Source organism: Streptomyces telluris, from assembly GCF_024519335.1.
Classification (GTDB): Bacteria; Actinomycetota; Actinomycetes; order Streptomycetales; family Streptomycetaceae; genus Streptomyces; species Streptomyces telluris.
The window spans coordinates 56,882-114,552 of sequence record NZ_JANIID010000008.1; the positions used below are offsets into that span (position 1 = coordinate 56,882).

At 71.2% G+C, this 57,671-nt stretch carries 52 protein-coding genes and 1 pseudogene (2 of these 53 running past the window's edge); 39 read left to right on the forward strand and 14 right to left on the reverse strand.

What is annotated here, in order from left to right; genetic code table 11:
- On the reverse strand, positions 1–25 hold the 5' portion of the coding sequence (locus NQU55_RS11565; protein WP_168091577.1) for an FHA domain-containing protein. It extends 2,396 nt beyond the left edge of the window; 25 of the gene's 2,421 nt are visible here — the first part of the coding sequence; its start codon is at positions 23–25; its stop codon lies beyond the left edge, outside the window.
- 81 nt (positions 26–106) lie between these two features.
- Here NQU55_RS11565 and NQU55_RS11570 point away from each other — a divergent pair, with 81 nt between their 5' ends.
- From NQU55_RS11570 to NQU55_RS11580, 3 genes are all read left to right on the forward strand, one after another.
- Positions 107–535 (forward strand): gamma-glutamylcyclotransferase family protein, encoded by a 429-nt coding sequence (locus tag NQU55_RS11570; protein WP_168091578.1) that lies wholly within the window; start codon positions 107–109, stop codon positions 533–535.
- Positions 536–837: 302 nt separating this feature from the next.
- Complete coding sequence (locus tag NQU55_RS11575) at positions 838–2,688, forward strand: M4 family metallopeptidase (protein WP_372504687.1); 1,851 nt, start codon at positions 838–840, stop codon at positions 2,686–2,688.
- A 201-nt stretch (positions 2,689–2,889) separates the two neighbouring features.
- Positions 2,890–3,810: an alpha/beta fold hydrolase gene (locus NQU55_RS11580; RefSeq protein WP_256790441.1), complete on the forward strand. Its 921-nt coding sequence runs from the start codon at positions 2,890–2,892 to the stop codon at positions 3,808–3,810.
- On the opposite strand, the gene NQU55_RS11585 is transcribed toward NQU55_RS11580, so the two are convergent.
- Positions 3,750–4,070, reverse strand: coding sequence for a WhiB family transcriptional regulator (locus NQU55_RS11585; protein ID WP_168091580.1), 321 nt, complete (start codon positions 4,068–4,070; stop codon positions 3,750–3,752). The genes NQU55_RS11580 and NQU55_RS11585 overlap by 61 nt on opposite strands.
- A 264-nt stretch (positions 4,071–4,334) precedes the next feature.
- Between NQU55_RS11585 and NQU55_RS11590 the strand changes: the two genes are divergently transcribed.
- Entirely contained in the window at positions 4,335–5,798 is a 1,464-nt protein-coding gene (locus NQU55_RS11590; protein WP_168091581.1) for an amino acid permease, read from the forward strand.
- Between the two features lie 72 nt (positions 5,799–5,870).
- Here the strand turns inward: NQU55_RS11590 and NQU55_RS11595 are convergent, their stop codons facing one another.
- Positions 5,871–6,800 (reverse strand): AraC family transcriptional regulator, encoded by a 930-nt coding sequence (locus NQU55_RS11595; RefSeq protein ID WP_168091582.1) that lies wholly within the window; start codon positions 6,798–6,800, stop codon positions 5,871–5,873.
- Between the two features lie 115 nt (positions 6,801–6,915).
- Here NQU55_RS11595 and NQU55_RS11600 point away from each other — a divergent pair, with 115 nt between their 5' ends.
- From NQU55_RS11600 to NQU55_RS11635, 8 genes are all read left to right on the forward strand, one after another.
- Positions 6,916–7,980: a zinc-dependent alcohol dehydrogenase family protein gene (locus NQU55_RS11600; protein WP_168091583.1), complete on the forward strand. Its 1,065-nt coding sequence runs from the start codon at positions 6,916–6,918 to the stop codon at positions 7,978–7,980.
- A 474-nt stretch (positions 7,981–8,454) separates the two neighbouring features.
- Complete coding sequence (locus NQU55_RS11605) at positions 8,455–8,925, forward strand: NUDIX hydrolase (RefSeq protein ID WP_168091584.1); 471 nt, start codon at positions 8,455–8,457, stop codon at positions 8,923–8,925.
- Entirely contained in the window at positions 8,922–10,949 is a 2,028-nt protein-coding gene (locus tag NQU55_RS11610; protein WP_168091585.1) for an ABC transporter ATP-binding protein, read from the forward strand. The genes NQU55_RS11605 and NQU55_RS11610 overlap by 4 nt, the downstream gene beginning before the upstream one ends.
- 198 nt (positions 10,950–11,147) lie before the next feature.
- Positions 11,148–12,119: a cyclase family protein gene (locus NQU55_RS11615; protein ID WP_372504688.1), complete on the forward strand. Its 972-nt coding sequence runs from the start codon at positions 11,148–11,150 to the stop codon at positions 12,117–12,119.
- Between the two features lie 200 nt (positions 12,120–12,319).
- The gene (locus NQU55_RS11620; RefSeq protein ID WP_168091586.1) at positions 12,320–15,214 is read left to right on the forward strand and encodes a SpoIIE family protein phosphatase; all 2,895 of its coding nucleotides are present in this window, start codon (positions 12,320–12,322) and stop codon (positions 15,212–15,214) included.
- Between the two features lie 101 nt (positions 15,215–15,315).
- On the forward strand, positions 15,316–16,875 hold the full coding sequence (locus NQU55_RS11625) for a sugar ABC transporter ATP-binding protein (RefSeq protein ID WP_168091587.1): 1,560 nt from the start codon (positions 15,316–15,318) through the stop codon (positions 16,873–16,875).
- Positions 16,872–17,957 carry an ABC transporter permease gene (locus NQU55_RS11630; protein ID WP_168091588.1) on the forward strand — a complete coding sequence of 362 codons (1,086 nt, stop codon included), beginning with the start codon at positions 16,872–16,874 and terminating at the stop codon, positions 17,955–17,957. Before NQU55_RS11625 ends, NQU55_RS11630 begins: the two co-directional genes overlap by 4 nt.
- Positions 17,954–19,111, forward strand: coding sequence for a substrate-binding domain-containing protein (locus tag NQU55_RS11635; protein WP_168091589.1), 1,158 nt, complete (start codon positions 17,954–17,956; stop codon positions 19,109–19,111). Before NQU55_RS11630 ends, NQU55_RS11635 begins: the two co-directional genes overlap by 4 nt.
- Positions 19,112–19,273: 162 nt before the next feature.
- Here NQU55_RS11635 and NQU55_RS11640 read toward each other — a convergent pair whose 3' ends face one another.
- Positions 19,274–19,396 carry a hypothetical protein gene (locus tag NQU55_RS11640; protein ID WP_256790442.1) on the reverse strand — a complete coding sequence of 41 codons (123 nt, stop codon included), beginning with the start codon at positions 19,394–19,396 and terminating at the stop codon, positions 19,274–19,276.
- 74 nt (positions 19,397–19,470) lie between these two features.
- Between NQU55_RS11640 and NQU55_RS11645 the strand changes: the two genes are divergently transcribed.
- Together NQU55_RS11645 and NQU55_RS11650 are read left to right on the forward strand one after the other, a co-directional pair.
- Positions 19,471–19,728, forward strand: a complete 258-nt coding sequence (locus tag NQU55_RS11645) for a hypothetical protein (protein ID WP_240976166.1) — start codon at positions 19,471–19,473, stop codon at positions 19,726–19,728.
- Positions 19,725–20,240, forward strand: a complete 516-nt coding sequence (locus tag NQU55_RS11650) for a P-loop nucleotide/nucleoside kinase family protein (protein WP_256790443.1) — start codon at positions 19,725–19,727, stop codon at positions 20,238–20,240. Before NQU55_RS11645 ends, NQU55_RS11650 begins: the two co-directional genes overlap by 4 nt.
- Before the next feature lie 232 nt (positions 20,241–20,472).
- On the opposite strand, the gene NQU55_RS37090 is transcribed toward NQU55_RS11650, so the two are convergent.
- Positions 20,473–20,793 (reverse strand): hypothetical protein, encoded by a 321-nt coding sequence (locus tag NQU55_RS37090; protein WP_168091591.1) that lies wholly within the window; start codon positions 20,791–20,793, stop codon positions 20,473–20,475.
- Between the two features lie 32 nt (positions 20,794–20,825).
- Here NQU55_RS37090 and NQU55_RS11660 point away from each other — a divergent pair, with 32 nt between their 5' ends.
- The 18 genes and pseudogenes from NQU55_RS11660 (at position 20,826) to NQU55_RS11750 (ending at position 36,268) form a co-directional block, all read left to right on the forward strand.
- Positions 20,826–21,398, forward strand: coding sequence for a class I SAM-dependent methyltransferase (locus NQU55_RS11660; protein ID WP_168091592.1), 573 nt, complete (start codon positions 20,826–20,828; stop codon positions 21,396–21,398).
- A gap of 36 nt (positions 21,399–21,434) precedes the next feature.
- Positions 21,435–21,953 (forward strand): GNAT family N-acetyltransferase, encoded by a 519-nt coding sequence (locus tag NQU55_RS11665; protein WP_256790444.1) that lies wholly within the window; start codon positions 21,435–21,437, stop codon positions 21,951–21,953.
- A gap of 3 nt (positions 21,954–21,956) precedes the next feature.
- Positions 21,957–22,742 carry an NUDIX domain-containing protein gene (locus tag NQU55_RS11670; RefSeq protein ID WP_256790445.1) on the forward strand — a complete coding sequence of 262 codons (786 nt, stop codon included), beginning with the start codon at positions 21,957–21,959 and terminating at the stop codon, positions 22,740–22,742.
- A gap of 193 nt (positions 22,743–22,935) precedes the next feature.
- Positions 22,936–23,442: a peptidase inhibitor family I36 protein gene (locus tag NQU55_RS11675; protein WP_168095942.1), complete on the forward strand. Its 507-nt coding sequence runs from the start codon at positions 22,936–22,938 to the stop codon at positions 23,440–23,442.
- A gap of 1,523 nt (positions 23,443–24,965) precedes the next feature.
- On the forward strand, positions 24,966–25,403 hold the full coding sequence (locus NQU55_RS11680; RefSeq protein ID WP_168095941.1) for a phage tail protein: 438 nt from the start codon (positions 24,966–24,968) through the stop codon (positions 25,401–25,403).
- A 443-nt stretch (positions 25,404–25,846) separates the two neighbouring features.
- On the forward strand, positions 25,847–26,176 hold the full coding sequence (locus tag NQU55_RS11685; RefSeq protein ID WP_168095940.1) for a hypothetical protein: 330 nt from the start codon (positions 25,847–25,849) through the stop codon (positions 26,174–26,176).
- A gap of 923 nt (positions 26,177–27,099) precedes the next feature.
- Positions 27,100–27,588 (forward strand): NUDIX domain-containing protein, encoded by a 489-nt coding sequence (locus NQU55_RS11690; protein ID WP_256790446.1) that lies wholly within the window; start codon positions 27,100–27,102, stop codon positions 27,586–27,588.
- The gene (locus NQU55_RS11695) at positions 27,581–27,907 is read left to right on the forward strand and encodes an HAD family hydrolase (protein WP_168097005.1); all 327 of its coding nucleotides are present in this window, start codon (positions 27,581–27,583) and stop codon (positions 27,905–27,907) included. Before NQU55_RS11690 ends, NQU55_RS11695 begins: the two co-directional genes overlap by 8 nt.
- A 1-nt stretch (position 27,908) precedes the next feature.
- Complete coding sequence (locus NQU55_RS11700) at positions 27,909–28,406, forward strand: NUDIX domain-containing protein (RefSeq protein WP_206330252.1); 498 nt, start codon at positions 27,909–27,911, stop codon at positions 28,404–28,406.
- 102 nt (positions 28,407–28,508) lie between these two features.
- Positions 28,509–29,099 carry a P-loop nucleotide/nucleoside kinase family protein gene (locus NQU55_RS11705; RefSeq protein WP_256790450.1) on the forward strand — a complete coding sequence of 197 codons (591 nt, stop codon included), beginning with the start codon at positions 28,509–28,511 and terminating at the stop codon, positions 29,097–29,099.
- A gap of 609 nt (positions 29,100–29,708) precedes the next feature.
- On the forward strand, positions 29,709–30,698 hold the full coding sequence (locus tag NQU55_RS11710; protein ID WP_168094572.1) for a hypothetical protein: 990 nt from the start codon (positions 29,709–29,711) through the stop codon (positions 30,696–30,698).
- A 2-nt stretch (positions 30,699–30,700) separates the two neighbouring features.
- On the forward strand, positions 30,701–31,063 hold the full coding sequence (locus NQU55_RS11715; protein ID WP_168094573.1) for a GntR family transcriptional regulator: 363 nt from the start codon (positions 30,701–30,703) through the stop codon (positions 31,061–31,063).
- 174 nt (positions 31,064–31,237) lie between these two features.
- Complete coding sequence (locus NQU55_RS11720) at positions 31,238–31,927, forward strand: sporulation delaying protein family toxin (RefSeq protein ID WP_168094574.1); 690 nt, start codon at positions 31,238–31,240, stop codon at positions 31,925–31,927.
- A 183-nt stretch (positions 31,928–32,110) separates the two neighbouring features.
- Complete coding sequence (locus tag NQU55_RS11725; protein ID WP_168094575.1) at positions 32,111–32,632, forward strand: SdpA family antimicrobial peptide system protein; 522 nt, start codon at positions 32,111–32,113, stop codon at positions 32,630–32,632.
- Positions 32,626–33,648 (forward strand): sporulation-delaying protein SdpB family protein, encoded by a 1,023-nt coding sequence (locus NQU55_RS11730; RefSeq protein ID WP_256790457.1) that lies wholly within the window; start codon positions 32,626–32,628, stop codon positions 33,646–33,648. The genes NQU55_RS11725 and NQU55_RS11730 overlap by 7 nt, the downstream gene beginning before the upstream one ends.
- Positions 33,649–34,151: 503 nt before the next feature.
- A pseudogene (locus NQU55_RS11735) lies at positions 34,152–34,328 on the forward strand (Na+/H+ antiporter NhaA); the annotation flags it as partial.
- 64 nt (positions 34,329–34,392) lie between these two features.
- Entirely contained in the window at positions 34,393–35,427 is a 1,035-nt protein-coding gene (locus NQU55_RS11745) for an alpha/beta hydrolase (RefSeq protein ID WP_372504690.1), read from the forward strand.
- Positions 35,428–35,665: 238 nt separating this feature from the next.
- The gene (locus tag NQU55_RS11750; protein ID WP_168092035.1) at positions 35,666–36,268 is read left to right on the forward strand and encodes a hypothetical protein; all 603 of its coding nucleotides are present in this window, start codon (positions 35,666–35,668) and stop codon (positions 36,266–36,268) included.
- A 14-nt stretch (positions 36,269–36,282) separates the two neighbouring features.
- On the opposite strand, the gene NQU55_RS11755 is transcribed toward NQU55_RS11750, so the two are convergent.
- Positions 36,283–36,948 carry an NADPH-dependent F420 reductase gene (locus tag NQU55_RS11755; RefSeq protein WP_168092034.1) on the reverse strand — a complete coding sequence of 222 codons (666 nt, stop codon included), beginning with the start codon at positions 36,946–36,948 and terminating at the stop codon, positions 36,283–36,285.
- Positions 36,949–37,051: 103 nt separating this feature from the next.
- Between NQU55_RS11755 and NQU55_RS11760 the strand changes: the two genes are divergently transcribed.
- The 3 genes from NQU55_RS11760 (at position 37,052) to NQU55_RS11770 (ending at position 39,419) form a co-directional block, all read left to right on the forward strand.
- The gene (locus NQU55_RS11760; protein WP_168092033.1) at positions 37,052–37,426 is read left to right on the forward strand and encodes a winged helix-turn-helix transcriptional regulator; all 375 of its coding nucleotides are present in this window, start codon (positions 37,052–37,054) and stop codon (positions 37,424–37,426) included.
- A 331-nt stretch (positions 37,427–37,757) separates the two neighbouring features.
- Complete coding sequence (locus NQU55_RS11765; RefSeq protein WP_168092032.1) at positions 37,758–38,564, forward strand: SAM-dependent methyltransferase; 807 nt, start codon at positions 37,758–37,760, stop codon at positions 38,562–38,564.
- A gap of 300 nt (positions 38,565–38,864) precedes the next feature.
- A complete protein-coding gene (locus NQU55_RS11770) occupies positions 38,865–39,419 on the forward strand; it encodes a GNAT family N-acetyltransferase (protein WP_256790458.1) in 555 nt (184 codons plus the stop codon).
- A 234-nt stretch (positions 39,420–39,653) separates the two neighbouring features.
- Here the strand turns inward: NQU55_RS11770 and NQU55_RS11775 are convergent, their stop codons facing one another.
- Positions 39,654–39,995, reverse strand: coding sequence for a hypothetical protein (locus NQU55_RS11775; protein WP_240976229.1), 342 nt, complete (start codon positions 39,993–39,995; stop codon positions 39,654–39,656).
- A 706-nt stretch (positions 39,996–40,701) separates the two neighbouring features.
- On the opposite strand from NQU55_RS11775, the gene NQU55_RS11780 reads away from it, so the two are divergent.
- The 3 genes from NQU55_RS11780 to NQU55_RS11790 all read left to right on the forward strand — a co-directional run bounded on the left by NQU55_RS11780 (position 40,702) and on the right by NQU55_RS11790 (position 49,789).
- Entirely contained in the window at positions 40,702–46,767 is a 6,066-nt protein-coding gene (locus tag NQU55_RS11780) for a type I polyketide synthase (protein WP_256790459.1), read from the forward strand.
- Between the two features lie 64 nt (positions 46,768–46,831).
- Positions 46,832–48,532 (forward strand): acyl-CoA dehydrogenase, encoded by a 1,701-nt coding sequence (locus NQU55_RS11785; protein ID WP_168094002.1) that lies wholly within the window; start codon positions 46,832–46,834, stop codon positions 48,530–48,532.
- Positions 48,533–48,928: 396 nt separating this feature from the next.
- On the forward strand, positions 48,929–49,789 hold the full coding sequence (locus tag NQU55_RS11790; protein WP_168094003.1) for an ion transporter: 861 nt from the start codon (positions 48,929–48,931) through the stop codon (positions 49,787–49,789).
- Positions 49,790–49,804: 15 nt separating this feature from the next.
- Here NQU55_RS11790 and NQU55_RS11795 read toward each other — a convergent pair whose 3' ends face one another.
- A complete protein-coding gene (locus NQU55_RS11795) occupies positions 49,805–50,074 on the reverse strand; it encodes a hypothetical protein (protein ID WP_168094004.1) in 270 nt (89 codons plus the stop codon).
- Positions 50,075–50,306: 232 nt separating this feature from the next.
- Between NQU55_RS11795 and NQU55_RS11800 the strand changes: the two genes are divergently transcribed.
- On the forward strand, positions 50,307–50,663 hold the full coding sequence (locus tag NQU55_RS11800) for a hypothetical protein (RefSeq protein WP_256790464.1): 357 nt from the start codon (positions 50,307–50,309) through the stop codon (positions 50,661–50,663).
- Between the two features lie 198 nt (positions 50,664–50,861).
- On the opposite strand, the gene NQU55_RS11805 is transcribed toward NQU55_RS11800, so the two are convergent.
- From NQU55_RS11805 to NQU55_RS11830, 6 genes are all read right to left on the reverse strand, one after another.
- A complete protein-coding gene (locus NQU55_RS11805) occupies positions 50,862–51,815 on the reverse strand; it encodes a class I SAM-dependent methyltransferase (protein WP_168094006.1) in 954 nt (317 codons plus the stop codon).
- 46 nt (positions 51,816–51,861) lie between these two features.
- The gene (locus NQU55_RS11810; RefSeq protein ID WP_168094007.1) at positions 51,862–54,123 is read right to left on the reverse strand and encodes an MMPL family transporter; all 2,262 of its coding nucleotides are present in this window, start codon (positions 54,121–54,123) and stop codon (positions 51,862–51,864) included.
- Between the two features lie 89 nt (positions 54,124–54,212).
- A complete protein-coding gene (locus NQU55_RS11815; protein ID WP_256790467.1) occupies positions 54,213–55,916 on the reverse strand; it encodes an AMP-binding protein in 1,704 nt (567 codons plus the stop codon).
- Positions 55,913–56,239 (reverse strand): acyl carrier protein, encoded by a 327-nt coding sequence (locus NQU55_RS11820; protein WP_168096974.1) that lies wholly within the window; start codon positions 56,237–56,239, stop codon positions 55,913–55,915. Before NQU55_RS11820 ends, NQU55_RS11815 begins: the two co-directional genes overlap by 4 nt.
- Before the next feature lie 8 nt (positions 56,240–56,247).
- Positions 56,248–57,312, reverse strand: a complete 1,065-nt coding sequence (locus NQU55_RS11825; RefSeq protein WP_256790469.1) for a 3-oxoacyl-ACP synthase III family protein — start codon at positions 57,310–57,312, stop codon at positions 56,248–56,250.
- A gap of 12 nt (positions 57,313–57,324) precedes the next feature.
- Positions 57,325–57,671: the final stretch of an aminotransferase class III-fold pyridoxal phosphate-dependent enzyme gene (locus tag NQU55_RS11830; protein ID WP_256790470.1), read on the reverse strand. Its footprint extends 2,269 nt past the window's final position; only the last 347 of its 2,616 coding nucleotides appear in the window; its start codon lies off the right edge, out of view; it ends in the stop codon at positions 57,325–57,327.

Sequence of the window (57,671 nt, forward strand, 5' to 3'; positions counted from 1 at the left end):
AGGGCGCGGCGGGCCGATCTCCCATACCGGTAATTTTACGGCGGGCCGCCCGCTCCCGCCTTTCGGCGCCGGGCGCGCCCGTGACGCCGGGTGGAGGGAGTGGGAGATGGCGGTCGAGCCGGAGCGGCTGCCCGTGTTCGTCTACGGGACGCTGCGTCCCGGGCAGGTCAACCACGGGCACTACCTGCGGGGCCGCACGGTGGCCGAGGAGCCGGCGCGACTGCGGGGCGCGGTGCTGTACGAGGGGCCCGGCTATCCGTACGCCGTGGCCGAGCCGGGCGGGGAGGTCCGCGGGGAGCTGGTCTCCGTCGCGCCCGCGGAGTACGCGGCGGTGCTCGCGTCCCTGGACGAGCTGGAGGGCTGCGGACCGGACGGGCGCGGGGAGATGTACGTACGGGTCGGGCGGCAGGTGCTGACCGAGCGCGGGGGTGCGGTGCGCGCCTGGGTGTACCTCGCGGCGGACCGGACGGCGCGGCGGCTGCGGGCGGTGGGGACGCGGGTGGCGGGCGGCAGCTGGCCGCAGGGTCCGGCGTAGGCATGACACCTCGTCATCTCACATAGCGAGACACCTGAAGAGGTCCGCAACCCCTTCCCCCAACCCACCCTCTTCACTTGCAGTTCGACGCCACGTCACGGACGGGCACCTTGCGTTGAGGCATTGTTAACAGTTGATCAACTGTCCGGACATCACGCCTATCTGCTCTTTTCATGCCCATGCCAGTACGGGCAGAGTCCTCCGCGGGACCACAGGTTCCCGCGGTGCGCGAGTGACGGCACCGCGTGCATGCAGGCGGCCGGGTGCATCCCGAACCGCCCTTGACGCAAAGGGCGCTGAACTTGCGTACAACCCCCACAACCCGCAAACGAATACTCATCGCCGCCGCGACGATCGTGGCCGCGGCCACCATGGCGGGCACGGCGTCAGCCGCCCCGTCTCAGCCCGTGGACACGGCGGACTCCCTCCGGGACCGGGCCCGCGCAGCGGCCGCGGACTCCTCGGTCCGCGCCGCCGCCCTCGCCGCCGACGCGGAGACCGTGAAGGCGGCCACCGCCGCCGCCCTCGCCCACGCGGACGCCACGGGCGTCGGCAAGAACGAGACGCTCCGCGTCAAGGACACCCTCATCGACCCCGAGGGCAAGCGCCACGTCCGTTTCGTCCGGGCCTACCAGGGCGTCCCCGTCGTCGGCGGCGACCTCGTCGTCCACCTCGACGCGAAGAAGAACTACCTCGGCGTCACCCGGGCGATCAAGCACCGCGTCTCCGTGCCGTCGGTCGCCCCGAAGCTCACCGCGCCGCAGGCCGCGGCCAAGGCGGCGAAGTCGGTGGACGGCAAGGCCGCCAAGACCGAGCTCGTGGTCGACGCGCGTAGCACCGAGCCGGTCCTCGCCTACCGCGTGACCGTCACGAGCAGCGGCAAGGCCGAGACCGGTGTCAGCCACAGCGTCGTCGTGGACGCCGGCAGCGGCAAGGTCATCAGCAGCACGCCGCTCAGCGACGGCATCATCTCCCCGCGCCTGAAGGCCAAGCTGCGCAGCGAGGGCAAGGAGGCCAAGCCGCGCACCGGCGCGAAGGCGACCCTGCCGGCCAAGGCCCAGTCCGGCACGCAGTTCCCGGCCCAGGCCAACGGCACCGGCGCCTCGCTGTTCGCGGGCAACATCCCGCTGACGACCACTCAGACGGCCAAGGACTCCTTCGTCCTGAAGGACCTCAGCCGCGGTGGCGGGGAGACCCGCGACGCCCAGTCCAAGGAGCTCGACTCCTTCGCGGCGGGCAAGGCGTTCACCGACGCCGACAACCGCTGGGGCAACGGCACCGCCACCGACAACGCCACCGCCGCCGTCGACGCCCAGTTCGGCATCACGAGCACGTACGACTACTACAAGGCGACGTTCGGCCGGAACGGCATCAAGAACGACGGCACCGGCCCGCGCGCCCTGGTGCACTTCGGCGACAAGGTCGGCAACGCCTTCTGGTCCCCCGAGTGCGGCTGCATGCTCTACGGCGACGGCGATGGAGAAACGTTCAAGCAGCCGCTGGTGGCCCTGGACGTCACCGGCCACGAGCTCAGCCACGGCGTGATCGAGGCGACGGCCGACTTCCAGCCCACGCGGGTGGACGCGCGCCAGAACCAGTTCGGCGAGGCGGGGGCGCTCAACGAGTCGCTCGCCGACATCTTCGGCGCGGGCGTGGAGTTCCGGACGAACAACGGCGGCAACCCGCCGAACTACCTCCTCGGCGAGAAGCTCGGCCTGGAGCAGAAGTTCCTGCGCCGCATGGACAAGCCGTCGCTGGACGTCCTCGAAGGCACCGTCGACTACTGGGACGCGGGCTCCTACGACCGTGAGGTGCACGCCGGCTCCGGCGTCTCCTCGCACGCCTTCTACCTGCTGGCCGAGGGCAGCGGCAAGAAGACCATCGGGGGCGTGGAGTACGACTCCCCCACGTACGACGGCAAGGCCGTCACCGGCATCGGCCGGGAGAAGGCGCAGCAGATCTTCTACCGCGCCCTGACCCGCTACATGGTCTCGACGACCGACTTCCACGAGGCCCGCACCGCCACGCTGCAGGCCGCCGCGGACATCCACGGCGAGAACAGCACCGAGTACAAGGCGGTCGACGCCTCCTGGGCCGCGGTGAACGTGACCGCGGCCAACACCCCCAAGGAGGGCCCGGCCGTCAAGCGCTGACGGTTCCGGTTCGCACCCGCCCGGGCCGTTCCCCCGCACCTCGCGCGGGGGAACGGCCCGGGTTCCGTGTGATCCACAACATCTGGCCCGGTGATGTGGATGTTGTTATGGTCGTCGCCACCAGTGGGTTGGGTGTTCAAACCCACCCCGGACGTCACTGGTCGACAGCCAAGCACAGGTCGACGACATAGGGGGAGCGCAGTGTCGGCAAACGCAGGGACGGTCACGGACGCGGAGGAGCTCAAGGCCCTCAACGCCGAGCTCGCGGCGTCTTTGGACGGCGAGTTCACCAGCGAGTACGCGGACGTCAACGGCGTCCGGCTGCACTACGTGACCGGCGGCCGGGGCGAGCCGCTGGTGCTGCTGCCCGGCTGGCCCGAGACGTGGTGGGAGTACCGGAAGGTGATGCCCGCGCTCGCGGCCCGCTTCCGTGTGATCACCGTCGACATCCGCGGCATGGGCGGGTCGAGCAAGCCGGAGTCGGGCTTCGACAAGAAGAACATGGCCCTGGACATCCGCGAGCTGGTGCGCCACCTCGGCCACGACAAGGTGAACATCGCCGGGCACGGCATCGGCGCGATGGTCGCCTTCGCCTACGCGGCGAACCACCCGGACGCCACGGAGAAGGTGGCGATCCTCAACACCACGCATGCGGACCGCAGCTACTACAAGTTCCCCATGCTGCCGAACCCCGGCGACAAGGGCCCGCACCGCTGGTGGCTCGCCTTCAACCAGGTGGCCGACTTCCCGGAGCAGATCCTCACCGGCCGCTACCGCCACATCATCGACTACATGTTCGGCCTGAGCCTGGTGAACCCGGACGCGATCACCGACCGCGACCGGGACGTCTACGCCAGGGCGTACTCGTCGACCGAGGCGATCCGCGCCGCCAAGGGCTGGTTCCAGTCGTACCAGAAGGACATCGCGGACTTCGAGTCGTACGACAAGATCTCCGTGCCGATGCTCGGCCTCGCCTACGGGACGTTCTTCGAGTACATGCGGGAGGTGTTCCCCCAGCAGGGCACCGACGTCCGCATGGCCGAGATCGAGGGGAGCCGCAACTACCTCGTCGAGGAGCAGCCGGAGGCCGTCACGCGCGCCCTCCTGGAGTTCCTGGGCTGAACCCGGCCCGCGGCGGACGCCGCACGCCGGGGCTTCGCGGCCCGGTGCAGCGCCCGCCGCTCGGCCTCGCTCGTCCCGCCCCACACGCCGCTCTCCTGCCCGGACTCCAGCGCCCAGCGCAGGCATTCCGCACGCACCGGGCAGGCGCGGCACACCGATTTGGCGTCCTCGGTCTGTACGAGTGCGGGACCCGTCGTACCGACGGGGAAGAACAGCTCGGGGTCCTCGTCGAGACAAGCGCCGTACTGTCGCCAGTCCATGTGGCGATCCATGGAACGATCCCTCCGGTCGGGTCGGTCGGTGGTGCGGGGTGAGTGGGCCCCTCTCCCCACTCCGCGTTACCCGGGATCCGTGAGGTATCCGTGTGAACGTCACGCCATGTGGACGTCGATGCCCATCTCCTTGTCCCGACCGTTCGCTCCCCCGACCTGACAGAGCGGGCGGCGCAGAAGGGTGCCGTTCCCGGCTGATCGGTAGGTAGTGGTTCCAACGCCACGCCTCCCTTGAGCCCCAGGACGGTCAGCATGCTCGCGCCACCTCCCGCCGGCACCGGTACCCGCAAGAGCCCGGCCGCGCCCGCCGCCGCCATGGAGACGGAGACGGGCGCCGGGCTGCCGCGCGGGCTCAAGCAGCGTCACCTGTCCATGATCGCGCTGGGCGGGGCCATCGGCGCGGGCCTGTTCGTGGGATCCGGGGTGGGGATCAGGGCCGCCGGGCCCGCGATCGTCGTCGCGTACGTCCTGGCGGGCGGTCTGGTGCTGCTGGTCATGCGGATGCTCGCGGAGATGTCCGCCGCCGACCCGGCCACCGGGTCCTTCTCCGTGCACGCGGCCAAGGCGCTCGGCCCCTGGGCCGGTCTGACGGCAGGGTGGCTGTACTGGTCGCTGCTGGTCGTCAGCGTCGCCGCGGAGGCGATCGGCGCGGCGGACATCATGACGGGCTGGCTCCCCGGTGTTCCCGGCTGGGTGTGGATGACGCTCTTCATGGCCGTGTTCACGGGCAGCAACCTCGCCGCCGTACGGCGCTTCGGCGACCTCGAGTTCTGGTTCGCCGGCCTGAAGGTCACCGCCATCTGCGTCTTCCTGCTGCTGGGGGCGCTCGCCGTCTGCGGCCTCCTGCCCGGCTCCGCCGCGCCGGGCGCCGCCCACCTCACCGGCCACGGCGGCTTCCTGCCGCACGGCTGGCACGGGCTCGCCCTCGGCCTCGTCGCGGCGGTCTTCGCCTACGGAGGGCTGGAGACCGTCACGATCGCGGCCGCCGAATCCGCCGACCCGGTCAGGGCGGTGGGCCGCGCCGCCAGGACCGTCGTCTGGCGCATCTGCCTCTTCTACATCGGGTCCATGGCCGTCATCGTCACCCTGCTGCCCTGGGACAGCGGCACCGCGCACACCAGCCCCTACAGCGGCACCCTCGAGCGCATGGGCGTCCCCGGCGCCGGGCACCTCATGAACGCCGTGGTGCTCGTCGCCCTGCTGTCGGCCATGAACGCCAACATCTACGGCTCCTCCCGCATGCTCTACTCCCTCGTGCACCGCGGCGACGCGCCCCGCGCCCTCGGCCGCGTCACACAGGGCGGCGTGCCTCGCAACGCCGTCCTCGCCTCCGCTGCCTTCGGCTTCGCGGCGGTCGTCCTCAGCGTCGTCTGGCCGGAGACCGTCTTCCGCTTCCTGCTCAACGCCGTCGGGGCCACCATCCTGATCGTCTGGTTCCTCATCGGCCTCTCGCAGCTGCGCCTGCGCCGCCGCCGTGCCGCGCACGGGGAGGCCGAACCGCCGGTGCGCATGTGGCTGTTCCCCCACCTGACCCGGCTGGCCCTGCTCGCGATCGGCGCGGTCCTGGTGGTCATGGTCGTCGAACCGGACTCCCGGACGCAGGTCCTGTGCACGGGGGTCTGGGCGGTGCTGCTGATCGTGTGCGGTCTGGTGAACGGGCGCCGGGGCAGGGCGCGGCGGGCCGCACACGCCGGGGCCCGGCACCGGGCAGGGTGACGGGCCCCGGCCTCCGGCGCGCGGCGCCTCCGCGACGCGCGTCGGCCACGTCGGTCACGCCGAGCGCACCGTTCACGCCGAGACGTCGGCCCCCTGCTTGCGGTACCGGCCCGGCGCCACCCCGTACTCGCGCTTGAATGCCTTGGCGAAGGCGAACTCCGACGTGTATCCCGCCCGTTCGGCGACGGTGCGCAGCGGGGCGTCGCCCTCGCGCAGCAGTCGGCCCGCCGTCGTCATGCGCCACCAGGTGAGATAGGCGAGCGGCGGCTGGCCGACGAGTGCGGTGAAGCGCCGGGCGAAGGCGGCGCGGGACAGCGCCGCCCGGGCGGCGAGCTCCTCGACCGTCCACGGATGCGCCGGGTCGTCGTGGATGGCGTGCAGGGCGGCCGTGACGGCCGGGTCGCTCAGGGCCGCCGCCCATCCGGACGGCTCCTCGGGCCGCTCGCTCAGCCACCAGGTGCGCAGCAGGTAGAGCAGCAGGGTGTCGAGGAGCGCGGGCACGACGGCGTCGGATCCGGGCTGGGGGTCGGCCAGTTCGGCGCCGAGCAGGTCGACGGCGGCGCGCAGCCGGTCGTTGGTGCCGATGCGGGCCGGAAGGTGGATGAAGGGCGGCAGGCCCGTGAAGAGGGGGTGGGCCCGCGCCTTGTTCAGCCGGTAGGCGCCGCAGAGCATGAGGGTGTCGTCGCCGTGGGCGGGCCCCCGGTCACGGAGCGACGGCCAGGAGCCGTCCGCCTTCAACCGGGCTTCCTCCAGCGGCGTGCCCGGGTCGTCGGCGAGGCCGTGCCCGTACCCGTGGGCGAGGAAGACGACGTCGCCGGGGCCGAGCCGGACGGGTTCGGCGCCGCCGGGCGGAAGCAGCCACGCAGAGCCCTGGAGGACCACGTGGAAGCCGGCGCCTTCGGAGGCAGGGAAGCGGACGCCCCAGGGCGCGCGCTTGACCGAGCGCGAGGAGTGGGGGCGCCCGGTGCGCATGGCGGCGATCGCGTCGCTCAGTACGTCCATGGCGGCACTGTACCGCCGCGGTCGCACCGTGCCGCCATGATCGAAAGACGCTGGGACATAACCAGGAGGTTTTCGGATATGGATCGTCTTCCGCCTCCTCCGTACGGTCGTTCCCATGACAACTTCTTCTGCACACACGGCAATCACCGGGGCAATCACCGGGGCAATCGCCGGGGCGGCAGTCACCGGGACGGCAGTCACCAGGGCGGTCCTCTTCCACGAGCTCGGCGGTCCCGAGGTCCTCAGGGTCGAGGACGTGCCGCTCGCACAGCCCGGGCCCGGTGAGGTTCTCTTCCGCGTCGAGGCGATCGGCCTCAACCGGGCCGAGGCCCTCTTCCGCGCGGGCGGTTACTACTACCGGCCGACGCTGCCCGGCTCCCGGCTCGGCTACGAGGCGGCGGGCGTGGTCGAGTCGGTCGGCGAGGGCGTGACCGCGTTCGCCCCCGGCGACGCGGTGATGGCTGCGGCCAACTTCGACTTCGGCGTCCACGGGGTGTACGGCGAGCACGCCGTCCTGCCCGAGGGCTCGCTGGTGCACCGGCCCGAGGGTGTGGACGCGGTCACGTCCGCGGCGGCGTGGCTGTCGTACTCGACGGCGTACGGCGGCATGGTGGAGACCGGCGGGCTGGCCCCGGGCGACCACGTGGTCATCACGGCCGCCTCCAGCGGTACGGGGACGGCCGCGATCCAGACGGCCCGGCGGATGGGCGCGGTCCCGATCGCCACCACGCGCGGCGAGTCCAAGCGGGAGCGGCTGCTGGAGCTCGGCGCGGCCCATGTGATCAGCACCGGCTCCCAGGACCTGGTCGAGGAGGTCAGGCGGATCACCGGGGGCCGGGGTGCGCGGATGGCTTTCGACGGGGTGGGCGGCCCGGGCTTCGCGACCCTCGGCGACGCGCTCGCGCCCGGCGGCACGATGGTGGCCTACGGCTTCCTGGACCCGCGCCCCATCCAGCTGTCGATGAACTGGCCGCTGACCGTCCACGCGTACGGCAACGGAGTCATGTGCCGCGACGAGGCCTACCGCCGCCGGGCAGCCGCCTTCATCGGTTCGGGCCTGGCGGGCGGCACGCTGGCGCCCGTGATCGCCGAGACCTTCGACGGCCTGGAGGCCATCACGGACGCGCACCGCCTGATGGACTCCAGCACCTTCACCGGCAAGATCGTGGTGAAGGTGTGACCGCTGGGACGGCGACGAGCCGGGCCCTCCCGTGAGACGAGCCGGGCCCTCCCGTGAACAGCCGCCGCGCGGTGCTGCAGGCCCCTCTGCAAAGAGGGGCCGGCGGCCGCCCCGCGGCCACGGGGACAGCAGCGGCAAGTGATCGTTTCCGGCCGCAACGCAACCCCCGGATCGGGTGACCGGCCACGGTGGAGTGAATCGCACAAACGGCGACCGGCCCCCGCCCCAGAGCCTGCGGGCCGGTTGACGCCTCCTCGAATTCCCGAGCGACGAAACGCCCTTGGAAGGCCGTGACGCCCCCGATCAGGGGTCGTTTTCCCGATCGCTCGTCCGATCCGTACGTCAACGAGGAGGCGTAGTGCATCACCATCACGAGGACCCCGCGCACACCGGCGGGGCGCATCCGCTGTTCGAACACCGTCGGCCGGCAAGGCCGGTGGGATCCGGCGCGGCCATCGCCGGGAGGTGGCCGTCATGAGGCAGCGGGCGCGCTACACGTGCGTGGTCGACGTGATGGTCCTGCTGCACCGCGACGACGGCCGCGTCCTGCTGCTGCGGCGGGCCGGGGACGTGTACGCCGCCGGTCTCCTGGCCCCGCCCGGCGGGCACCTGGAGGACGGCGAGACCCTGACCGACGGCGCGCTGCGCGAGGTCGCCGAGGAGGTCGGGGTCGCCGTCGACCCGGCCGACCTGGAGTTCTGTCACCTGATCCACCACCGCAACCCCGAGGGGCAGGCCCGGGTCGGGGTCGTCTTCACCGCGCAGCGGTGGTCGGGCGAGCCGCGCAACCTGGAGCCGGAGAAGTGCTCCACGCTCGTCTGGGCCGACCCGGCGCACCCGCCCGCGGACTGCGTGCCCTGCACGGCCGCCGTCCTCGGCAGGTTCGCCTCGGGGGCGTTGCTGTCCACCCACGGCTGGGACGGGAAGCCGGGAGGCGCGGCATGAAGCAGGAGAACACGAAGCCGAGCGAGCAGAGCGCGGGTGTCCCGGCGGAGGGTGCTGCGCCCGGAAGCCGGCCGGATTCGGAACAGCTGCTGTTCGGCGGCCCGCTGCTGTACGACAACGGGTGGACCCGGCACGATGCGGCGTACTTCGAGATGTCGCTGTGGGCGATGGCCCTGCGCCTGCCCCGCCTCGTCCGCTCCACGGTGCGCCTGGCCCGGCAGGCCGACCGCCGGTCCCTGGCCGTGGTCGGCGCCGCCGAGCTGCTCCGGGGCGCGGGGCAGGCCGTGGGGCTGGTCGCGGTCAACGGCGTCCTGACCGCGGTCCTGGCCTCCGGGACCATCGCGCAGCGTCTGCTGGCGGCCGTCCCGGCGATGGTGGTGGTGACGCTCGCCGGGACGGTGAGCGCGCTGGCGGCGTCGGCTTCGACGTCGGGCACGGGCCGGCTGGAGCCGAAGGTCGAGCGGGTGGCGACCGAGCAGTACCTGGAGCGCGTGGTCCGGGTCGAGCTGGCGGCGATCGAGGACGCGGACTTCCACCGGCTGCTGGATTCGGCCCAGTACGGGGCCGCCGCGGCGCGCCGCATGATCGGTTACTGCACCGGCGTCATCGGGTCCCTGGTGTCCTTCGCGGCCGCCGCCGGCGTGCTGACGGTGCTGCATCCGGTGCTGCTGCCGCTCCTGGTCCTGATGACCGTGCCCCGCTCCTGGGCGGCCCTGCGGAACTCGCGGACGCGGTACGCGAGTTACCTGCGGTGGGTGCAGCACTCGCGGGCGGGGAGGCTGCTGAGCCAGACCCTGATGCGGACGGGGCCCGCCCCGGAGATCCGCGTCCACGGCGTCGGGCCCTTCCTGATGGATCACTTCCGCAGCATGTCGCAGGACTCCGAGGCCGAGCAGTCGCGGCTGGCCGACAGCGCCGCCCGGGTCCGGCTGGTGGCGTCCGCGCTCACCGGCGCCGCCACGGCCCTGACGTACCTGGCGCTGATCGGGCTGCTGGCGGCGGGGGCGATGGACCTGTCGGTGGCCGGCACCGCCGTGCTGGCCACGCGGACCGGCGGGCAGAGCCTGTCCACCCTCGTCCTGCAGGTCAACAACCTCTACGAGGAGGCCTGTTACGTACAGGACCTGGAGCGCCTGTGCCGGGAGGCGGCGGAGCGGGCCATTCCCGACGGCGGGCTGCCCGTGCCCGAGCGGCCGGCGCTGATCCGCTTCGAGAACGTCACCTTCCGCTATCCCGCCGACGGCTCCGAGGACCCCGCCGGCTCCCGGAGCCCGGAGCGGCCGGCGCTCAGGAACGTGTCCCTGGACATCCCCGCCGGGAGGATCGTGGCGCTCGTCGGGGTGAACGGCTCGGGCAAGACCACCGTCGCCAAGCTCGTGGCCGGTCTGTACCGGCCGGACGCGGGGAGCGTCCTGTGGGACGGCGTGGATGCCGGCGCCCTGGACCGGGCGCAGTTGTTCTCGCGGATCGCGATGGTCGGCCAGGACTTTCACCGGTGGCCGTTCACGTGCCGCATGAACGTGGCCATCGGCCGCACCGACCGGCCGCTGGACCAGCGGGCGGTGGAGGAGGCCGCCGTCCACTCGGGTGCCGACAAGGTCGTGGCGGAGCTGCCGAAGGGCTGGGACACGCTGCTGTCCAAGGGCTACAAGGGAGGCCATCAGATCTCCGGCGGCCAGTGGCAGCGGCTGGGCATCGCCCGCGCCCGCTACCGCGACGCCCGCATCCTCATCGTCGACGAGCCCACCTCGGCCCTGGACGCCCGGGCCGAGCTGGAGGTGTTCGAGCAGATCCGCAGGCTCGCGGACGGCGGGCAGACCGTCGTCCTGATCACCCACCGGCTCGCGTCCGTGCGGCACGCCGACGTCATCCACGTGCTGGAGCAGGGCGAGCTCCGGGAGAGCGGCACGTTCGAGGAGCTGCTGAGCACGCCGGGAGGCGTCTTCCGCAGCCTGTACGAGCTGCAGCGCGGGCAGTTCCAGGACGTGCCCGTACCGGAGCGGCAGCGGCGGCGGACGGCGTAGGTGCGGATGATGCAGAGGTGACTACAGCTGCGTAGGTGCGGCCCCCGGGCGGTTTCCGTCCGGGGGCCGCACCAATGCCGTACCGGGGCGGCGGGGGACGTGGCGTTCGAGCCGTCAACGCGCGTAGAAGCAGTGTCACCGGAATGCGCGCCCGCGCATCGCCCGCATCCGGTGGCCGACGGCTCATGATTCAGCACCATGGACATGGGCTCGCCGGCCGATGCGCCGGCTCCCCCGCCGGACGGCGCCCGCAACGGGCCGGCCGTCTCCCGCGGGGAGTTCGACGCGCTCTTCGAGAGGGTCCGCACGTGGGGCCGCTGGGCGCCCGCCGACCGCGGGGCCTGGAACCGGGTGACCGCGGACCACGTCCGGCGGGCCGGTGCCCTGGTGCGGACGGGGACCGTGGTGCCGATGGGGCGGCCGTGGGACACCGTGCCCGGTCCGGACAACACCAGGCCCGCCCTGCACTACATGTCCGACCTCGGTGACGTCGAGGCGCCCGAGCCCGCCGCGCACAAGGACTTCATCGGCGCCGACTACCACGGCAAGGCCGTCAGCCATCTGGACGCGCTCTCCCACATGGCCTACCGCGGGCGGTTCTACGGCGGCGGCACGGCGCGCGACCTCGTCGGCGCCGGAGGGGCCCGCTTCGGCGAGGTCGCGGCGCTCGGCCCTCTGGTGACCAGGGGGGTGCTCCTCGACCTGCCCACCGTCCTGGGCAGTCCGTGGCTGGAGCCGGGGCAGGCCGTGCACGCCGCGGACCTCACCGCCGCGGAGGAGGCGCACGGCGTGACGATCGGCGAGGGCGACGCCGTGCTGCTGCGGACCGGCCGTTTCCGGCGCCGCCGGGAAGCGGGCGCCTGGGATCCCGGCGCCTCCTCCGCGGGCCTCCACGCGCACGCCGTGCCCCTGCTGGCCGAGCGCGGCATCGCCCTGCTCGGCGGCGACGGCGACAGCGACGTCCGGCCCTCCCCCGTCGAGGGCCTGCACTCCCCCGTCCACACGCTCGCCATCGCCGCGATGGGGGTGCCGCTGCTGGACAACCTCGACCTCGAAGAGCTCTCCGCCGCCTGCGCCGGCGCGGGCCGTTACGCGTTCCTGTTCGTCGTGGCGCCCCTGAACATCCCCGGCGGCACGGGCTCCCCGGTCAACCCCGTGGCCGTGCTCTGAGGCCGGGCGGCCGCACCCGCACCCGCGGCCGCACCCCGCCCGTCGTCGCCGCCACCGTCGCCGTCGTCACCGATGGTGACCGGTCGACCGCACAGGCGGGACCCGTTCCGTTATGTCGGCAAAGTTCTAAAATGGAACAACAGTGCAGCCGCCCCGGTACGGGTGGCCATCGGCGCACGTACCGATGAGGAGTGATCCGGATGGGGCTCGTGGCGGACGACATCGGTCCCGTACGCGCCCGTGAGCAGTTCCTTCGCGGCGGGGCGGTCGAGGACGCCGTGCGCAGCCCGATCCTGGACTCGTGGCGGCGCAGCCGGGCTCTGGGGCTCTCGCCGGACGGGTGCGAGCTCCCCTACACGCAGGACCTCGACCTCGACGGCCGCCTCATCCGCGCGGCCGCGCCCGTCATGAGCCGGCTGCAGGCCATGTTCGACGGCAGGAGCATGAACATCTCCCTCGCCGACGCGCGCGGGGCGGTGCTGCAACGCCGGTTCGGCCAGGCCGCCATGGTCCAGCACCTGGCCGCGATACAGAGCGTCCCGGGCTTCGTGTTCGCCGAGAAGTACGGCGGGACCAACGGCATCGGCCTGGCCCTGGCGGAGCGGCAACTGGTCAACATCTACGGCGCCGAGCACTTCGCCGAGCGCTCGCAGGCGAACGCGTGCGTGGCGATCCCCGTACGGGACCCGCTCAACGGGCGCATCGAGGGGGTCCTCTGCTTCGGCTACCCCTACACGGACGCGGACACGGCGCTGGACGTCGTGATCCGCAGGGCGGCCGGCGCCATCGAACGGCGGCTGCTGGAACAGAGCTCGGCGCGGGAGCGCGCCCTGCTGCAGGCCTACCTCGAAGCCAGGCGCCGCGCACCGGCCGACGGCACGTCCGTCAACGGGCAGCTGGGCGAGCTCGCCGCGAGCGGCCTCGACTGGCGCGACCAGATGATCCTCAAGGAGAAGGCGGGCGAGCTGCTCGCCTCGGCCCAGCGGGCGGCCGTCGAGGTGATCCTGCCCGGCGACCGGCGGGTCACCCTGCTGAGCCGGCCGGTGACGAGCCCCTCCGGCGTGGAGGGCCTCGCCGTCGAGGCGGTCATCCCCTCACGCCACCAGCGCCTCGCCATCTCCACCGAGGCCGGAGAGCCCCTCGGCACTCCTCCCGGCCTCCTGGCGCAGCAGCACCTCACCGAAGCCGTCCCGCCGCCCGTGGGCCTTCCGGGCCGCCCGCCGCCCGGCCCGGACGCCGTGACGGCCCGCAGGCCCGGCGCGGCCGGTACCCCCGGCGCGCGCGGTGCGCCCGGCGGTGCGGGCCTTCCCGACGACGGCGGTGCGACCAGCGGGCTGGTGCTGGTGGGCGAGCCGGGGGTGGGGAAGTACGCCGTCGCGGCCCGGCGCCGCCTGGAGCTGCTGTCCGAGGCGAGCACCCGCATCGGCACCACGCTGGACGTGAGCCGCACCGCCCTGGAACTCGCCGAGATGGCCGTCCCGCGCCTGGCCGACTACGTCACCATCGACCTTCCGGCGGCGGTGCTGCGCGGCGACGAGCCGGCCGACCCGCGCAAGGACCTCCACCGCACGGTGGTCCACGGCGTCCGCGACGACTGCCCCTTCTACCCCGCGGGCGAGCCGGTCGACCTCAAGGAGACCACGCCGCAGCTGCGCTGTCTGACCAGCGGGGAGACCGTCCTGGAGCCCGATCTGCGGACCGCGTCGGGCTGGATCTCCCAGAACCCCGCGCGCGCCCAGCGCCTCCTGGCCCACGGCGTCCACTCCCTCATCACCGTCCCGCTCCTCGCCCGCGGCATCGTCCTGGGCATAGCGAGCTTCTACCGCTCCCAGGACCCCTCGCCCTTCGGCGACGACGACCGCTCGCTGGCGCAGGAGCTCACCACGCGCGCGGCCATCTGCATCGACAACGCCCGCCGCTACACGCGCGAGCACAGCATGGTCCTCGCCCTGCAGCACAGCCTGCTGCCGCACGGCTTCCCCGAGCAGAACGCCGTCGAGGTCGCGCACCGCTACATGCCCGCCGAGTCCGGCGTCGGCGGGGACTGGTTCGACGTCATCCCCCTCTCCAGCACCCGCGTCGCCCTCGTCGTCGGGGACGTCGTCGGCCACGGGCTGCACGCCGCCGCCACCATGGGCAGGCTGCGCACCGCCGCGCGCACCTTCGCCGAGCTGGACCTGCCTCCCGACGAGGTCCTCACCCACCTCGACAACCTCGTCGGGCGCCTGGACCGGGAGGAGTGCGGCGAGGACCCGTCCAACGGCAACACCGGCATCATCGGCGCCACCTGCCTGTACGTCATCTACGACCCCACCACGCAGCAGTGCACGATGGCGCGCGCCGGGCACCCGCCGCCCGCGCTGGTCCGCCCCGACGGCACCGTGACCTTCCCCGAGCTGCCCGCGGGCCCGCCCCTGGGGCTGGGCGGCCTCCCCTTCGAGAGCGCCGAGTTCCTCCTCCCGGAGGGCAGCCAGCTCGTCCTCTACACCGACGGGCTCATCGAGGACCGCCACCGCGACTTCGACGTGGCCCTGGAGCAGCTGCGCCGGGCCCTGTCCCACCCGAACCGCCCGCCCGAGGAGACCTGCCGGGAGGTCGTCCGGGCCGTGGTCCCGGAGCACCCCACCGACGACATCGCCCTGCTCGTCGCCCGCACCCACACCCTGGACCCGCACCGGATCGCCGTCTGGGACCTGCCCGCCGACCCGGCCCTCGTCTCCTCCGTCCGCTCCGCCGTCACCGCCCGCCTGACCGAGTGGGGACTGGAGGAGATCGCGTTCACCACCGAGCTGCTGCTCAGCGAGCTGGTCACCAACGCGATCCGGTACGGCACCGGCCCCATCCAGGTGCGCCTGCTCTACGACCGCGCGCTGACCTGCGAGGTCGCCGACACGAGCAGCACCGCCCCGCACCTGCGCCACGCGGCCACCACCGACGAGGGCGGCCGCGGCCTGTTCCTCGTCGCCCAGCTCTCCCAGTGCTGGGGCACGCGTTACACCGCCGGCGGCAAGGTCATCTGGGCGGAGTGCGCCCTGGAGGTCGGCGGCAAGCCCTTCGGCGCCGAGGCGTTCCTCGACGACATTCCGGCGATCTGACGGCCCATCCGGCTTCGGGGCCCGCGATGGCCGTAGCATGACGAAAACGGCGCAGATGATGAGATTTCGGTAACTGGTCCTGACAGGTCCCGGAGAAGTCCGTGCACGACACTCCCGACACCCGCCCTCCCCCGGGCCCCGGCCCCGAGCCCCTCGTCCGCATACGCGGCCTGAGCAAACGGCTCGGCGGCACCCTCGCGCTGGACGCGGTAGACCTCGACATCCGCACCGGCAGCGTCCTGGCCCTGCTCGGTGCCAACGGCGCCGGGAAGTCCACCCTGATCAAGGTGCTGGCGGGCATCCACCACGCGGACGAGGGCGAGGTGAGCATCGCCGGGCACCCGCTGGGCACCGAGGCGGCCTCCCGGGCCATGTCCTTCATCCACCAGGACCTGGGACTGGTCGGGTGGATGACCGTCGCCGAGAACATCGCCCTGGGCACCGGATACGCGCGCCGCGCAGGACTGGTGTCCTGGCGGCGGACCCGCCGCCGGTGCGCCGAGGCCCTGGGCACCGTCGCCGCGCACCTCGACCCGGACGCCGTCGTCGCCGACCTCACGCGGGCCGAACGCTCCCTGGTCGCCATCGCCCGCGCCCTGAGCACGCGCGCCGAACTGATCGTCCTGGACGAGCCGACCGCCAGCCTCCCGGCGGCCGACTGCGCGCGGCTCTTCGGCGTCCTGCACACCCTGCGCGACCACGGCCGCGCCGTCGTCTTCGTCACCCACCGGCTCGACGAGGTCTACAAGGTCGCGGACGCGTTCGCCGTGCTGCGCGACGGCCGGCTCGTCAGCCACGGCCCGCTCGCCGGCCACGGCCCCGCACGGCTGGTGCACGACATCGTGGGCCACGACGCCGTGGGCCACGGGCCGGGCGCCCACGGCATCACCGACCCCGCCCCCGGCCCCGCCGTCCTGACCCTCGACGACGTGCGCACCGAGAACACCGGGCCGGTCAGCCTGCGCCTGCGCCCCGGCGAGATCCTCGGCATGGTGGGCCTCACCGGCGCCGGGCACATGGAGCTGGGCCGCGCCCTCGCCGGCTCCCGGCCGGTCCTCGGCGGGCGGATCCTGCTCGCCGGGCGCCCGTACCACCCGGGCACGGTCGCGGCCGCCGTCGGCGACGGCGTCGGCTTCGTGACCAGCAACCGTCAGGAGGAGGGCTGCGCGCCCGAGCTGACCGTACGGGAGAACTTCCTGGCCAACCCCCGGGCGGCCGGCCTGCAGGGCGCGCACTGGATCAGCCCCGGGCGCGAGCGCGCCGAGGCCGGCGCCCTGATCGACCGGTTCGCGGTGCACCCCCGCGACAGCGAGGCGCCGATCGCCACCCTCTCCGGAGGCAACCAGCAGAAGGTCATGATCGGACGCTGGCTGGGGACGAGCCGGAACCTGCTGATCCTGGAGGAGCCGACCGCCGGCGTCGACGTCGGCGCCAAGGCGGCGATCTACCGGCTGCTCCGGGACGCACTGGCCGGAGGACTGGCCGTCCTGCTCATCTCCACCGACTTCGAGGAGGTCGCCGACGTGTGCCACCGCGCCCTGGTGTTCGTCCGCGGAACCCTGACGGCGGAGCTGAGCGGCGAAGCGCTCACGGTCACCGCGCTCACCCACGCGGCGTCGGACATCGCCGCCCTCACCGGAACCGGAACGCCGGGACGATGACGCCGCCCTCCCCTTCCTCTCCGCCGTCTCCGCCCGCGCCGCCCTCTCCTTCGCCCCGGCACCCGCCGGGCCACCGGTTCGGACACCTCGTCGGCGCCTACGGCCTCCTCGCCCTCACGGCCCTGCTGTTCGTGGCCTTCTCCCTCGCCCTGCCCGGCACCTTCCCCACCCTCGACAACGTCTCCGCCGTCCTGTCCAGCCAGTCCATCCCGGCGATGCTCGCGCTCGGCGCCACGATCCCCATCGCCGCCGGCAAGTTCGACCTGTCCATCGGCTACGGCCTCGGCCTCGCGCACGTCATGACGATGCACCTCATCGTCGCCGCGGGGTGGCCCTGGCCGCTCGCCTGCCTCGTGGTGATCCTGGGCGGGGCGGCCGTCGGCGCCGTCAACGGCACCGTCGTCGTATTCGCCAGGATCGACTCCTTCATCGCCACCCTCGGCACCGGCAGCATCATGTACGCCTTCACCGGCTGGATCACCGGCGGAGCCCGGATCGTCCCCGGCCCGCACGGCCTGCCCGCCGGCTTCACCGCCCTCTACGACTCCCGGTTCCTCGGCCTGCCGGTCTCCGCCTTCTACGTCCTCGCCCTCACCGCCGCGCTGTGGCTGCTCCTGGAACGGCTGCCCCTCGGCCGGTACTTCTACGTCATCGGCTCCAACGCCCGCGCCGCCGACCTCGTGGGCATCCCCTCCCGGCGCTACGTGATCTACTCCTTCATCGGATCGGGCCTGGTCTTCGGCGTCGCAGGCGTCCTGCTCGCCGCGCAGCAGCAGATCGGCAACCCCAGCGCCGGCATGGACTACCTGCTGCCCGCCTTCGTCGGCGCGCTCCTCGGCTCCACCGCGATCAGACCCGGCCGCGCCAACGCCCTCGGCACCCTCGTCGCCGTCGCCGTCCTGGCCGTCGGCCTCGCCGGAATCGGCCAGCTCGGCGCCCGCTTCTGGGTCACCCCGCTGTTCAACGGCAGCACCCTGCTCCTCGCCGTCGGCCTGGCCGGCTACGCCGCGCGCCGGCAGCTGCGCCGACGACGGACGGAACCCTCCCGGACGCCCCGCCACCCGCCCGGAGCCACGCGGTGACCACGTCCCGCCCCTGCCTGGCGGGCACGGTCGCGCTGGCGGTGGCGGTGGCGGCGTGCATCGTCGCCACCGGCTGCGAACGCGGCGCGTCGACGGGCGCCGCCTCCCCGCCCCCGGAGCCGGCGACGCCCGGGTGCCCCGCCGTCCTGGCGAAGGCCCGGGCCGCCACCCGGCAGGCCCAGAAGACCGACGCGGCCTGGGACGGCCCCACCACCGGCCCCCGGGCCGTCCCCGGCAAGAAGATCGTCTACGTCGCGCAGACCATGACCAACCCGGGCGTGGCCGGCACCGTCCGCGGCGTGCAGGACGCCGCGAAGACCATCGGCTGGGACGCCCGGGTGATCGACGGCCAGGGCACCCCCGCCGGGATCCAGGCGGCGTTCGGCCAGGCCGTCGCCCTCCGGCCGGCGGGCATCGTCATCGGCGGCTTCGACCCCCTGCTGACGTCCCAGCAGGTCGCGCGGGCCCACGCGGACCACATCCCGCTCATCGGCTGGCACGCGGTCGGCTCGCCCGGCCCGAGCAAGGACCCCGAGCTGTTCACCAACGTCACCACCCGGGTCGAGGACGTCGCGAGGATCAGCGCGGACTGGGTCATCGCGCACTCCCACGGCACCGCCGGGGCCGTGGTGTTCACCGACGCCTCGATCCCGTTCGCCAGGAACAAATCCGAACTGATCAAGAAAGAGCTCGCCACCTGCTCCGGCGTGAAGCTCCTCGCGGAGGAGAACATCCCGATCTCGGACACCAGCAGCCGCACCCCCCAGGACGTCTCCTCCCTCCTCTCCCGCTTCCCGGACGCCTGGACCCACTCCGTCGCCATCAACGACGTCTACTTCGCCGACGCCGCCCCGGCCCTGCGCGCCGCCCGCAGAAAGGGCGGCGGCCCCCCGTACAACATCGGCGCGGGCGACGGAGACCCCTCCGCCTTCCAACGCATCAACAGCAAACAATTCCAGGCCGCCACCGTGCCCGAACCACTCTCCCAGCAGGGCTGGCAAATCATCGACGAGCTCAACCGAGCCTTCTCCGACAGGCCCCCCAGCGGCTACGTGGCACCCGTCCACATCGCCACGGCCGCCAACAGCACCGGCACCACGTCCTGGGACCCACCGGGCTACCGGGAGGCCTACCGAAGCATCTGGGGCAAGTGATCAAGGGCGCTGAAAAGGCCCTCACACCCCCTCAGGGGCTGGACGACGGCGCGCCCTGCCCTGGGCTCGCCTGGGTAGGGAAGGAAGCGGCCTTGATCGTTCTCGATCAGCAGCCAGAACCTCCCGCATCATCTCGCCCCGGAACGTCGCGTGCAGTGCCAGCTATTCCCAGGCCAGGGGGTGCTGCCTGTAGTGCACGTTGGACCGCTCCGGCTCTCCCGGGTAGCGGTCGACGGAGATCCGGATCAGATAGCGGGTCACCGGCTCGGTGCCGGTATTTCGCAACCTCCGGCGCATCGCCATCCGGTACAAACGGCCGTCGTAGTCAAGCCGGCGCCTGGGCCGAGAAAACCCCGGCCGTGAGGAACGAGGCCGGACGGCTGCTGGACCACACCGACCGGCACCGCGGGCGGATCGACATCGCCGACGCCCGCCTCCGCTTCCGCTTCCTCTTCCGCCGCGTCACCCTCGGCAAGCTGCCGACTGGATGGGCGGCCGAGGCCCGCACCATCGTCACCCATTGCCGCCCGCTTGCCGCGAACACCCGCCAGTGGGCGACCCCGGTCAGCGAGAATGGAGAACAGGAGGCCGACTCGAAAGAGGAGGGGCCGAGGTGACGGCACGCGAGCCGACGGCAGTGCTGCTGGTGGGCATCACCGGCTCCGGCAAGACCATGCTCACGCAGGCACCCGCCGACCGGGGCATGGTCCGCCTGTCCGTGGACGAGGAGGTCCACCGCCTCCACGGCCGCTACGGCATCGACTACCCGGAAAACACCTACTTCGAGCGCGAACGCCCCGTCGTCGAAGCGATCCGCCAACGGCTTGCCGAGTACCTGGCAGCCGGGGATGACGTGGTCCTCGACCATGGCCTGTGGCTCCGCGCCGACCGCGACGCCTGGAAGAAGCTCATCGAAGCCGCGGACGGCCGGTGGCGGCTGGCCTACCTCCCCGTCGACCGGGACGAGCTGATGCGACGCCTGGCCGAGCGCAACCAGCGGGAGGACGCCAACGCCCTCGCCATCACCCCCGAGGCACTGGACGATTTCCTCGCCCGCTTCGAGCCCCCGGCCGACGACGAGCACGCCTTCGTCTACACCGGCGACCCCGACGCCGTACTCGCTCCCTGATCAACTGCGGCCTCTGACGTCCAGCCGTCTGGGTGTCGGCGGCCGTGCCCTTACCCAGGGTACTGACCACCATGCATCCGGCGGCGATGTACGGGCCGTGCTCGCTTCCGCCCTGCACACGCGCCGCAGCCGTCCTGAAAACAGCAGGCCGCGCCCTGCGGCCCGGTTCCTTCGAAGGGAATGCAGCATGAACGACCAGACGTGGGAGGTGATTCAGCGCCTCACGAACCGCTTAGACGATCACAGCACGCTTCCGGTCGAACAGCGTCGGATCCTTCAGATCCTCAAGATCAGCGAGGAGGCCGGCGGAGCCGCTCAGGCAGTGATCGGCGCAATGGGACAGAACCCGCGGAAGGACTTCTCCCACACCTGGGAGGACGTGCAGGCCGAAGTGTGCGACGTGGCCGTCACTGCAATGGTCGCTCTCAACCGGCTCACCCCGGACGCCGCCGAGGTCTTCGCCCGACATCTGACGGGAATCGTCGAACGCGATCTCAGCATGAAGCGCGCCCGCGTCGGGGGCCTGCTCTGTCGCCGTCGCCGTTCGCCGCAACGGCTCCGTTCTACCGCCGCTACCGATCCGGAGTGCCGGCTCCGGCCGCCGCCCTGCTCACCCGCTCGGTCGCCGACATCGAGCAGCCGACGTTGCTGGACCTCGGTTCCGGCACCGGGCAGGTTCCGCTCGCGCTGCACGGGGTGTTCGCCCAGGTCGACATCGTCGAGCCGAATGCCGGCATGGTCGCTGAGGCCAAGCGCCTCCTGCCCTACCTGGAAGGGCCTGGCCAGACCGTTCGCCTGCACCACGCGCAGGCCGAGCACTTCACCCCGCCATCCGAGACCTGGCGCGCGGACCTGGTGACGATCTGCAGGGCCTTCCACTGGGTCAGCCAGGGCACCGTCCTTCGCCAGCTGGATACCTGGACCGCTCCGCAGGCCACGGTCGCGGTCATGGGCGACCGAAGCCTGTGGACCCTCGACAACCGATGGGCCAAGGCCCTGCGCATGCTGATCCAGGAGTTCCTCGGTGACGACCGGCGTGCCGGCCCCAGCGACATCTTCAACCCGCACAACCGCCCCTACGCCGACGTCCTCGCCGAATCGGCCTTCAGCGACGTGCAGGAGTACCGGTTCAACGTCCTTCTCGCCTACCGCCCGTGACCAAACCCGCGTGCGAAGAGGGAGGTCAAGGAGCTGATGGCGAGCACAGGATCAGCACAAGCCAACGAGCTGGAGCGCGGGACGGCGCATGTCCGCCGTGCCATCCCCACCGACGCCGCCGGGCTCGCACGGTTGCGTCGCCTCCTCTACGACTACGACGCTTCGGCCCTGACGACTGTCTGGGATGGGGAAGCAGAAGCGGCCTTCACCTACCACCTGGCCTGCGATGCAGACTTCGTCGCGTTCGTCGTGGACCTCGGTCAGGGACAGCTTGCTTCGTCCGCTGTCGGTACCCTCGCCCGGCGCCTCCCTGGTCCGAACCCGGGCGGCCAGTACTACGGGTACATCGGGTCCGTGGCCACTGATCCGATGTGGAGACAGCGCGGCTATGGCCGAGCGGTCGTGACGGCGGTCATGGGATGGCTGTCCGACCAGGGCCGCGCGAGCGTCCGCCTGGACGCCTCCCCGAGCGGGTCGAAGCTGTACGAGCAGCTCGGCTTCGAGCAGATCAGCGCACCAGTACTTCAGTGGCAACCTCAAGCTTCGGAGGGATAGACCGTGCAGGAACCGGAAGGCACAGCTGCACTGATCGTCAACTCGGCCGGCGAGTACTTGCTGCACCTGCGGGACAACATCGAAGGGATCTGTGACCCGGGGACGTGGTCGCTGCTCGGAGGGAACCGGGACAGTGACGACGAGACGCCCGAGGCTGCTATCGCCCGGGAGCTGAAGGAGGAGGTAGGCCTCATCCTGCCGGAGTTGGAGAAGTACACGGTGCTCGACGCCCACGGGCCTCTGGGCGGTCAGATCACCGTCTTCCTCGGGCACTGGGACGGCGACGCGCGGGCTCTGCCCCTCACCGAGGGGATCATGCTGGGCTGGTTCCCGGCCGTGCTGGTTCCCCGGCTCGTGATGAGCCCCTGGGCAAAGTCGGTGATCGAACGGCACGAGGCCGAGCGGGCTCATGCTCCCGTCTCCGCCGCCCCCACCGCCATCGGAGCGGCTGGGGACGGACCACGGCCGGGGAGCGACTTCTACTGCGACGAGGCGCTGAGCGGCCGTACGCCCATCACGGTGGTGGCGGAAACCGATGCGGTGCTGGCCTTCGAACACACACGGCCCTCCTACCCCGTGCACATCGTGGTCGTGCCGAAGCAGCACACGCCGTCTCTCGCCGCACGGCGCCCACGGGGGCGAGACCCCGTGGGCGCCGTGAACGCGAGCGACGGGGAACAGAGGTCGGCGAGGGTGCTGCCGCAGAGGGCGTCGCGCACGTCTTGCCGGCGAGCTGGGGTGTGCAGGAGGGTTAGGCCGCGGCTTGGGAGGTCGACAGGTCGGCCCTGACGCCCGCCTCGCCTGCCGGGCAAGCTCTCCAGGGCGTACCTGGCGGGTCGGCGCTGGCCTCAGTAACCGGCCCTCGGCTCACTGTCGAGCAGCCGAGCGAGTTACGAGCCCGCTCGAAGTCATAATCGTTCACACATCCGCGCCTTACCCACATGGGTGAGGTGTTTGCGTTAAGCCTTCCCAACATTGACAAATGACGCTGTCCTGGCGGCAACTCGCATCCGAGCCGAGGGAGCGAAAGGGGATACTCGTGCCACGATGGAAGAGTGCGAGAGGATCTCGATCGGTCGCGGCCCTGACATTCATCGTCGCCGTCCTGGCCTTCATCACCCCGGCCACCGCCACATCCGGCAACCATCAAGGACTCACCCCTCAAGCACAGCAGGCGGGTCTGCCCCACGCCGAGGCGGGGCAAGGCTCGGTGCCCGGTGAGCGACAGGTCCAGGCGGACTGCCCGGCTCAAAACTTCTGCATGTTCTCAGGCACCAGCTTCACAGGCAGCCAGTTCAACCTGTACCGGTGTGACACCTACGCCCTGTCCAACTGGGAAGGGCACGGCTCCTGGATCAACAACCAGGCCCCCGGCACCCGGGCTCAGTTCCTGGATCAAAACAGCAACGTCATCTACACCACCCCTGGCGCCTACTCCGCGAGCTCTAGCCAGGACTGGACTCCTGTCTCGTACATCCGCAACTGCTGACCGTCCGCGTACTGGGCTTACTCACGTGATGCGACAACCAGCGAGGTGTCGCGCAAGCTTTCGCAGGCACCCGCCGACTCGTCGAACACGCGCTAGGACGGCGCTTGTGCTGCACCTTCCGTACGGAGGTGCAGCAGCAGGCCCTCAACGCCACTTCGGAGCCTGCGCCCGTCCTCGCTACCCCCGACCTACGGGGTAGTAAGCGCGAGCGCAACGCTGGTCAGGAGCAGTTGCAGGGGGCCTCCCGCCATGTCGCTGGGGCAGCTTCGGCCGGAGAGCCTCCGTGAGGGAGCTGCCGAAGCCGTTCCCCTCCAGATAGACGGAGGCAGCACACGGTTGCCGGGGCGGTCCGGGCGCCAATGCCGCGGGAGTCGATCAGCCCGTACGAGGCGGGCGGGCCGGCGGGCGACGGCGCTGGGCGCCCCGGACAAAGACGGCCGGGCGCCGGCGGTGTCCATATTCGCGGTCGAACGGCTCATCGCGCTGGGTCTGCTGTTCGCCCTGAGCCATAACCACAAGTACCCGAAAAGCCTAGCCCGGACCAAGTCGACGCGGTCGGCACCCGGCCGGATCTCCCAGAGACCCTGGCCAAGGAAGCACCACTCGGGCCCGAGCAGGCCGCCGGCCGGCTCAGCGTGCGCAGGCGGTGGTGCCGGTCGCATACACGCCGACTGATACGGCGGGGCCAGCGCAGTGGCGTGCGGGATATCCCGGCGCGTCAGGGAGTGCCAAGCCGTCTGGTGAGGTCACCTTCCTCGCGTTCAAGTTGCATGATCTCCTCTACGGTGGTCAACCACTGCACCGCGTCCTCGGCGCGACGGCGCCCTTCCCGAACCGGTGCAAGGAGCGATTCTCCTTCCCGGCGATCGCGATCGAGCTCCTGCGCCGGTCGAAGTCCTCGCTGTCCGGTCCCGGCATCGGACACCTACGGCCCGGCCACGCAGAAGGCCGTGGCCGGCTTCAACGCCAAGCACGGCCTTTACACCACGGGCCGGCCGTACGACCCGGCCATCGGCCGGCGTGGCTGGGACCTGCTCCACAAGCTCGCCTACGGAAGCTGAGAGAAGACCACGGGAACGTTCATTCATGCGCACAGCACCCGCCTGTACGCCATCGACGCGGCGGGCATCGCGCTCGTCGCCCACTACGTCGATGACCTGCCGCAGGCCCTGATCCTGGGTCTGACCGCGGCCGTCCTGAGTACGGGCGAGGTCGTCCAGCACGTCGAGGACGGCAAGACGAAGGCCGCGGCAGTACCGTCTGCGCCACCGCTGCTTACAGCGGTCGAGTAACACTCGGGGACTCGTCGTTTCAGGGAGCGATCGGTCGAGCCGTCGCGGCAGCAATGCCACCAAGCTTCCTCGTACGCCTCTTGCCCTGTGCCGATCAATTTCTGTGGCCCATTCGTGGCGCAGGTCCGGGCCCGGCGCATAGCGGCTGAGCAGTACGGGGATGCTCCTGCGGCTGGAGAGTCGGCGCCCGGCTGGCGATAGGTGCCGCGTGGACGAAAGGGGTACGGCCCGGTGATTGGTGACACCTTCGTGGCGAACCGCTTCGCTGTCGAGCTGGGGCAGTACCAGGTGGCGACCTACCAGAGCGTCAGCGGCCTGCAGGTAGGGCTGGAGGCTGTCGGGACGAAGCAGGTCGCGCCGAACGGCGACCTGCTCGCGCGGAAGCAATCCGGTCCCCGGGCGACGGGCGAGATCACATTGTCCCGAGCGATGGACCAGGACACGAAGTGGCTCGACTGGGTGAACGCAAGTGCGCGCGAGGTCGGCGCCGACACTGCTCGGACGAACATCTCGATCGCGCTATTGGACTCACAGAAGAAGGTGGCCCAGCGGTTCCACCTGACGAACGCCTGGGCGAAGGACTGGAGCGGACCCGGCTTGGACGCCTCCAGCAGCGAACCCTCGATCGAGAGGGTGACGATCGCGTACGAGGCGATCGCGGTCGAGTAACCGGAAGGCCCCCGGCCGTCACCCGCGGCGGGGGCCTCCTCATGCCCAGGGGGCGTCGGTCAGCTCGCGCGTGGGAGGGTGTGGTGGGGGATGCGCGGGATACGGCCGGTCGGGTTCGGGCGCTACCGGTCCAAGCGTCCGTACCGCAGGATGTGCAACCTACCTCCCGCCACTGACACAGCTGTGGGGCGAGGAAGCGGGCGAAGCCGGAGCCGGGCCGTCCGCCCCTACCTCGGCGGTCAGCCCAGCCTACGCCCCAAGTGTATTGACCCGCAGCGTTGTCAACGCGGCTGATGGGCGAATGCCCTGGCCTCTGCCTGCTAGCGCGCCACTGCCGTTACTGAATATCCGCCTCACCCTCTGGGGTGGATTGCGCACCTGATGGCAACAATTCTTGACGGTTTCTGCTGTGCTGGGCATACCTGCATACCGGAGGTCATGTCATGCGATACCGCACCATCGCGTTGTACGCACCCGCCGCTGCGGCCCTCCTGGCTCTGGCCATGCCGACGGGAACCGCTCAGGCAGCCACCGGCACTTTCTTCTACCACGAGCAGCCCGGAGACATCCAACGCTCTCTGACCAACCCGCCGGACAACACATGCTTCAACCTCGGAAACGGCGGCGGCCCAATCTCCAACCAAACCAACCGGGTGGCCAACGTCTACTTCGCGAGCAACTGCACTGGCGGTGTCTTCGGTTTCTTCAACCCCGGCGACAACGGCACGCTGCCCGAGTATCACAGCGTGAAGTTCACAGAGTTCCCCCCGTAACTCCACTCAAGCGAGGGGGCGCCCCTGGCCCGAGCAGCAGCGGCCTGGGGCCATGCTCGGGCCCTCTGAGCCGGCCGGCACGCGGCCACACCAGGAACGGGCGACGGGGTGCTGGTACGGAAGGTGCCCCGATTGAAGCTGCACACGGTCCGCCAGGCCAGCGTCGTTCTCCCCGCTCTGGACGATCCAGATCTCCGTCCAGACCTCCGTCCAGATCTCCGGTTCCACCGCGCCCGCGCCCACGCGACAGGCCCGGTGATCTTCTCGAAATGCTCCCTGGCGGAGGCCTCTTTCGACCGGTGCGACCTATCCGCGGCCTGCTTCGACGGCTGCGGCGTGCGGCGCACCGAGTTCGAAGCCGGTCCGTACCGGGCTTGCCGGCGGTGACCTTCCAGCCCGTCTCCTCCCAGCCCGTCTCCTCCTCGAACTCCCGCTCCACCGTGTGCTCCGAGGCCAGGAGATGTCGCCCTCATAGAAGATCCGGTCACCGGTGAACTCCCGGCGGCCTCGGACAAGGCTGTCGAGAATCACCGGCTTCATCCCCTGCTCCAGGCAGGCCGACGCCACGGAGCTTCCGATACAACCGGCTCCCCCGGCAATGAGAACAGACGCGATCTTCGCTTGCCGGACTTCGAAGAAAACAGGCAACTGGCAGCAAGGCTGGCGAAGTTGCGCACGCAGAACCGGAAGAACCTGCCGCCGTTCGCGTGCCGTTCACCGTCGAGGGGTTGCGCTCTCCGAAGGCCCCCTGGACCGTGACCACCCGAAGGCAAGACCAGTTGGGCATCGGGTGCCTCTATCTGGGCGCTCTTTACCCAAGAGGGAGGGAGACGGAAGAAGGACCATTCGGCCAGCTCGTCACAGCGGGCGGGGTATTCCAGAAGCTGTTCGAACTCTCACAGGAGCGATGGAGGGGAACGATCGTGCCCGACTCTGCGGGGTGGATCAGGAACGCGGCCACCGGGATCATCGTCAAGGAGCAGCACCTGCTGATGATCCGGGAGAACTGGCCGCGCCCGGATACCTTCTTCCTGCCTGGTGGTGGCCAGCAGCCCGGCGAGACGCTGAGCGAGTGTGCCGAGCGGGAGGTGCTGGAAGAGACCGGCGTCAGCGTCACGGCCGTGCGCCTGGCCGTGATCCGCGAATACATCCCCGCCCGTCACCAGGACATGACACCGACGCCGTCCGGAGCCACCCACCGCGTGGAGGCGATGTTCTGGTGCGAGATCGTGGCGGAGCCTGCGCTGCTCGGTGGGCACAACGAAGACGACCTGCAAACCGGCGTCGAATGGGTACCCCTGTCCAAGCTCGAACACATCCGGCTGCTGCCGCCGTCGCTCCCCCGGATCGTCCACGCCATGGTCAACGATCCGGGCGCGGGCGCCGTCTACCTCGGGGACGACCATGACTGAGTCGATAGTGCTGTTCGACCTGGACGACACCCTGATCCGGCGCCGGGATGCGTTCCAGCAGTGGGCGGCCGAGTTCTCCGACGAGCACCAGGTGCCGCTGGAATGGCTGCTGAAGACGGATCCGGGGTACTCGTCGCGCCGGGCGGACTTCTTCGAGCTGGTGAAGTCCACCTTCGGTGTCCGGCCCAGCGTACCGGAGCTGCATGCCCAGTACCGGCGGCGGATGCCTGAGCTGGTCGAGCCGGACCCGAACCTCGCCCCCACCACGTCATCCACACGGTCACCGAAGCGGACCGCGTCCTGCGGAAAGGAACTGTGAGTTGACCAAGCACCCCCAGCTGCCCCGAGCCGAATGGCTCGCCCGTCGCGCACGAATCCTCGGGTGCGCCGCGTCCCTGGTCCACGACTCCGAACTTCGGATCATGCTGCTGCACACCTCGTGGACCGACGAGTGGCAGCTTCCCGGTGGGGGGCACGACGACGGCGAGGACTTGTGGGAGACGGCCGTACGCGAGACCTACGAGGAAACCGGTTTGGCCATGCCGGACCAGCCCGAGTTGCTCGCAGTCGACTGGGGCCTGCATCCCGAGGGCATCCCGGAAGTCTTCATCCTGTTCAAGGGACCGCTCGTTGACGCGAGCTCGGTCGAGGTGCAGCTGTCCGACGAGCACGATGCCTGGCGCATGCTTACCGCCGAGGAGTGGGCACCGCTGGTGCATCCGGAGCAGGCCCGTGTCCTGGCCATCGCTACCGGCGTGCTGCGCGGCGGGCCCTGCCCCTATCTGCGCGAGGCCGGTCATCTGGCGGACATCCGGTAGCGACTTGGGCAAACCCTCACGTGAACCCGGATTCATCACGGCCGGCTCACCAAGAGCGTCTTGCCACGGCCCTGACCGGAGTGAACAGGAGCGACACGCATCATGACGTCACCAACCCTGACCGTCGTCAGCGGTGGGCCCGGTACCGGAAAGACAACGCTGGCGCACGCACTCGCTCACGAGCTCGGATGTCCTGCGATCATCCGTGACGAGATCAAGCAAGGGCTCGTCCTCGCCACCCCGGGATACCAAGCGGGCGGCGAAGATCCACTCAACTACAAGGCCCTTGACGCATTCTTCGAGGTCACCGGAGCCCTCCTTCGCGCCGGCGTCACAACCGTGATCGAAGCCGCATTCCAAGACCGGCTATGGCGGCCGCACCTCGAACCGCTCACCGGCCTCGCCGAGATCCGCATCATCCGCTGCACCACCCCCGCAGCGATCGCTCACGACCGAATCGCCCACCGCGCACAGCACAGCGGTCACCGCGCCGCGCACGGCGACCACGACCTGCTCGAAGCGATCGCCGCGGGCGAGCACTCGCTTGACTCCTGGGTGCCGATCTCCCTTGACGTCCCCACGCTCCTGGTCGACACCTCGGATGGCTACAGCCCCGGCATCCAGGATGTCGTCAAGTTCATCCGGACAGCCACACAGACCGACCCGTCCACCATCAAGTCCCCTGAGGAGTGATTCCTACCGAATCTCCGGGCCTGCCCGAAGGCGACTTTCGCCGAGCCGATGCCGAGCCGATGCCGAGCCGGTGCCGAGCCGATGCCGAGCCTGACGGCGCGCTACCAGCGGCGCACGCCAGGCGGGGTCCGGATGCGCGGATCCCGAGCGTTACTCTGTCGCAGTGGAGGGGCGGGACGTGGAACGGCTCAGCCACTGACTCCGCGCACTTCCCGGCGTCGAAGTCGCCTGCCGCGATGCTCCCCGGTCTACCGGGCAGAGGTTGGGGTCGAGCCTGACGATGCTGGCCCGTTCCCGCTCCAGGAAGGCGGAGCCCCGGCCCAGAACGTGCGCCTGCGGTCGGCAACAGGACAGTGTGGAAGCAGACACGCGCACCATCCTCAGTCCGATATCCGTCACCGCGCACAAGGCTCACGTGATCTTGTCGCGGCGTTGACGCCCGCTGCATCGAAGAGCGCTGCGCGCCCTGCCCTGTGTGGCTACGGTCTGGCGTGATTCTCAACTCCGCCTCCCCGCCCGATCCCTGCGGGCCGCGGCCGGGCGACTGTCGAACACCCTTCCCCCAGTGCGACTTGTTCTATTAGCATGCAAACAAATGGAGGTGTTGTCATGCCGCAAACCCGGCATCTGCCTGTCAACGCACGTCGCATCCTGGTCACCGTCGCGCCGTCCGTGCTGGCATCCGTCGTCGTCCTCTCGGTGTTCCTCTCGGTGCGCGACCGCCTGCCCGAACCCATGGCCACGCACATCGGCCAGGGCGGGCAGGCCGACGGCTTCTCGGGGCAAGGGGCGTTCCTTGCCGTCGCACTGGGCGTACTCATCGGTGGTGCTGCGCTCTTCGGGGGGCTCGCCCAGTGGATACGGACGAACCCCGGAGCCCAGCGGGTGATCGCCGTCACCGGCGGCGCAGTCGCCGTGCTGACCGGGTGGCTGATAGTCGCCGTATTGCTGGCCAACACTGATGCCGACGACGCCGCATCCGTCAGCTTGTCCGGCCTCCAGGCCGCGCTCGCCTTCGGGGCCGCGGCAGTCTACGCGGCTGCTGGATGGGCGCTCTGCGGCCATGCCCAGGAGAGCGAGACCACCTCGGGGCCTTCGGCCGACGCCGCACGCCTCTCCCTCGGTGATTCCGAGCTCGCTTCCTGGTCACGCGCCATCGGATCCCGCGTACTGCCCGTTACCGGCGCCCTGGTCCTGGCCGCCGGCCTCGTCGTGGGGATCACCACCGGGTGGCTGCCCGCCCTGCCGCTGCTGATCACCGGTGTTCCCCTCGCCCTACTGACCGGGGCACGGGTCACCGCCGACCGGCGCGGCATCACGGTCACGCCCACCTTCGTCTCCTGGCCTCGTCTCAATGTGCCGTTGGAACGCATCCAGGAGGTGGGGCACCGCTCCGTCAATCCCATCCGCGATTTCGGTGGGTGGGGCTACCGGGCGCGGCCCGGGGCCAGCGGGATCGTGCTGCGCTCCGGCGACGCCCTCTCCGCACGGCTGACGACCGGCAGCGAGTTCGTGGTCACCGTCGACGACGCCGCCACCGCCGCGGCGCTGCTCAACACTCTGGCCGACCGTGATCGCCGGACTCCCGACGGAGGGTGACCATGCTGTTCCGCGTCGACCACTCCTTGCCGCTCACGCTCGGCGACCAGATCGCCGCCAACGTTCGTGGCGCCATCGCCGACGGCTCCGTACGCACCGGCGAACGCCTGCCGTCCGCCCGCGACGTCGCCGAGTCGCTGGGAATCAACATGCACACGGTGCTGCGTGGTTACCAGCGGCTGCGCGAGGAGGGGCTGATCGAACTGCGCCGGGGCCGGGGAGCGGTCGTCGCCGGAGGGCCGTCCTCCGGGCGGGCCCTGCTCGCTGTCCAGGCACACCGGCTGGTCGCCGACGCCCGTGCACTCGGGCTGAGCAACGACGAGGTACTCGCCCTCGTCAGGCGGTGTCTCGCGGATGGAGTCTGAACTTCCGTATATGGCAGGGCAATTCCCGGCATCAAGAACGCATAAGAAACCCTCGACGGCCGGTGACCTTACTTCCGGGTAATGGAAAAGTTCCTCGCCGATGATCATGTGTCCCGCGGGCAGCGCCGTCAGGCCTGTCCGCGGGACCGCCACACCAGTCGAGGGGGAACTCCCATGAAGATGAACCGGCGCACCGCCGGCATCGTCGGCGGCCTGACGGCCGCGGCGCTCTGCTTTACCGGCGTCACGGCCGCCGCCGCGTCGAGCGACTCCGGCCACGCCAAGACCGTCAAGGCCGCACCCGCCAAGCCGGGCCCGAGCGCCACCGAGGACGGCAAGGCGGTCTTCAACGGCCTGTTCTTCGGCCAGGGCAAGGTCGGCGCCGAGCTCGCCAAGAGCCCGATGTTCAGCGAGATGCGCAAGGAACTCGCCAAGGCGGACGCGAAGGACTCCGCGCGCGTCGCCCAGGCGGTCACCGAGGCCATCGAGGCCAAGTACCCGGGCTTCTTCGCCGGCTTCGACAAGAAGGTCCGCAGCGGTGACCCGCGCAAGGTCGAGTCCGCCGTCAACGATGCGCAGACCAAGCTGCTGTCGATAGCTGAGAAGACGGACGCCAAGGACTCGGCGCAGCCGGTCCAGAACGGCCAGATGTGCGGCACCTTCGTCGCCGTCGCCGGTGCGGTCGTTCACGTCGCCGCAGCTGTGACGGCCGCGGCCGCAGCGGTCACCGTGACCGTTGCGGTCGGCGCCAACTTCGTCAAGGCCAAGAACTGGTTCTGGAGCGTGGCGCCCCAGGGCGATGACACCGCCCTCGGCCACGACGAGGCCGTCGCCACCGTGACGAAGATCCTCAAGACCGCCTGACCCGAGCGGTAGAAAAGCACCTCCCGTGGGCCGGGCCACGCCGGCCGCCCGGCCCACACCCAGACCACCCACGACCGGGATGACGACGTGAAACGCCCCCAACAGACCGCCGCGGTCTGCAACTTCTTCCGCAGAGCCACGCGAGGAACCTCACCGCGCCGGGTACAGGTCTCCGGACGCTCAGTGCTCGCCGTTGTCGCGTTCTGGAGCGTGGCGGTCCTCTACGTGGCACAGACCCACGTGCCCAAGAATGTGATCTCCCTGCCCGGCCAGAAGCAGACCAGGTCCACCGTCGCCAATGTCGCCCCGCAGGGGTGGGCGTTCTTCACCAAGTCCCCCAGGGACGTGGAGGTCATGCCCTACCGGCAATCGACGAACGGGACGTGGACTTCCCTGGCCCTCACCCCTCACTCCAGCCCCCACAACGCCTTCGGCCTCGATCGCGCCTCCCGCTCCCAGGGCATCGAGATCTCTCTCCTGCTCAACCTGGCCGAGAAGAAGGACTGGAAGGAGTGCGACGGGGATCTCGCCGACTGCCTGGCCGACCCCCGGCCCGCACGGAAGGTCGACAACCCCTCGCCCGAGCCGACGGTCTGCAACCGCGTCGCACTCGTCCAGGAGAAACCCGTCCCGTGGGCCTGGCGCGACCTCGTCGACGAGCGCGCGACACCCGAACGCTTCCTCACCCTGGACGTCACGTGCTGACCCGCACCCGCCGGATCCCGCTGCCCTGGGGCAACGCCTACGGGCTCGCCCGCACCCTGCTCGCCCTCGGCACGGCGGGCACCCTGGCCTTCAGCAGCTCCGCGACCCTCTTCCGGCCCGTCGTCACCATAGGCGATTACCCGCTGTGCCACGGCATGACGGCGAGCGGCGCCTTCTGCCTCGTCCCCCGGGGACAGTTCGACCTACTCCGGTGGATCTGCGTCGCGGTCCTCCTGGTCGTGGCGTCCGGCTGGCGGCCACGAATCACCGCCCTGCCGCACGCCTACATCAGCTTCAGCCTCTTCTCCGGCATCGCCATCGGGGACGGCGGCGACCAGATCACCTGGATCCTGACCCTCCTGCTGGCACTCGTCGCACTCGGCGACGGCCGCCGCTGGCACTGGCAGACGCCCGAGGATCCCGAGGATCCCGAGGATCCGGCCGTCGACGCAGTGCCCACCCGCGCCCCGCGCGCCACCCGCGGCTGGGCACTGCTGGGGACGAGCGCCTTGACCGTCGCCCGGCTCCAGATGGCCTTCCTCTACTTCCAGGCGAGCGTGGCCAAGCTCCCGCACACCGAATGGGCCGACGGCAGCGCCATGTACTACTGGGCGAACAACTCATCGTTCGGCTTCCCCGAGTGGCTGCGCCCCCTGACCGACCCGGTCGTGTACTCCCCCGTCGGCGTCGCCGCCCTGACCTGGCTGCCCGTCGCCCTTGAGCTCGCCCTGGCCGCAGCACTGCTGATGCCGCAACGGAAGCGGTGGGTGCTGCTGTCGCTGGGCATCGCCTTCCACCTGGGCATCGCCGTGCTGATGGGCCTGTGGAGTTTCGCGTTCGCGATGTGGGCGGGGCTCCTCCTCCTGATGGCTCCCGTCGGGCACAGCTTCCCGTTCCCCGCCCCCGGCCGGTCATCAAAGAAGGAAACACCATGCGTATCCGCGACAGCGGACGACGCCTCGCCCGCAACCGCGGAACCCGCCTCGTCGTCCTCGCCTCGGCCGCTGGTCTCGTAGCCCTTGCCCAGCCGACCGCCGCGGCCGGCACCATCGACGGCCTCGCGGCGCCCGCAGGCAAGGGCGTCCCCTGATCCGTCCAGCACGGCACAGCCGTCGCCGCCGGCACCCGGTGGACCGAGCGCGGCGACAGCCCGCTGCTGCCCGCCCTCGTCGTCCGCGGTGAACTCAAGACCACCGGCGCCGGTTGCCACTCCGTATGGGTCCAGTGGACCCATGACCTCGCCGGAACGCCGCCCCGCAAACACGTAACGCAGTGCGGCCCGGGCTCTGCCACCGTCAACCACCGGCTGAGCTCCTGCAGCCCGACCACCACCGGCGCGCTCTTCATCTGCAAGGGCGACAAGGACACCACCGACTGCGGCCCCCGGAAGTCCCTCACCTCTTGGCCCGTCACCTCACGCCCGCTGCGCTGACACAGTTGGGACGAGGGCATCGAGTGGCTTGGAGCGCCGTCCGATCGGTACGAGGTCGGCGGCCTGCTGCTGATCGGCGCCACCGCGGTGGCGCCGGCGTGGGCGTACTCGCCCCTGTCGCACTCCTACGAGGTGCTGCGTTCGTTCACCTTCGGCCCCGCCGCCTTGCACCTGGACCTGCCGCTTGAGGCGTGGGCGGCCGACGGGCTGCTGGCGGTGTTCTTCTTCATCATCGGCAACGAGCTCAAGCAGGAGCTCGTCCACGGCGAACTGCGCGACCCGCGTCGCGCCCTGCTACCGATCGTCGCCGCGCTGGGCGGCGCCACGGGTGTGCGCGGTCCTCGTCCTCGCCATCGCCTACACCACCGGCCTGAACCTGGCCGCCCTCTCGCTCGCCGCCGCGGGCCTGGCCCTGTTCGGCCACCTCCAGAACGGTCGTGGCCGCGCGGTGGCACGGGTGCGGGCGGCGGTCCCGGGCCAGCTGCTGTTCGGCCTGCTCGCGGCGGTGGTCCGGGCGCTAACGCACGCCTCCGGGGTGCATGCCACGATCGCCGGCGTCGCCATGGGCTTGCTGATGCGCACCCGCCCCGTGGGCGGCGATCGGCTGTCTCCGTCGCACCGCACCGCACCGCACCGCACCGAGGAGATCCTGCGGCCCTTCTCGGTGGAGGACCGGTTCCCGGACTTCGCTGTGTACGCGGCCGCGCACCCCGGGTACGGTCCGGGCACTACACCGAAGCAGGTGACGGCCAAGTTCTTCGAACTCGCGAAGCAGCTGGACGCCGAACCGGTCGGCGTCATCGACGGGACGCTGTTCCGCGGGGTGACGTTCGAGCGCCTCTACGCCGAGGGCCTCATGCCCAAACCGGCCGAGGAATGGCAGGCGCTGGACCAGGGCAAGCCGCTGCCGACTCCGCCGCCGGTCCCGGAGAACTTTTTGGCCAGTCATTTCTACGTGACCTGCGGTGACTCGCGTTGGCCCGGCAAGGTCCGGGACTACCAGCGCAATGCCGCGATCGACCGGCTGAAGTACCCGATGCTGGGGGCCATCGGAAACATCAAGCCCTGCGCGTACTGGCCGGACAACCGGGTCGAGCCGCCGGTGCAGATCGGTGACCGCGGCCCGTCGAACGTACTGATGGCGCAGAACGAACGCGACCTAGGAACACCCCTGGTCGGCGCCATGAAGCTGCGGCGGGCATTCGCCGACCGGGCCACGATGGTGACCGCCGACCAGGGCGGGCACGGTGTCTACCCGTTCGGCCGCAACACGTGCGCGAACAATGCGGTGACAGCATTCCTGACCAACGGACAGCGCCTGGCCGAGGACCTCGCCTGCGCGCCCGCTCGGCCCTACCGGTAGCCGTGTGGGATGCCATTGGCGTCAGCCCGTCACCGGGTTGCGTTCCGTTCACCGACTTTCTGTGGCGGCTCATCCGGGTCACACGCCTCGGCAACGAGCTGGACGTGCGCTGTTCACGGCCGTTTGTGGTCAGCCGCCACGGGGCCGACCGGTGGCGTGGTCGTCCAGGTCGCCGGAAGCAGCTCCACAACCTCTCCTCACCACCTGGCACGAGCACCTCGCCCCGTAGAGTGCAGCCGTGAAGGAAGTTCCCTGGTTCGAACACGAGACGGGCGACCTGACCCCCGCGGAGCAGGAGTTCGCAGCCGTCCTTGCTGCCCGCGCGAGCGCCTGGCCGGTGGACCCGCTGAGCACGGTCCTGCTGCCCGCCCGGCATACCCCGTACGGCGAGATGCTTGCCTATCTGGACATCGGAGATCCAGAACGCAACCGGGGCGTGCTGACCATCGGGGCCCACTTCGACGGGAGGACCGTCCGCGCCGACAGGCTCCACAACCAGAACTTCACCCTCCCCGACATACCGACCGAGTTCACCTTCACCACAGCCGGAAACCCCACGGAGACGGCAATCCGGACGGCCATCTGGTTCGAGGCGATCCTCGCGCGGCCCCTGATCCGCTGCGAGTGGTTGCACGAGGGGAAGGTCTACGCCCTCCGCTACGAGTACGCCGACAACGGACGAGGCCTCAGCGAAGGCTTCGAGACGCCGCTCGCCCCACCTGAGCTGCAAGAACGTCTGGCGGCTGAGGGCGTGGACCGCGGACGTGGCCGGATCGATCGCGCCGGCCTGGGCGAACCCGGCCGAGTCGTCCATGTCCGAGGTGTGAAGACCACGCAGTAGTCACCGGAGAGTCCTTAGGGCTCGTCGTCGACCGCGCCGGGTGCCAGGGCGGGGGAAGGGAAGGCGTGACGTGCCTCGCCGCCGGACCACCACACGCCGACGGCGAAGATCGCGGCCGCCTCCAGCAGCGCCGCGCGGGGCAGTCCGCCGCAGGGCAGCGGGGAACAGCCCATCGACGTGATGAGCTCTGCCGTGAGGGCGGCCGCGGCGGGGGTGCCGGCGCAGAATGGCACGGCCAGGGGCGTGTTTTCGAAGGCAGGTCGCGGAAGGGTCCAGATGCTTTCGTGGCAGATGCCGAAGACCTTGGCGACGCCGGCGGCCGGCGCGGCGGCCGCGATGCGCGCGGCGATGGAGTCCGTGCCGCCGGCGGTGGTCAGCGAGGGCCCGTCCGGGCCGGGCGCCATGGGCACGGTGCAGTCGAGCACAGTCCGTCCGGCCAGAACGGGGGCGAGTTCCTGGGCCAACCGTGGTGCGCTGTCCGCTGGTACGGCCATCAGGACTGCCTCGCCGTAGGCAGCTGCCTCGGTCAGGCTGCCGTGCCCGGCGGCTTTGATTTCTGCTGCAGCCGTGGCTGCGGCCGCCGCGTTCCGCCCGCCCACCAGGACGCTGTGCCCGGCCCGCGCCCAGGCACCGCCCAGGGCGGTGGCCATCGAGCCCGTGCCGAGAATGCCGATGCGCATGGCGCTGCTTGTCTTTGCTCTTGCCTCATGGGATGTCATGCCCCGAACGCTAGGCGGGCTGATGCACACCGCGCGGTGTGCATCAGCCGGGCAGGATGGGCGCATGGGAGAGCGTGAGGAACTGGCGGGAGACGGGTTTGCGGCGGACTGCCGGGCCCGGGTCGCCTTCGAGGTGCTGGCGAACCGGTGGGACAGCGTGGTGGTCTTCATCCTTGGCGAGGGCGGCCCGATGCGCCCACGCGACCTGCTGGACCGGATCGGCGGGATCAGCCCGAAAGTACTCAACGACGCGCTGCGCCGGCTGGAGTGCAACGGCCTGGTGGAGCGCCATCGTTACGCCGAGGCGCCCCCGCGCGTCGACTACGCCCTCACTGAGGCCGGCGAGGCTTTGCTGGTTCCCATCCGCGCGATGGGCGCCTGGGCCGCCCGCTACGCGGACACCGTCCTGGCCTCCCAGGATCGCTTCGGCACCCGCTGATACCGGAAGCGGAGGACGGGTTTCCCCCTCTCGACTTGCCGCAAGGTGCGGTGGCCCTCTTCGGCTGTGAAGTGCCCCGCGTCGCGCATGAGGCAGAAGACCTCTGAGGGCCGCCTCGCCTCCACCTGCTGCGCCCTCGTGCGCGGCTGGGGCAGCCTCATGGGGAAGTGGAAGGCGAACGGCAGCCGCCACGGGCACATGGGCACATGGGCACATGGGCACATGGGCAGCATCAGCAGCGGGATCGCGGCTCGGCCGTGCGGGGCGCCAGGTGGGCGGCCCGCAAGCGGAGGGCAGTGCCACCCCGACCAGGGTGGCACTGTACGCAGAAATGGATTTGCGCACGGGACGTGACGCGGGTTTGAGTTCGTCGGTGACTGCTCTGAATGATCTTGTGCGGCCCGACCGATACCCGCGGTCTTCCCGCTACGAACCGGCCTGGCTCGTCAGTCTCGACATGGGCCCGAACCCGTTGTGGCTCCTGGAGGACCTGGCCCGGGACCTTGATCTGCGCCCGGGGATGCGGGTCCTCGACCTCGGCTCCGGCAAGGGTGCCACCTCCGTCTTCCTCGCCCGGGAGTTCGGCGTGGACGTCGTCGCCGCCGACTGGTGGATCCCCGCGGAGGACGCGGCCGCGGTCTTCGCCGAGGCGGGGGTCGGCGACCGGGTCAGCGCAGTACGGACGGAGGCACACGTGCTGCCGTTCGAGGCGGAGAGTTTCGACGCGATCGTGAGCATCGACGCGTTCGAGTACTTCGGCACGGCCGACAGCTACCTGCCCTACCTGTCCCGCTTCCTCCGCCCCGGCGGTCAACTGGGGGTAGCCACTCCCGCCATGACCCGCGAGGTCCGCGACCTGGGAGTGATCCCGCCCCACATCAAGCGCGTGGTCGGCTGGGAGGCGATGGCGTGGCATACAGCGGAATGGTGGCGCTTCCAGTGGGAGGTCACCGAACTGGTGGACGTCTCCTCCGCGCGGCTGCAGGAGGACGGCTGGCGCGACTGGCTGCTGTGGGCGCGCGCGTGCGCCGAGCACCAGCCCGACGGCGAGCAGGCCAACCGGCCGGTCATCGACATGCTCACCGAGGACGGCGGAGAACACCTCTCCTTGGGCCTGCTGACCGCCCGCAAACGGTGAACGGACGGCAGCCCCCGGCACCGCGCGACACGCCCCCGGAATCGAAGCCCGTCCCGGGGAGAGGGCGAGCGAGGAGGTCCGTCCGGCTCGGGCAAGGGTTGACGTAACCCGGCCTGAGCTCGGAGCTCTCCACTCCACCTGTTACGGTCACTCCGGCGCAGGTTCTGCGCGAACACGACTCCGGTCCGGGGAGGTTGATGAATATGGCCGTCAGCGGCCTTTCTCAGCATGCCCTTTTCCGGTCCGCGCGCTGAAGCAACGCGACGCGGCCCGGGTCATTCCACCGGCCAGGAGTCACACGTGCATTCCTCCCCTTCGAAGAACCTCACCAAGCCGACCACCGAGCTGACCACCGAGCGTCTCGTCCTGCGCACCTGGACTACGGCCGAGGCCATCACCGCCCTCGACAGCGAGGGCAGCGCCCGGCCGGCCGACTGGGCCGCAGACTTCCCCTCCGAGGGCGACCGTGTCATCGCGAGCCTCCTCCGCGACAACCCCGACTGGCTCGGCGCGTACGGCCACCGGCTGATCATCGAGCGGGACAGCGGTGTCGTCGTGGGCTCGATCGGCCTGTTCTGGCCACCCGCCGAGGGGGTCCTCGAACTCGGCTACGGCGTCGTCGCCTCCCGGCGCGGCCGGGGCTACGCCACCGAGGCCACCCGGGCCCTCGCCGCCTTCGCCCTCGCCGCACCCGGCGTCCACACCGTGACCGCCGGCGTGGAACTGTCCAACCCTGCCTCCGTCCGCGTTCTGGAGAAGGCCGGCTTCCAGCGATACGACACCACCCCGGCCGACGCCGAGACCGCCGCACGCGTGGCCCGCTTCGGATTCACACGGCACGACCTCGGCAAGTAGACCCCCGGTGGGGCCGACGGCGGTGCCGCCGTCGGCCCCACCGGCTTCCACCACCACCCCTCGGCCTCCCACACACCCGACGGCCGGTTCAAAGGACCTGTCTCCTTGGTCATCTGCAAGCCTCAGCAGTTACGGATGGTCCACGGCGGTGCCGTCGGGATTCCGTCCGAAGGCGGCCGCAAGAACGGCGGGGAGGTCTGCTTCGGGGAGCGAGGCACCCACCTCGGCCAGGATCTATGGAAAGTCGTCATCGCTGATGGCACCCATGTATTCCTGGCGCAGTTCGTAGACGGCCTCTACGAGCTCCGGTCGCAGCTGCATCCAGCCGCGGGCTGAGCGGATCTCCTCATCGACCTGGTCCAGGAACCAGCGCATGGCCTCGTAGGGGATTTGCACGTGTCGCCCGTGAGGCTCGAAACACACCGTCGGCTCCCGTGCAGGGTCCTCGTCGGGGACGACCGCGGTCATAAGGTGGAGTTGCTTAGCAGCGAGTTCCAGTTCCAGGTACCAGGCTTCATCGGGTACGGAGTACATCGCGGTTATCATGTAGTCGCCGTCGGGGTGCGGAAAGGGCATGGCCGCATGCTGTCACCTCCAGTTGGGGGCGAGCACCTCTAATTCGAGAGCCGCGGGGCGAGAAGTCGTCTGCCTCCACTCCGCACAGGACGCCGACTTCCGCCTCCTCGGCACCGCCTCGCCGCCGCGGCCCGAATCGAAGTCGATGACGGTGTGCCCGGCCCGCCGTTATCGGCCACCGTGGCGGCCGCGGGCCGTATCCGCCGCGTGCGTGATCGTGTATCAGCTGTGCCGGAATCCTCTACCCCGCTCAGGGGGCGCAACCTCCGGTCCGACTCGTCCGGGGCCCTGCCTCGTCAGCGTCCGGCCACGCCAGGTGAGGAACCGCGGCTCCGGAGCGTCGGGGCCTCTGTGGCGGGCGCTGGGACAGACAGGGGCGGGGGCGCCGGACCGGAAGGCGCCATTGCGCCTTCTGCCCCCTCCGGGCCTACTTGAGCGGGGAATCCGGAGTTCACCGCCGTGCCACATCGTCATCAACCAATGGGGGGTTGCCTCCGGACCTCGGTCGCCCCGGATGGCGGCCTTCAGTCGTACAGAACCTGCTGCCGCGGCTCACCGAGGAGGAGGAGCAGGAGACCGCGGCGGCTCGCCGCGACGTGGCCCATGCCGCAGCACTGGTCTTCCCGGGGCCTGCCGCTGGGCGGCGACATGCTGCACGCCGTCGGCGGGGCTGACAAGCAGGACGGGCGCAGGGCAGGATCCACGCATGGCGATCACGGTCCACGACTATCTCCGCACCGCCTCGGGTCCCACCACCACGGCGGGACGTGCTCGTACGACACTGCAGGAGGTATTCGCCGCGGCCGTCGCGGCGAACGGCGACGCTCCGGCCGTCGTCGGCCACGGCAGCCCCCGCTCGTGGGCGCAGTGGCACTCCGAGTCCCGTGCCCTGACCGCGGGACTGCAGGCCCGTGGCATCGGGGTGGGTGACGTGGTGGCCGTCCACCTGCCGAACTGCTGGGAATTCCTGGTCGCCCACACCGCGGTGGCCGCGGCCGGTGCAGTGCTTCTGCCGCTCCATCTCGCCTACGGCGAGCGGGATCTGCTGACGCTGATGCGCCGGGCGTCGGCTCGCGCGCTCATCCTGCCTGCCGGCTACCGGCAGGTGGACGGTGCGGCGCTGGGCAAGCGGCTGCCGGCCCGGCTGAACGCGCTCGAGCTCGTCCTGACCGTCGGCGGGGCCCGGACGGCGGCATCGGCGGAAGAGCGCCCGGCAGGGCAGGACGCCCGCATGGCCACGTACGAGACGCTCGTCGACGAGCACCGCACGGTCTCGCCCCGGCCCGTGGAAGTGACGGCCGAGCAGCCGTTCGCCCTGCTGCCGTCGTCGGGCACCACCTCGGAGCGGCCCAAACTCTGCATGCACAGCCACGCCACACTCTTGTCGAACGCCGCGACCGTGGCCCTGGACGGCGGCGCGAGGGCCGACGACACCATCGTCAGCGCCGGCCCGTTCACCCATCTCTTCGGCCTGCTGTCCGTCCACCTCGCGCTCCTCACGGGAAGCCGGCAAGCCCTGCTGCCGCACTGGGACGCCCCGGCCTTCCGCACGCTCGCCGACCGCACCGGGGCGAACGTGCTCTTCGCCGTACCGGCCCAGCTGCGCGACCTGACGGCGGCCCTGCGCGACGAGCCCGCAACCGGGCATCCGCGCCTGCGCGAGATACGCACGGGCGGCACGGCCGTTCCCGGTCCGCTCGTGACCGGCCTGCGCCGCCTGACCGGGGCATCGGTGATCGTCCAGTGGGGCATGTCGGAGCTGGGCGCGGGCACCGTGACCCGGCCCGGCGATCCTCCGGACGTCGCCGTCGACAGTATCGGCCGCCCGCTCAGCGGCTGCGACGCCCGCGTGGTGGACGACACAGGCGCCCCCTGCCCCGAAGGCATCACCGGTGAACTCCAGTACCGGGGACCGCACACGTTCCTCGGCTACCTCGGGGATCCCGAGCGGACCCGGGAGGCCTTCACCGCCGACGGCTGGCTGCGTACCGGGGACCTGGCCCGCCGGAACGCGGACGGCACCTTCACCCACCAGGGGCGCGACGCGGAGGTCATCAACGTCGGAGGAACGAAGGTCAGCGCCTCCGAGATCGAGACCATGCTCGGCGACCTGCCGCAGTTCTCCGCGCTGGCCGTCACCGCCCGCTCCGACGCCCGGCTCGGTCAGTACCCCTGCCTCGTCGCCGTCCTGCGGCACGGGGCCGCCATCGGCCTGGAGGAGGTACGGGCCCACCTGGCGGGCAAGGGCGCGTCCGACGTCCAGCAGCCACTGGAGCTGCACCTGGTCGACGAGATACCGATCACCCCCACCGGAAAGATCGCCCGCGGCCGTCTGGCCCGGCTGCTCGACCGCCCTCCCGGGTCCGCAACCACGCCCCGGCAGGCAATCCCGGACACCCCGCCGCAACCCGGATCCCTCCACGGCGCCTTGGAGCTGATACGCCGCGAGGTCGCTCGTCTCCTGCCGGCCGGCACGGCAGACGCACCCGCACCCGCACCCGCTCCCGCTCCCGACCGGACGTTCCGGGAATCGGGGGTCGGCTCGCTCGCCGCAGTACGCCTCGCCCTCAGCCTGTCGGAGGCGACCGGGCTGCCGTTACCGACGACCGCCCTCTTCGACCACCCGACTCCCCGGGAACTCGCCCGTCACCTCACCGGCCTCACCACCGGTCACCGGCAGGACCAGCGGACCGACCGAGTGGGCCAGAAGGGCCGGCGCCCCGCACCGGCACCGGACCACCACGACCCGGTCGTGATCACCGGCATCGGCTGCCGCTTCCCCGGCGACGTCCGCTCCCCCGAGGACCTGTGGCACCTCCTCGTCGACGGCCGGGACACGGCCGGCCCCTTTCCTGCCGACCGCGGCTGGGACCTCGCCCGGCTCAGGCACCCGGACCCCGGCCACCCCGGGCGCTCCACCACGCACCACGGTCACTTCCTCACCGGAGCCGCGGAGTTCGACGCCCGTTTCTTCGGCATATCGCCCCGCGAAGCGCTGGCCATGGACCCCCAGCAACGGCTCCTGCTGGAGACGAGCTGGGAAGCGCTCGAACGCGCGGGGCTCGACCCGACCGCGTTGCGCGGCTCCGACACCGCGGTCTTCATCGGGCTGATGGCCCCGGACTACGCACCGCGGGTGGCCGAGGCACCCGAGCGCTTCGACGGCCTGCTGCTCACCGGCAACGCGGCGAGCGTCGCCTCCGGACGTATCGCGTACGCCCTCGGCCTGACCGGACCCGCGCTCACCGTCGACACCGCCTGCTCCTCCTCCCTGGTGGCCCTGCACCTCGCGACCCAGGCGCTGCGCCGCGGCGAATGCTCTCTGGCCCTGGCCGGCGGCGCGACCGTGATGGCGACCCCGGCCTCGTTCGTGGACTTCAGCCGCCAGGGAGCCCTCGCGCCGGACGGCCGGTGCAAGGCCTTCGCGTCCTCGGCCGACGGCGCGGCATGGGCGGAGGGAGCGGGCGTGCTGGTGCTGGAACGGCTCTCCCGGGCCCGGGAGCGCGGCCATCCGGTCCTCGCCGTGATCGCCGGTTCGGCCGTGAACCAGGACGGCGCGAGCAACGGCCTCACCGCTCCCAACGGGCTCGCCCAGCAGCGCGTGATCCGGCAGGCCCTGGTCGACGCCGGGCTCACGCCCGGTCAGATCGACGCGGTCGAGGCGCACGGAACGGGCACACCACTGGGCGACCGCATCGAGGCTGCGGCCCTGTGTGCCGCGTACGGCGACGACCGTGCCGAGGACCGGCCGCTGTGGCTGGGCTCGGTCAAGTCGAACATCGGGCACACCCAGGCCGCCGCCGGGATCGCCGGCGTCGTCAAGACGGTCCAGGCGCTACGACACGGCGTGCTGCCGCGCACCCTCCACACCGACCTCGACTCCCCACCGGCGGCCGCAGACACCAGCGGTGTACGGCTGCTGCTCACACCCCGGCCGTGGCCGCGCTCCGAACGGATCCGCAGGGCCGGGGTGTCGGCCTTCGGGATCAGCGGCACCAACGCCCACGTCATCCTGGAAGAGGCCCCCGCCCCCGCCCCCGCCCCCTTCGGACAGCCCGCCGCCGCCCCCGCTCCCTTCGAACAGCCCGCCCCCACCGCGGTGCCGGCCGAGGAGGGGGGTGGCCGGCCGGACGGTGACCGGGCGTTGCCCTGGGTGCTCTCCGCTCGTAGCGCCCAGGCCCTGCGCGACATGGCATCGCGGCTGCTGCCCGTCGCCGAGTCGGCCGACGTGTTCCAGGCGGGCCGGGCACTGGCCGCCTCCCGGCCCGTGTTCGAGCACCGTGCGGTGGTCGTCGCACGACAGCGGACGGAGCTGATCAGCGGGCTGCGCGGGATCGCCGGGCTGCGCGGAATCGCCGACGGCGCCCTGCCCGCCCACGCGGTCGGAGGCCTGGCCCGACCCGAAGGCGGCGGCACGGTCTTCGTCTTCCCCGGGCAGGGCTCCCAGTGGGAGGGCATGGCAGCGGACCTGCTGATCGAGTCCGAGGTGTTCGAGCGGTCCCTGGCGGCGTGCGAGGAGGCTCTCGCGCCGCATGTCGACTGGTCCGTGCGTGCCGTACTACGCCAGGAGGCCGGTCAGCCGCCGCTGAGCCGTGTCGATGTCGCGCAGACGTCCCTGTTCGCCGTGATGGTCGCGCTCAGTGCCGTATGGCAGTCGCTGGGAGTGCGCCCGGACGCGGTGGTCGGGCACAGCCAGGGGGAGATCGCCGCCGCCTGCGTGTCCGGCGCCCTGTCACTGGCGGACGCCGCGAAGGTCGTCGCCCGGCGCGCCGCCGCCGTCCGGGAGCTGCCGGGCGGACGGATGGCGGCCGTGGCCCTGTCCCGGGACGATGTGGCCACTCATCTGGATCATCTGGCCGCCTACCGGGGCCGGTTGTTCCTCGCCGCCGACAACGGCCCTCGCTCCACTGTGGTCTCCGGCGATCGCCGTGCCGTCGGCGCCCTGCTCGACGAGCTCGGTGCTCGCGGCGTACGAGCGACCGGCCTCGCGGTCGACTACGCCTCCCACAGCGCCCACGTGGACAGCCTCCGCCCCCGCCTGGCGCACGCGCTCGACGGCATCGCGCCCCGGCCCGCGCCCACCCGCTTCTTCTCCACCGTCGAGCCGGGCCCGCTCGACGCCACGCGGCTGACCCCGGACTACTGGTACCGCAACCTCCGCCGCCCGGTCGAGTTCCACAGGGCGGTCCGCGCGCTGCTGGACGAGGGCTTCACCCACTTCATCGAAGTCAGTCCCCATCCCGTCCTCACCTACCCGGTCCTGGAGACCGCCGAGGCGGCCGGGCGGCCCGTCTCGGCGGTGGGAACCCTCAGGCGGGGCGAGGGCGACGAACGGCGCTTTCTGCTCTCCGCGGCGGAGGCCTTCAGCAGCGGGGGTCCGGTGGCCTGGAAGAACGCCTTCGCCGGACGCGCGGCCCGCCACGTCGAGCTGCCGACCTATCCGTTCCGGCGCGAGCGCCACTGGATAACGGCCGGGGCGGCAGGCGCAGCTGCAGCCGCACGACCAGCCCCGCGGCCCGGCGAGACGGTTGAGGTTGAGGCTGTCGCGACGACCGGCCGGAGCGCCGGCAGCCCGGCCGAATCACTCGACTCGTACGGCTCTCCCAGCTCACCCGGCTCACCCGACTCGGCTGAAGACTTGCCGCTCCCGGCCAGCGAGTCCGCGCTCCTTGCGCTCGTGCAACACCACACCGCGGCCGTCCTCGGATACCGTGACGGCGACCAGGCCGGCCCGGACGCGGTGTTCGCCGAGATCGGCACGGGGTCGCTTGCCGCGGTGGAGCTACGCAGCCGGCTGGCTCACGTACTCGGTCTCCCCCTGCCGTCCACCGTCGTCCTCGATCACCGAACGCCCCGGGCGCTGAGCGCCCACCTGTGGCGACTCCTCGACGACCTCCGGCAGCGGGAGCCCGGCCCCCGCAGCACCGCCCATGAGATGCCGGACACCCTCGACGCCCTGTACCGGCAAGCCTGCCTGACCGGGGAGGGACAGGCCGCCGTCGAGCTGATCCGGGCGGCGGCCCGGCTCCGCCGCACGTTCGGCGCCGAGACCGCACCGGAGCACGCACCCCGCACCGTCCGGCTCGGGCCGGCAGGCGGCCGTCCCCCGCTGATGTGCTTCCCCTCGCTGCTCCCGGCCTCCGGACCGCACGAATACACCCCTGTCGCCGAGGCGCTGCGCGACGACCACGAGGTACTCGTACTCCCGCAGCCCGGCTTCGCCGAGGACGAGCCCCTCCCCCGCGACCTCGACGCCCTCACCGCCGCGCACGCGACGGCGGTCGGCCGGTACGCCGCCGACGGGCCGTTCCTCCTGTGCGGGCACTCCTCCGGCGGGCTGATCGCCCACGCCGTCGCCGCGCGACTTGAGGAGCAGGACCAGCCCGCACACGGGCTGGTCCTGCTGGACCCGCCGTGGCCCGACCGGACCTTCCGGAGCGACGTACTGCCCCGCCTCCTCAGCGCTGCTGCCGTACGGCAGCAGGCCTTCACGGAGCACGGCGTCTCCGCGCACCGGCTCACCGCCGCCGGCGGATACCTGCGCGTACTGGACGGCTGGCAGCCCGTACGGGTCGGCACCCCGACGCTTCTGCTCCGCGCGCAGCAGGCCGTCCCGGAGCTCTCCGAGGACGGATGGTGGGCCCGCCGGTGGCAGCTGCCGCACATCGAACGGACGGTTCCGGGCGACCACTTCACCATGCTCGGCGCCCACGCCGGTGCACTGGCGGAAGCCGTACGAGTCTGGTGGGCAGACATCGCGGACGCGCCGTAGCCCCCGGCGTACCACCCCACGCCCCGAATATCTGGAGCATCCCCCGTACCAAGGAGCATCGGACATGGCCCCCTACGACGGCGACCTCATCAAGCTGCTCGCCGATGTCTCTTCCGCCTCGGCGCCCCGGGCGCAGCACGCCGATCCACCGTCGTCGGCGTCGCCCTACCGGGGATTGCGGCACATCCAGTCCCGGCTCGGAGGCGGCCGGCCGCTCCTGGCGGACCACGCCCGGCTGCGGGACGTGCTGGAGCTGAGCGCGGTGGCGGACCCGCGCCTGTTCTTCGTGATGTTCCTGCACCACTGCATGACCATCGGTCCCGCGCTCGACTTCGGCGCCCCGCACGAGGACGTGGCCGACCTGGCCTCCGGGCAGTGGATCGGCGCCGCCCTGATGAACGAGACCGGCCACGGAAACAGCAGCTCCGCCATCCGCACACAGGCGGTCTTCGATCCGGTGACGCGCGAGTTCGTCCTGCACACGCCGACCCCCGAGGCGGCGAAGCGCCCGGCCAACGTGGGATTGGACGGCTTCGCCAGACTGGCCGTGGTGAGCGCCCGCCTCCGGGCCGACGGCGCGGATCGCGGGACCGCGCTCTTCCTCGTCCCCCTGCGCGACCAGAACGGACCGTGCGAGGGCGTCACAATCGAGCCGCTCGCGCCGACACCGCTCCTCCCCATGGACTACGCGGAGGTCCGGTTCGACGGAGTGCGGGTGCCGTACCGGAGGTGGCTGCGTGACGGCGCGTCCATTGCCGGAGACGGATCGTTCCACGACCCCCTGGACGGGCCCGAGGCCCGCACCCGGCGCAGCCTGGGCATGGGCCGCTTCGCCTGGGGGGCGGTCACGGCCGGCCTGGCCGCGACCGCGCGGGCGAGCGTGGCCCTCGCGCTCACCCACGCCCGCCATCGCCGGACCAATGATCGCCTCGCCGGCGAGGTCGCGGCCATCGCCCACCTCAACCAGCAGCGGCTCCTGTTCGTCTCCGCGGCCGACGCCCTGGCCGCGACCGCGGTCGCCCGCCGGGTGACCGCGGTGGGCTGGCACATCCCGCCCGGCGGCGGCACCGGCGCCGGGCCGTCGGCCGCCGGCATGCGCACCCTGGCGCTGAGCAAGGTCGCCGTCTCCGTCCTGGCCGAGGGAGCCGTCTCCCGCTGTCGCACGGCATGCGGCGCGCTCGGTTTCTTCCCCGGACACCGCCTGATCGGCTATCAGGCCCTGACCATGACCTTCCTGTCCGCCGGCGGCGACAACCGGCTCATCCTGCTCGACGCCGCCCGGACGATGGTCACCGGCACGGACTACCGCCCGCCGGCGGAGGAAGACCCGGCACCAGGTGACTGGCCACGCCTCTTCCGCGCCAGGGAACGCCTCCTGCACGCCGAGCTCACCTCGGCCCTGCGCGCCGACGAGCAGAACGGGGCCGTCCCCTTCGACTCCTGGAACGCCCGGACCGAGCTGGCCGGGCGTCTCGCCGAAGCCCACGCCGCCCGCACCACGGCCGAGGCCCTGCGCGACGCACGGCACGCTCCAGAAGTCCCCGCAACCGCCCGCCCTCTGCTCCGCGACCTGTACGAGCTGCACTGCCTGGAACAGACAGCACCCCACACCGGCTGGTACCTCGCACACGGACTGCTCGGGCCGCGGGAGGTCCTCGCGCTGCCCGAGCGGGTCAACGAACTCTGCCGCCGACTGCTCCCCCGCACCGAAGCCCTGACCGAACTGCTGGACGTCCCGGCTGAACTCCGAACATCCAGACCCTAATGGCTGTGAACAGGGTGCCGCCCGCGAGAAGAGCCGCGACCTCCGCAATCCGTCTCCTGCGGAGGTCGATGCGCGCTCTTCGGGGCCTCGGGAAGGTAGCGCACCGGGACCCCACGGCCCACGGGAAGGCCCTTGGCTCCGGATGACCCGGCCTGGAACGTGTGCCGACCACCCTGCGCATCAACGAATTCGACCACCGCGAAGTAGACAAGGCCACCATCTGTTTCGGAGCCACGTCGGTGGGGCCCGCATCAGTGGGGCGCGCCGGTCGCGGCTCAACGGCCGCAGGAGGCCCGGCACCGGCCAACAGTTCGATCTTGTCTTCGCCGGGCCCCATAATGAGGCGGTTACGTGCAAGATCAAGAACATGAGTGAGCGGTAGGGGCTGAGGGCCGGATGAACGACGTGACGGCCGGGCCGGCAACGGGGCGACGGGCGTTAGCCGGCGGCTGCCGGAGGATTACCGAGTCAGGCTGGTTCGGTGGCCTGGCCTTCGCCGTGATCCTCGCCAACGCGGGGTTGCTCGGCGTGGAGACGTACTCCGGCCTGGACGCTCGATGGCACGATGTGCTGAAGACGGCCGAGCACGGTTTCCTGTTGTTCTTCACTGTCGAGATCGTGCTGCGGGGTCTGGCTCACGCGGATCGTCCTCGTCGCTTCTTCCGCGATCCGTGGAACCTGTTCGATCTGGCAGTGGTGCTGTTCGCCGTCCTGCCCATCGCGCGGGAGAACGCGACCGTGCTGCGCCTGCTGCGGCTGGCCCGGGTCCTCCGCGCCGCGCGGTTCCTTCCTCAGTTGCGCGTCATCACCGTCGCGATCGCCAAGAGCCTGCCCGGCACCATCAGCTTTCTGCTCGTCGGCACCTTGATGCTCTACGTGTACGCAATGGTCGGCTGGGTCTTCTTCGCCGATGACGACCCCGGACACTTCGGTTCCATCGGCCGGGCGGTGCTCACGCTGTTCCTGCTCATGACCCTGGACGGGCTCGGCGACACCGTGCGCGCCGGTCTGGAGATTTCGCGCTGGAGCATCATCTACTTCGCCTCCTACGTGCTGCTGGCCTCCTTCGTGCTGGTCAACCTGCTGGTCGGTGTCGTCATCACCTCGCTCGACGAGGCCAAGCAGGCCGAACAGCAGAACGAGGGCCTTCAGCCCGGCGGGGAAGACGGCGACGCCCGACTGCTGCGTGAGCGGATCAGCGCCGCCCGGTCGGCCCTGGACGATCTGGAGGCGGAGCTGAGCCGCCTCCACCGGTGAGCCGGCAGGGAAACGTCAGCTGAGGGCGCCGATGAGGAACTGCACGCCGAACATGAAGGTCATGCAGAAGCCCAGCGCTGCCAGCAGCCATTGCAGAGGCCCGCGGGGCGTGTCGAACTGCACGAAGTATCCGGCGACGCCGGCTATGCCCACGAGAGAGCCGGCCCAGAACAGGGAGCCGTCGTGCCAGGTCGCCAGGGCGGCGATGGCCGCGAGGAGCAGCCCGAGCGCGACAAGTTGCCCAGGGGTGACGGCGCGTCGCGGAGCGCGGACCGAAGACGTCATCGTTTGTTCATTCCTATCTGCATGTCCCCTGCCGAGGTGAGGGGCGACTCGAAGCGACCAGTATCTCCGAGCCGGCGTCGAGGCCGATTCCCCCCGCGTACGCCTCCCGAGATCAAACTTGCTACATTGCGCAACTGTAGAAGCGGGAGCTGCGGGCCGCGCCCGGGCATCCCGCGGACAGTGGCATACCTGCAGCACATGGCCGCTTCCGGACCTCAACGACAGGAACAGAATGACTCACCGCATCACCCGCTCCATCGTCGGCTTCGTGATCGCCGCCCTGGCAGTGGCGGGGGTGACGGCGACGGCCTCTCCGGCCATGGCGGCGGCCGGGGCGGTTCGCCCGGCCGCCGTCACAGCGTCCATCGGCGGTGACTCGACCACCGCTGCAGGCAATGCTCACGCGAGCATTGCCGCCCCCGCGAAGGTGGAGCTCGCCTCGAAGGAGGAGAAGAAAAAGAAGAAGGGATTCTTCGCCAAGCTGGGCAAATTCCTGCTCGTTGTGGTGATCCTGATCCTCCTGTTCTTCATCCTCCTCATCGTGGGGATCGTCTACGCCGCCAAGCGCATCTTCCGCCGCCGCGGCTGACGTTCTTCAACGACGGACCGCCCCGCCGGACGGATGGCCGTCCGCAGCACAGGCCGGGCCGCTGTCCGTCCCCGCCAAAAGACGGCTCAGCCTAGGGCTGACCCCGAACAGCGGGATGGGGGGGGAGGGACCGGGCGTGCCCGGTCCCTCCCCCCCCATCCCGGGCGCCTGGCCCCGCTCCGGTGCCGGCGGGTCCCGTCAGCCCAGGAACTTCGGGGTCGGCAGGGAGTCGCGGGCCAGGACGTTGTTGACGAGGAAGCGGCGGGCCGGGCCGACCGGTTCGGGGACCGGGCGGAACGTCAGGCGGTGGAGGTGCAGCCAGCCTTCCGAGAAGGCGCGGACCGCCGTCGTCATGCAGCGTTCGAAGTCGCGGGCCTTCTTCTCGCCGACCAGCTGGGCCGCGCGGTCGCGGTCGGCGTCCAGGTTCTCCAGCCAGCACCTCAGCGTGCGGGCGTAGTGGTCGAAGTCGTTGCGCAGGGCCACCAGGTCGAACAGGCCGTCGCTCGCCGCCTGGAGTTCGGTCAGGTAGGAGGGGTTGCACTCCGGGTAGACCTTGCTGGCGAGGTAGAGGCCGCGCAGGAGGTCCAGGTCCCAGGGGAAGCGGTGGCCCCAGGTGATGGTCTGGATGACCAGCCGGCCCTCCGGTCGCAGCCAGGACCGGCAGCGGGAGAAGAACTCGCGGTAGCCGCGGGTCTTGGCCCGGCCGGACATCCCGGGGCGGGCGAAGTGCTCCATCGCCTCCACGCAGATGATCGCGTCGTACGGCTGGGCGGGCCGGTGGTCGATCCAGTTCTCCAGGCGTATTTCGGTGCGGGGAATGGCGAGGTTGCGGGTCCACTCGACCGCGGCCTCGCTCAGGGTGATGCCGGTGACGGAGTCCGCGTCGTACTCCTCCACCATCCGCTGCATCTCGGCTCCGTAGCCGCAGCCGACGTCGAGCACCCGGTGCCCGGGCCGGATGCCGGCCTGGCCCAGCAGGTAGTCGGTCTTGCGCAACTGCGCCTTCTCCAGGGTGTCGGCGCCGTCCTCCCACAGGCCGCCGGCGTAGGCGAGGCTCGGTCCCAGCCAGATCTGGAAGAACTCGTCGGAGACGTCGTAGTGCTTCTGCGCCGCGTCCCGGGAGACGCCGCGGTAGCCGTTGGTCCGGGGCATGTGCCGTCCTCTCGTGAGGGGTTGGAGGGCATGGAGGGGTTCGGGGTCATTCCTTCCAGACGGCGGGGAGCCGTCGCTCCAGCCAGCCGGGGAGCCACCAGTTGGCACGGCCCGCGACGCCCATGACGGCCGGTACGAGCAGCAGGCGCACGACGGTCGCGTCGAGCAGGACCGCGAAGGCCAGGCCGAAGCCGAACTGCTTCAGTTCGAGGACGCGGGCGAACAGCAGGCTGCCGAAGACGACGACCATGATCGCGGCGGCCGTGGTGATCTGCCGGGCGGTGTGCTCCAGGCCGGCGGGGACGGCCTGGGCGTCGTCCCCGGTGCGCAGCCGTTCCTCCTGTATCCGGCCGACCAGGAAGATCTCGTAGTCCATGGAGAGCCCGAACAGCAGCGCGAACAGGGCGACCGGCAGGTAGGCCTGCAGCGTGCCGGAGCTGGTGAAGCCGAACAGGCCCTCGCCCCAGCCGTGCTGGAACACCAGCGTGGTCATGCCGAGCGCGGCGACCGTCGCCAGCAGGTTCAGCAGCACGGCCTTGACCGGCACGAGCACGCTGCGGAACACCACGAGCAGGTAGCAGAACGACAGGGCGAGGATCACCAGCACGACGAGCGGCAGCTTGCCCGCGGTCTCGTCGGCCAGGTCGACGTACTCCGCGCTGAGCCCGCCGACGTGGACCTCCGCCGGCGTTCCGGCGAAGGCGGTCCGCGCCGGCCCGGACCGCAGGTCCCGGACGAACGCGGTGGCCTTCGGCGAGTCGACCCGCTCGGCGAGGACGATGTGCAGGCCCGCGCACTTCCCGGAGCGCTCGACGGGCAGGACCTCGGTGATGCGCCGGTCGTGCCGAACCTCGCCGGCCAGCCGCTGCGCGCCCGTCACCGCGGTGTCCCCGGGCCCGCAGGCGACGACCTGGACGGGGCCCACGGCGCCCGGGCTGAACGACGTGGCGACGATCTGCTGGCCCTTCCCCGACGGGGTGTCGGTCAGGGAGGCCAGCCCCCAGTCGACGCCGAGCCGGATCGAGGACAGCGGCACGGTCATCGCCGCGACCAGCACCAGCACCGGCAGCCCCAGCCGGTAGGGGTGGCGGAGCACGGTACGGGCCCACGCCGCCCAGCGGCCCCCGCCCGGGCCCCCGCGTCGGCCCCCGCCCGCGGAGGGCCGCAGCGTGCGCGGCAGCGCTCCCCGGTTGACCCGGTGCCCCAGCAGGGCGAGCAGGGCGGGCAGCGCGGTGAGCGAGGTGAGCAGGCACAGCACCACCATGAGCCCGGCGGCCACGGTGATCTCCGTGAAGATGTGACCGCGGATCAGGATCATCGAGCCGAGCGCGACCATGACGATCAGGCCCGCGGTGAGCACCGTGCGGCCCGACGTGCGCAGCGCGACGCTCACCGACGCGTGCACCGCCTCCCGGAGCGCCGCCTTGTCCGGGCGCGGCTCGCCGTCGGGAGGCGTCCGGCGGGCCAGTTCCTCGCGGAACCGGCTGATGACGAACAGGGCGTAGTCGATGCCCACGCCGATGCCGATGACCGTGGCCACGACCGTCACGAACCGGTCGAGGTTCAGCGGCCCCGCCAGCAGGCCGAGCAGGGCCGTGCAGGCGAGGACCGACCCCAGGGCCATCGCGACCGGTATCAGTGCGGCGACCAGCGTGCCGAACGCGAGCAGCAGGGCGAGCAGGGCGATCGGGACGCCGATGCTCTCGGCGACGGACTGGTCCCGCAGCTCGACGTCGGAGAGGTCGCCGGTGAGTGCGGAGGGCCCGGTCAGATAGGCCTCGACGGGCCCGTCCGCCGCCGCGGCCCGGATGCGCCGCTGCAGGTCACCGGCCCTGTCGGCGCGGTCCGACCGGCTGCCGGCCATCGGGAACGTGGCGACCGCCACGTGCTTGTCCGCGGAGATCCGGCCGGAGGAGGAGTCGGGGGCGGCCGGGCGGCCCGCGTCCGCCGGGATGACGGCGAGCACCCGGTCGACGGCACGCCGGTATACGGGGGTGTCGGCGGTCAGCCGGGCGGACCGGAAGACCACCACCCCCTGTTCGGCGCCCGAGGCCGGGAAGTGCCGCGCCATGAGCTTCTGCGCCGTCGCCGACTCCGAGCTCTGGACCGTGTAGTCGGGCGCGGCCAGCCGCGACTCCACGCTGGGGTAGAACACCGCCGACGCGACCACCAGGAGGATCCAGACGGCCAGCACCGGGATCCGGTGCCGGGCCATGTATCCGCCCCACCGGTGCAGGGGTGAGGGATTACGGGGTTCGGCGGGCACGGCGGCGTTCTCCTTCAGTTCGGACTCCTCCGGTACGTTCACAGTCAGCTCTTTCAGGGGGTGCTCTCTCCGTGCGCCTCGTTCCCGTGCGCCTCGGATCCGTACTCCTCGGATCCGTACTCCTCGGCTCCCTACGCCCCGGTTCCGTGCAAGTCCGCCGGCCGGACCACGTATTCGGCCTTCAGGCTCCCGTCGGCGAGCCGCTGCCGGGTCGTGTGGTAGCGCTTCTTGCCGCTCGTGGTCCGCGGGATGACCCGGCGCCGTGCGAACAGCACCGCGTCGACCGGCAGGTCCAGCCCGCGCAGGGCCGCGGCCTGCGCCTCCGTCACCTCGGGCGGGCCGTCGTGGTGCTCGACGACGGCGGTGATCTCGCTGGCGGGGTCGTAGATGTCGGCGTCCAGCACGATGACCTCGTGGGCGGGGCGGTCCAGGACCGCGGCCACCTGCTCCTCCAGCAGTGCGGCGAGGTGGTTGCGGCCGTGGCGGATGATGACGTGCTTCTTGCGTTCCAGGACGAACAGGTCGCCGCGGTGCCGGAAGCCCAGGTCGCCGGTGTGCAGCACGCCCTCCGGAAACGGCTGGGGCCGGCCGGTGCCCGGGTCCAGGGGGCCCGCGGCGACGCTGGTGCCGCGGAGGGTGATCTCGCCGAGCACGGCCTCCTGCTCGACCGGGCGGCCGTCGTCGTCGGTCAGCGCGGTGTGCAGGCCGTTGAGGGCCCGGCCGACGGAGAAGACCGGGATCCCGTACCCCTCGGGCGGCGGATCGCCCAGCAGCCCCTCGCCGAGCAGGCGCACGGGGGCCCCGCTCTCCATGCCGACGGGGTCCACCAGTACGTAGCGCGGGGTGCTGCCCGGCTCCGGCATGCTGGTGGCCAGCGTCGATTCGGCCATGCCGTAGCTGCAGACGAGGCTGCTCCGGGACAGGCCGTAGGGGCGGTAGCGGCGGTAGAACCCGTCCATGGTCGCCAGCCGGATCGGCTCGGCGCCGATGACCGCGCTGCGCAGGGCGGACAGGTCGCAACCCGTCAGGTCCCGCTCGTCGACGGCGCGGTGGGCGTGGTCGTAGCCGAAGTTGGGCGCGGCGGTGATCGTGGCCCGGTACCGGCTGAGGGCGAGGATCCATTCGCGGGGCCACATGATGAACTCGGTGGGTTTCATCAGGTACAGCGGCCAGCCGTGGAAGAAGCTGAGCAGTACCGTGCCGACGAGCCCCATGTCGTGGTAGAGCGGCAGCCAGGAGACCATCCGCTCGTCGCGGCCCATGCCCAGCGAGACGCGCAGTGCGGCGAGGTTGGCGCAGGCGTTGTCGTGGGAGATCGCCAGCAGCTTGGAGTCGCCGGTCGAGGCGCTGGTCGCCTGGAGGAAGGCGACGGCGTCGCCGCCCGGCCCCGCTGTCGCCGGCAGTTCGCCCGGGGCGAGCGCGTCGTAGCCGCCGGGCTCGCCCGGCAGGGGCACGACGGGTCCCGGTGCCGGGAAGTCCCCCTGCACCAGGCCTTCCTGGAGGGCGAGGACCGCCTCGCCGGGAAAGGTCTTGAGGGTGCGTTCGACGTGCCGGCGGAAGGGCTCCTCGCCGCCGAGCGCGCGGGGCGACGGGAGGATCAGGGGCCGTCCGCCGGCCCACAGCGCGCCGAAGAACGCCAGCAGGGTCGGCAGCGGGTCGTTGGCCGCGATGACCACCGCGGTGTCCTCGGGCATCTTGCGGCCCAGCCACGCGCTGGTCCGCAGGAACGTCCCGTAGGGCATGGCGACGTCGGGTTCGCCGGGTGTGAGGAAGCGGATGCCGTGGTCCGGGTCCGCGCCCCGCACGGCGTCGCGGACGGCGTCCAGCAGGTTCATGCCGCACCCGCCAGCCTGCGCTCCACCAGGGTGACGAGGCCGAGGGGCGAGAGGGCCAGCAGGGCGTCGCTGTCCCGGAAGGGGATGCCGAACAGCTCGGCCACCCGGGAGCCCACCCTCAGCTGGGTCAGGGAGGTCAGTCCGTAGGCGTGGAAGGGCGTCTCGTCCAGCCGGATCCTGGAGACGTCGATGCTGTCGTCCTCGGCGGACACCGTTTCGACGAGCCGCGCGAAGACCTCGTTCCGGTCCACGTTCCCGTCCGCATCCCGGCCCACATTCGTGTCCGCGTCCCGGCCCGCGTTCGTGTCCACGTTCCTGTCCATGGTCCCCCTCATCGTCCGTGGTAGGTGAACTTCGCCAGTGCGGTGGTGACTCCGGCCGAGGCCGCCATCAGCAGGACGCGGTCGCCCTCGGCCAGCTCTCCGCTCTTCAGGGCCTCGGACATGCTGACCGGCACCGAGGCGGAGACGGTGTTGGCGTGGTTCCGGTGGTCGAAGCGGTACTTGTCCGCGTCGATCCCGCAGGCCTCCACGACGTGCCGGCCGGCGCCGTCGCTGGCGGAGTGGCCGAAGACCAGGTCGGCTTTGAACTCCTCGAACCGCGGCAGGTCCCGGTAGTGCTCGATCAGCTTCCGGGTGCCGAACTCCATCAGGCTCAGCCCGAAGGAGACGAACTGCAGGGGCCGCAGCGTGCCGGCGACGTCCACCTCCTTGCCGAAGTAGGCGCCGAAGTTGGCCATCGGTACGAAGCACAGGTCGCGTTTCTCGCCCCAGGTGCGAAAGCTCGCCTCGAATCCTTCCTCCTCGTCCGCGCCGTTCCGGTGCGCGGTGAGGATCGTGGCGGTGGCCGCTTCGCCGATGGTCAGGGTCGGGTGCCAGTGGGCGAACTCCTCCAGCGACCGGAGCTCGTAGCGGTAGATGTCGCTCGCGTTGCACTCGGCGTTGACGATCATGATGTTGCGGTAGGCGCCGGTGCGCAGGAAGGCGTCCGCGACGTGCAGGGCGCGGATCCAGCTCGCGCAGGCGTCGAGGATGTCGAAGGCGGTGGCGCGGCGCAGGCCGAGCAGGTCCTGGAAGGTGGTCGCCGAGGCGGGTTCGGCGACGCCGCGCCCTATCCCGACGTACAGCAGCAGGTCGATGTCGAGGGCGTCGAGGCCCGAGGCGTCCAGGGCTCTGCGCCCGGCGTCCGTGGCCAGTTCGCTCGCGCTCTCCCCCGCGGCCCGGTGGTAGCGCACCGTGGTGCCGCTGGCGGTGAAACACGCCCGTACCAGTTCCTCGACCGTCGCGAGCTCCGCCTCGGTCAGGTGGGCGGCATTGGCTTCCCTCACTTCCTTCAGCACGTGGTCGTTGGTGACCCGGCGGCTCGGAAAGCTGTGCTCGATCGCCAGGAATTTCATACCGTTCCTCCCTCAGTTCCGGTGCGCACCGAAGAAACCGGTCGACAGCATTTCCCGGACGCTCTTGCCGAACGCCTCGGAGACCTGCTCGAGGTCGGCGTCGGAATGGGCGGCGCTCAGCATCATCGTGTGGAGTTCCGGCAGGTGAACGCCGTAGCGGCGCATGTGGTAGGCGAAGGCCAGGGTGGCCGTGACGTCCAGGCCCGCCAGGCGGTCCCGCACCAGGCGGGGCGTCGCGTGGTCGAAGGCGACCGAGAAGACGGAGTCGCGGCCCTTGACCCGGCAGGGCACGCCGCAGTCACCGGCCTGTGCGGTGAGGTCCTCGACCAGCCAGGCGGTCCGGTCGCGCAGCCGGCTGT

Excerpts from the sequence above, each read along its gene's own strand:
- NQU55_RS11570 (WP_168091578.1), top strand. The coding sequence starts at position 107 with ATGGCGGTCGAGCCGGAGCGGCTGCCCGTGTTCGTCTACGGGACGCTG.
- NQU55_RS11585 (WP_168091580.1), bottom strand. The coding sequence starts at position 4,070 with ATGGACTGGCGACAGTACGGCGCTTGTCTCGACGAGGACCCCGAGCTG.
- NQU55_RS11590 (WP_168091581.1), top strand. The coding sequence starts at position 4,335 with ATGCTCGCGCCACCTCCCGCCGGCACCGGTACCCGCAAGAGCCCGGCC.
- NQU55_RS11595 (WP_168091582.1), bottom strand. The coding sequence starts at position 6,800 with ATGGACGTACTGAGCGACGCGATCGCCGCCATGCGCACCGGGCGCCCC.
- NQU55_RS11600 (WP_168091583.1), top strand. The coding sequence starts at position 6,916 with ATGACAACTTCTTCTGCACACACGGCAATCACCGGGGCAATCACCGGG.
- NQU55_RS11605 (WP_168091584.1), top strand. The coding sequence starts at position 8,455 with ATGAGGCAGCGGGCGCGCTACACGTGCGTGGTCGACGTGATGGTCCTG.
- NQU55_RS11610 (WP_168091585.1), top strand. The coding sequence starts at position 8,922 with ATGAAGCAGGAGAACACGAAGCCGAGCGAGCAGAGCGCGGGTGTCCCG.
- NQU55_RS11615 (WP_372504688.1), top strand. The coding sequence starts at position 11,148 with ATGGACATGGGCTCGCCGGCCGATGCGCCGGCTCCCCCGCCGGACGGC.
- NQU55_RS11620 (WP_168091586.1), top strand. The coding sequence starts at position 12,320 with ATGGGGCTCGTGGCGGACGACATCGGTCCCGTACGCGCCCGTGAGCAG.
- NQU55_RS11630 (WP_168091588.1), top strand. The coding sequence starts at position 16,872 with ATGACGCCGCCCTCCCCTTCCTCTCCGCCGTCTCCGCCCGCGCCGCCC.
- NQU55_RS11665 (WP_256790444.1), top strand. The coding sequence starts at position 21,435 with ATGGCGAGCACAGGATCAGCACAAGCCAACGAGCTGGAGCGCGGGACG.
- NQU55_RS11675 (WP_168095942.1), top strand. The coding sequence starts at position 22,936 with ATGACGCTGTCCTGGCGGCAACTCGCATCCGAGCCGAGGGAGCGAAAG.
- NQU55_RS11685 (WP_168095940.1), top strand. The coding sequence starts at position 25,847 with ATGCGATACCGCACCATCGCGTTGTACGCACCCGCCGCTGCGGCCCTC.
- NQU55_RS11695 (WP_168097005.1), top strand. The coding sequence starts at position 27,581 with ATGACTGAGTCGATAGTGCTGTTCGACCTGGACGACACCCTGATCCGG.
- NQU55_RS11705 (WP_256790450.1), top strand. The coding sequence starts at position 28,509 with ATGACGTCACCAACCCTGACCGTCGTCAGCGGTGGGCCCGGTACCGGA.
- NQU55_RS11710 (WP_168094572.1), top strand. The coding sequence starts at position 29,709 with ATGCCGCAAACCCGGCATCTGCCTGTCAACGCACGTCGCATCCTGGTC.
- NQU55_RS11715 (WP_168094573.1), top strand. The coding sequence starts at position 30,701 with ATGCTGTTCCGCGTCGACCACTCCTTGCCGCTCACGCTCGGCGACCAG.
- NQU55_RS11720 (WP_168094574.1), top strand. The coding sequence starts at position 31,238 with ATGAAGATGAACCGGCGCACCGCCGGCATCGTCGGCGGCCTGACGGCC.
- NQU55_RS11755 (WP_168092034.1), bottom strand. The coding sequence starts at position 36,948 with ATGCGCATCGGCATTCTCGGCACGGGCTCGATGGCCACCGCCCTGGGC.
- NQU55_RS11760 (WP_168092033.1), top strand. The coding sequence starts at position 37,052 with ATGGGAGAGCGTGAGGAACTGGCGGGAGACGGGTTTGCGGCGGACTGC.
- NQU55_RS11765 (WP_168092032.1), top strand. The coding sequence starts at position 37,758 with ATGGATTTGCGCACGGGACGTGACGCGGGTTTGAGTTCGTCGGTGACT.
- NQU55_RS11775 (WP_240976229.1), bottom strand. The coding sequence starts at position 39,995 with ATGCCCTTTCCGCACCCCGACGGCGACTACATGATAACCGCGATGTAC.
- NQU55_RS11780 (WP_256790459.1), top strand. The coding sequence starts at position 40,702 with ATGGCGATCACGGTCCACGACTATCTCCGCACCGCCTCGGGTCCCACC.
- NQU55_RS11785 (WP_168094002.1), top strand. The coding sequence starts at position 46,832 with ATGGCCCCCTACGACGGCGACCTCATCAAGCTGCTCGCCGATGTCTCT.
- NQU55_RS11790 (WP_168094003.1), top strand. The coding sequence starts at position 48,929 with ATGAACGACGTGACGGCCGGGCCGGCAACGGGGCGACGGGCGTTAGCC.
- NQU55_RS11795 (WP_168094004.1), bottom strand. The coding sequence starts at position 50,074 with ATGACGTCTTCGGTCCGCGCTCCGCGACGCGCCGTCACCCCTGGGCAA.
- NQU55_RS11800 (WP_256790464.1), top strand. The coding sequence starts at position 50,307 with ATGACTCACCGCATCACCCGCTCCATCGTCGGCTTCGTGATCGCCGCC.
- NQU55_RS11805 (WP_168094006.1), bottom strand. The coding sequence starts at position 51,815 with ATGCCCCGGACCAACGGCTACCGCGGCGTCTCCCGGGACGCGGCGCAG.
- NQU55_RS11815 (WP_256790467.1), bottom strand. The coding sequence starts at position 55,916 with ATGAACCTGCTGGACGCCGTCCGCGACGCCGTGCGGGGCGCGGACCCG.
- NQU55_RS11820 (WP_168096974.1), bottom strand. The coding sequence starts at position 56,239 with ATGGACAGGAACGTGGACACGAACGCGGGCCGGGACGCGGACACGAAT.
- NQU55_RS11825 (WP_256790469.1), bottom strand. The coding sequence starts at position 57,312 with ATGAAATTCCTGGCGATCGAGCACAGCTTTCCGAGCCGCCGGGTCACC.